General features: G+C 68.4%; 44 protein-coding genes, 1 tRNA gene and 1 pseudogene. 16 read left to right on the top strand and 30 right to left on the bottom strand.

What is annotated here, in order from left to right; genetic code table 11:
• Nucleotides 1–101 (bottom strand): WhiB family transcriptional regulator (locus tag H5411_RS49875; RefSeq protein ID WP_246369715.1); only part of this gene is annotated, 101 nt, incomplete at its 3' end.
• Nucleotides 102–438: 337 nt separating this feature from the next.
• On the opposite strand from H5411_RS49875, the gene H5411_RS36195 reads away from it, so the two are divergent.
• A complete protein-coding gene (locus tag H5411_RS36195) occupies nucleotides 439–2,589 on the top strand; it encodes a transglycosylase domain-containing protein (protein WP_183126420.1) in 2,151 nt (716 codons plus the stop codon).
• Nucleotides 2,590–2,653: 64 nt separating this feature from the next.
• On the opposite strand, the gene H5411_RS36190 is transcribed toward H5411_RS36195, so the two are convergent.
• Complete coding sequence (locus H5411_RS36190) at nucleotides 2,654–2,905, bottom strand: hypothetical protein (RefSeq protein ID WP_183126419.1); 252 nt, start codon at nucleotides 2,903–2,905, stop codon at nucleotides 2,654–2,656.
• A 155-nt stretch (nucleotides 2,906–3,060) separates the two neighbouring features.
• Here H5411_RS36190 and H5411_RS36185 point away from each other — a divergent pair, with 155 nt between their 5' ends.
• Complete coding sequence (locus H5411_RS36185) at nucleotides 3,061–4,041, top strand: metallophosphoesterase (protein ID WP_183126418.1); 981 nt, start codon at nucleotides 3,061–3,063, stop codon at nucleotides 4,039–4,041.
• Between the two features lie 29 nt (nucleotides 4,042–4,070).
• Nucleotides 4,071–4,144 (top strand) — tRNA-Pro (locus H5411_RS36180).
• A gap of 168 nt (nucleotides 4,145–4,312) precedes the next feature.
• Here H5411_RS36180 and H5411_RS36175 read toward each other — a convergent pair.
• Nucleotides 4,313–5,059, bottom strand: coding sequence for a methyltransferase domain-containing protein (locus tag H5411_RS36175; RefSeq protein WP_183126417.1), 747 nt, complete (start codon nucleotides 5,057–5,059; stop codon nucleotides 4,313–4,315).
• A gap of 39 nt (nucleotides 5,060–5,098) precedes the next feature.
• On the opposite strand from H5411_RS36175, the gene H5411_RS36170 reads away from it, so the two are divergent.
• A complete protein-coding gene (locus H5411_RS36170; RefSeq protein ID WP_183126416.1) occupies nucleotides 5,099–6,946 on the top strand; it encodes a S9 family peptidase in 1,848 nt (615 codons plus the stop codon).
• 38 nt (nucleotides 6,947–6,984) lie between these two features.
• Here H5411_RS36170 and H5411_RS36165 read toward each other — a convergent pair whose 3' ends face one another.
• The 5 genes from H5411_RS36165 to H5411_RS36145 form a co-directional block, all read right to left on the bottom strand.
• Complete coding sequence (locus H5411_RS36165; protein WP_183126415.1) at nucleotides 6,985–7,611, bottom strand: TIGR03085 family metal-binding protein; 627 nt, start codon at nucleotides 7,609–7,611, stop codon at nucleotides 6,985–6,987.
• 81 nt (nucleotides 7,612–7,692) lie between these two features.
• Entirely contained in the window at nucleotides 7,693–9,084 is a 1,392-nt protein-coding gene (locus tag H5411_RS36160; RefSeq protein ID WP_183126414.1) for a glutamate decarboxylase, read from the bottom strand.
• Between the two features lie 97 nt (nucleotides 9,085–9,181).
• Complete coding sequence (gene dps / locus H5411_RS36155) at nucleotides 9,182–9,658, bottom strand: DNA starvation/stationary phase protection protein Dps (RefSeq protein WP_183126413.1); 477 nt, start codon at nucleotides 9,656–9,658, stop codon at nucleotides 9,182–9,184.
• A gap of 26 nt (nucleotides 9,659–9,684) precedes the next feature.
• Nucleotides 9,685–10,107, bottom strand: coding sequence for an organic hydroperoxide resistance protein (locus tag H5411_RS36150; RefSeq protein WP_067577076.1), 423 nt, complete (start codon nucleotides 10,105–10,107; stop codon nucleotides 9,685–9,687).
• Between the two features lie 132 nt (nucleotides 10,108–10,239).
• Complete coding sequence (locus tag H5411_RS36145; protein ID WP_183126412.1) at nucleotides 10,240–10,812, bottom strand: NADPH-dependent FMN reductase; 573 nt, start codon at nucleotides 10,810–10,812, stop codon at nucleotides 10,240–10,242.
• A gap of 129 nt (nucleotides 10,813–10,941) precedes the next feature.
• On the opposite strand from H5411_RS36145, the gene H5411_RS36140 reads away from it, so the two are divergent.
• On the top strand, nucleotides 10,942–11,994 hold the full coding sequence (locus tag H5411_RS36140; protein ID WP_101437075.1) for an alpha/beta hydrolase: 1,053 nt from the start codon (nucleotides 10,942–10,944) through the stop codon (nucleotides 11,992–11,994).
• Between the two features lie 105 nt (nucleotides 11,995–12,099).
• Here the strand turns inward: H5411_RS36140 and H5411_RS36135 are convergent, their stop codons facing one another.
• On the bottom strand, nucleotides 12,100–12,657 hold the full coding sequence (locus tag H5411_RS36135; RefSeq protein ID WP_101437074.1) for a hypothetical protein: 558 nt from the start codon (nucleotides 12,655–12,657) through the stop codon (nucleotides 12,100–12,102).
• 663 nt (nucleotides 12,658–13,320) lie between these two features.
• Between H5411_RS36135 and H5411_RS36130 the strand changes: the two genes are divergently transcribed.
• Nucleotides 13,321–14,484 carry an MFS transporter gene (locus H5411_RS36130; RefSeq protein WP_167442202.1) on the top strand — a complete coding sequence of 388 codons (1,164 nt, stop codon included), beginning with the start codon at nucleotides 13,321–13,323 and terminating at the stop codon, nucleotides 14,482–14,484.
• A gap of 125 nt (nucleotides 14,485–14,609) precedes the next feature.
• On the opposite strand, the gene H5411_RS36125 is transcribed toward H5411_RS36130, so the two are convergent.
• Both H5411_RS36125 and H5411_RS36120 read right to left on the bottom strand, forming a co-directional pair.
• Complete coding sequence (locus H5411_RS36125; protein ID WP_101437073.1) at nucleotides 14,610–14,987, bottom strand: hypothetical protein; 378 nt, start codon at nucleotides 14,985–14,987, stop codon at nucleotides 14,610–14,612.
• Nucleotides 14,988–15,044: 57 nt separating this feature from the next.
• On the bottom strand, nucleotides 15,045–16,235 hold the full coding sequence (locus H5411_RS36120) for an RtcB family protein (protein ID WP_101437072.1): 1,191 nt from the start codon (nucleotides 16,233–16,235) through the stop codon (nucleotides 15,045–15,047).
• Nucleotides 16,236–16,403: 168 nt separating this feature from the next.
• Here H5411_RS36120 and H5411_RS36115 point away from each other — a divergent pair, with 168 nt between their 5' ends.
• Nucleotides 16,404–16,898 carry a hypothetical protein gene (locus H5411_RS36115; RefSeq protein ID WP_183126411.1) on the top strand — a complete coding sequence of 165 codons (495 nt, stop codon included), beginning with the start codon at nucleotides 16,404–16,406 and terminating at the stop codon, nucleotides 16,896–16,898.
• Between the two features lie 47 nt (nucleotides 16,899–16,945).
• On the opposite strand, the gene H5411_RS36110 is transcribed toward H5411_RS36115, so the two are convergent.
• The gene (locus tag H5411_RS36110) at nucleotides 16,946–17,986 is read right to left on the bottom strand and encodes an aspartate-semialdehyde dehydrogenase (RefSeq protein WP_183126410.1); all 1,041 of its coding nucleotides are present in this window, start codon (nucleotides 17,984–17,986) and stop codon (nucleotides 16,946–16,948) included.
• Nucleotides 17,986–19,251 carry an aspartate kinase gene (locus tag H5411_RS36105; RefSeq protein ID WP_009084527.1) on the bottom strand — a complete coding sequence of 422 codons (1,266 nt, stop codon included), beginning with the start codon at nucleotides 19,249–19,251 and terminating at the stop codon, nucleotides 17,986–17,988. Before H5411_RS36105 ends, H5411_RS36110 begins: the two co-directional genes overlap by 1 nt.
• Nucleotides 19,252–19,487: 236 nt before the next feature.
• On the opposite strand from H5411_RS36105, the gene H5411_RS36100 reads away from it, so the two are divergent.
• The 3 genes from H5411_RS36100 (at nucleotide 19,488) to H5411_RS36090 (ending at nucleotide 22,175) form a co-directional block, all read left to right on the top strand.
• Nucleotides 19,488–20,078 (top strand): nitroreductase family protein, encoded by a 591-nt coding sequence (locus H5411_RS36100; RefSeq protein WP_101437069.1) that lies wholly within the window; start codon nucleotides 19,488–19,490, stop codon nucleotides 20,076–20,078.
• Between the two features lie 107 nt (nucleotides 20,079–20,185).
• Nucleotides 20,186–20,848: a hypothetical protein gene (locus H5411_RS36095; protein ID WP_183126409.1), complete on the top strand. Its 663-nt coding sequence runs from the start codon at nucleotides 20,186–20,188 to the stop codon at nucleotides 20,846–20,848.
• 151 nt (nucleotides 20,849–20,999) lie between these two features.
• Nucleotides 21,000–22,175 (top strand): Fic family protein, encoded by a 1,176-nt coding sequence (locus tag H5411_RS36090; protein WP_183126408.1) that lies wholly within the window; start codon nucleotides 21,000–21,002, stop codon nucleotides 22,173–22,175.
• Nucleotides 22,176–22,179: 4 nt separating this feature from the next.
• Here H5411_RS36090 and H5411_RS36085 read toward each other — a convergent pair whose 3' ends face one another.
• Complete coding sequence (locus H5411_RS36085) at nucleotides 22,180–22,554, bottom strand: hypothetical protein (RefSeq protein WP_101437067.1); 375 nt, start codon at nucleotides 22,552–22,554, stop codon at nucleotides 22,180–22,182.
• Between the two features lie 244 nt (nucleotides 22,555–22,798).
• Between H5411_RS36085 and leuA the strand changes: the two genes are divergently transcribed.
• A complete protein-coding gene (leuA, locus tag H5411_RS36080) occupies nucleotides 22,799–24,583 on the top strand; it encodes a 2-isopropylmalate synthase (protein WP_167441967.1) in 1,785 nt (594 codons plus the stop codon).
• A gap of 19 nt (nucleotides 24,584–24,602) precedes the next feature.
• Nucleotides 24,603–25,571 (top strand): helix-turn-helix transcriptional regulator, encoded by a 969-nt coding sequence (locus H5411_RS36075; protein ID WP_183126407.1) that lies wholly within the window; start codon nucleotides 24,603–24,605, stop codon nucleotides 25,569–25,571.
• A 55-nt stretch (nucleotides 25,572–25,626) separates the two neighbouring features.
• On the opposite strand, the gene H5411_RS36070 is transcribed toward H5411_RS36075, so the two are convergent.
• Nucleotides 25,627–26,544 carry an SDR family oxidoreductase gene (locus H5411_RS36070; RefSeq protein WP_183126406.1) on the bottom strand — a complete coding sequence of 306 codons (918 nt, stop codon included), beginning with the start codon at nucleotides 26,542–26,544 and terminating at the stop codon, nucleotides 25,627–25,629.
• A 208-nt stretch (nucleotides 26,545–26,752) separates the two neighbouring features.
• Here H5411_RS36070 and H5411_RS36065 point away from each other — a divergent pair, with 208 nt between their 5' ends.
• Nucleotides 26,753–27,313, top strand: coding sequence for a DedA family protein (locus tag H5411_RS36065; RefSeq protein ID WP_183126405.1), 561 nt, complete (start codon nucleotides 26,753–26,755; stop codon nucleotides 27,311–27,313).
• On the opposite strand, the gene H5411_RS36060 is transcribed toward H5411_RS36065, so the two are convergent.
• On the bottom strand, nucleotides 27,267–28,397 hold the full coding sequence (locus H5411_RS36060; protein ID WP_183126404.1) for a serine hydrolase domain-containing protein: 1,131 nt from the start codon (nucleotides 28,395–28,397) through the stop codon (nucleotides 27,267–27,269). The two genes, H5411_RS36065 and H5411_RS36060, sit on opposite strands and share 47 nt — an antisense overlap.
• A gap of 54 nt (nucleotides 28,398–28,451) precedes the next feature.
• Between H5411_RS36060 and H5411_RS36055 the strand changes: the two genes are divergently transcribed.
• Nucleotides 28,452–29,006: a TetR/AcrR family transcriptional regulator gene (locus H5411_RS36055; RefSeq protein ID WP_183126403.1), complete on the top strand. Its 555-nt coding sequence runs from the start codon at nucleotides 28,452–28,454 to the stop codon at nucleotides 29,004–29,006.
• On the opposite strand, the gene H5411_RS36050 is transcribed toward H5411_RS36055, so the two are convergent.
• Complete coding sequence (locus H5411_RS36050) at nucleotides 29,003–29,908, bottom strand: LysR family transcriptional regulator (protein WP_183126402.1); 906 nt, start codon at nucleotides 29,906–29,908, stop codon at nucleotides 29,003–29,005. The two genes, H5411_RS36055 and H5411_RS36050, sit on opposite strands and share 4 nt — an antisense overlap.
• 86 nt (nucleotides 29,909–29,994) lie before the next feature.
• Between H5411_RS36050 and H5411_RS36045 the strand changes: the two genes are divergently transcribed.
• Nucleotides 29,995–30,894: an EamA family transporter gene (locus H5411_RS36045; protein ID WP_101437059.1), complete on the top strand. Its 900-nt coding sequence runs from the start codon at nucleotides 29,995–29,997 to the stop codon at nucleotides 30,892–30,894.
• A 76-nt stretch (nucleotides 30,895–30,970) separates the two neighbouring features.
• On the opposite strand, the gene H5411_RS36040 is transcribed toward H5411_RS36045, so the two are convergent.
• From H5411_RS36040 to H5411_RS36030, 3 genes are all read right to left on the bottom strand, one after another.
• Nucleotides 30,971–31,618: a DedA family protein gene (locus H5411_RS36040; protein ID WP_101437058.1), complete on the bottom strand. Its 648-nt coding sequence runs from the start codon at nucleotides 31,616–31,618 to the stop codon at nucleotides 30,971–30,973.
• Nucleotides 31,619–31,726: 108 nt separating this feature from the next.
• Nucleotides 31,727–32,923 carry an RNA polymerase sigma factor gene (locus H5411_RS36035; RefSeq protein WP_183126401.1) on the bottom strand — a complete coding sequence of 399 codons (1,197 nt, stop codon included), beginning with the start codon at nucleotides 32,921–32,923 and terminating at the stop codon, nucleotides 31,727–31,729.
• Nucleotides 32,920–33,300, bottom strand: a complete 381-nt coding sequence (locus H5411_RS36030; protein ID WP_183126400.1) for a YciI family protein — start codon at nucleotides 33,298–33,300, stop codon at nucleotides 32,920–32,922. The genes H5411_RS36035 and H5411_RS36030 overlap by 4 nt, the downstream gene beginning before the upstream one ends.
• A 103-nt stretch (nucleotides 33,301–33,403) precedes the next feature.
• On the opposite strand from H5411_RS36030, the gene H5411_RS36025 reads away from it, so the two are divergent.
• On the top strand, nucleotides 33,404–33,826 hold the full coding sequence (locus H5411_RS36025; protein ID WP_167441966.1) for a YybH family protein: 423 nt from the start codon (nucleotides 33,404–33,406) through the stop codon (nucleotides 33,824–33,826).
• A gap of 50 nt (nucleotides 33,827–33,876) precedes the next feature.
• Here the strand turns inward: H5411_RS36025 and H5411_RS36020 are convergent, their stop codons facing one another.
• The 10 genes and pseudogenes from H5411_RS36020 to H5411_RS35975 all read right to left on the bottom strand — a co-directional run.
• Nucleotides 33,877–34,989: an ABC transporter ATP-binding protein gene (locus H5411_RS36020; protein ID WP_101437054.1), complete on the bottom strand. Its 1,113-nt coding sequence runs from the start codon at nucleotides 34,987–34,989 to the stop codon at nucleotides 33,877–33,879.
• Nucleotides 34,986–35,981: an ABC transporter ATP-binding protein gene (locus H5411_RS36015; RefSeq protein WP_101437053.1), complete on the bottom strand. Its 996-nt coding sequence runs from the start codon at nucleotides 35,979–35,981 to the stop codon at nucleotides 34,986–34,988. The genes H5411_RS36020 and H5411_RS36015 overlap by 4 nt, the downstream gene beginning before the upstream one ends.
• A gap of 4 nt (nucleotides 35,982–35,985) precedes the next feature.
• Nucleotides 35,986–36,921 (bottom strand): ABC transporter permease, encoded by a 936-nt coding sequence (locus H5411_RS36010; RefSeq protein WP_101437052.1) that lies wholly within the window; start codon nucleotides 36,919–36,921, stop codon nucleotides 35,986–35,988.
• Nucleotides 36,918–37,919 carry an ABC transporter permease gene (locus tag H5411_RS36005; protein WP_101437051.1) on the bottom strand — a complete coding sequence of 334 codons (1,002 nt, stop codon included), beginning with the start codon at nucleotides 37,917–37,919 and terminating at the stop codon, nucleotides 36,918–36,920. The genes H5411_RS36010 and H5411_RS36005 overlap by 4 nt, the downstream gene beginning before the upstream one ends.
• Before the next feature lie 87 nt (nucleotides 37,920–38,006).
• Nucleotides 38,007–39,698: an ABC transporter substrate-binding protein gene (locus H5411_RS36000; protein WP_167441965.1), complete on the bottom strand. Its 1,692-nt coding sequence runs from the start codon at nucleotides 39,696–39,698 to the stop codon at nucleotides 38,007–38,009.
• A 426-nt stretch (nucleotides 39,699–40,124) separates the two neighbouring features.
• Complete coding sequence (locus tag H5411_RS35995) at nucleotides 40,125–40,601, bottom strand: uridine kinase family protein (protein ID WP_312878684.1); 477 nt, start codon at nucleotides 40,599–40,601, stop codon at nucleotides 40,125–40,127.
• A 44-nt stretch (nucleotides 40,602–40,645) separates the two neighbouring features.
• Entirely contained in the window at nucleotides 40,646–41,083 is a 438-nt protein-coding gene (locus tag H5411_RS35990; RefSeq protein WP_101437049.1) for a DUF2304 domain-containing protein, read from the bottom strand.
• Nucleotides 41,084–41,092: 9 nt separating this feature from the next.
• Entirely contained in the window at nucleotides 41,093–41,797 is a 705-nt protein-coding gene (locus tag H5411_RS35985; RefSeq protein WP_101440968.1) for a glycosyltransferase family 2 protein, read from the bottom strand.
• Nucleotides 41,798–41,857: 60 nt separating this feature from the next.
• Nucleotides 41,858–43,804 (bottom strand): DUF6541 family protein, encoded by a 1,947-nt coding sequence (locus tag H5411_RS35980; RefSeq protein ID WP_183126399.1) that lies wholly within the window; start codon nucleotides 43,802–43,804, stop codon nucleotides 41,858–41,860.
• An 83-nt stretch (nucleotides 43,805–43,887) separates the two neighbouring features.
• Nucleotides 43,888–44,563 (bottom strand): annotated as a pseudogene (locus H5411_RS35975) (hypothetical protein); the annotation flags it as partial.

Genomic DNA, 44,563 nt, shown 5'->3' with positions numbered 1-44,563 from the left:
GCTTTCGCCCTGTTCTGTTCGGCGCCTCGCACGAACAACCCGTCGGGATCAGCGTCCCGGCACGAGGCATCGACCCGCCAGCCAACCTGATTGGTTTGCATACCCCCAGCTCCCTCATCTGGTGTATGGCACCAGCGAAGGCGAAGCTCCCGCTCCCACCCCCGCGAGCGTTTCCCACTGCGTCGCACGTCGGTGACGGCACCTCCCCGGTGCCGCTGCCTCCGTCCGGACCAGCCAGGCTCCCACCCGGTCTGCTCCGTCTGTCGGCATCTACGTGAGACGTTGACGGACTGTAGGGTCCCTCGGTTCCCTCCGTCGAGACCTAGCATGCATTCCGTTACCTGAGGTCACGACACGGGGGCCCGTTAATGATCTCCGGACGGGGCGCGCGGGCGTGAGGTCACGAAGGCGACACGGGCCTTCAGTACCCTGGCTTTCGTGCGCAAAACGGATGGTCTTTTCAAGCTCCTCGGCCTGTGCCTGCTGGCAGGGGTGCTGGTCGCCGGGATCATGTTCCCGGTGGTGGGCGCCGCGGGGGTCGTGTCCAACCAGGCGAGCGAAACGGTCGACAAGACGTCGTCCGACCTCGCCGACATCCCGCCGCCGTTGGTGACGACTGTCACCGACTCCGGCGGCAAGCCGATCGCGACGCTGTACGACCAGTACCGCATCCCGGTGCGCCCGGACCAGATCAACCCGGCGCTGAAGTGGGCGCTGCTGTCGGCCGAGGACAAGGCCTTCTACGAGCACCACGGGGTGAACTGGGGCCGGACGCTGCGCGCCGCCGTCTCCAACTCCGCGGGCGGGGACACGCAGGGCGCCTCGACGATCACGCAGCAGTACGTGAAGAACTACCTGATCAACGTCGTCTACCGGAACGACAAGGTCGGGCAGGCGAAGGCGCAGGAGCAGTCGCTCTCGCGCAAGCTAAAGGAAGCCCGGATCGCGATCAACCTCGAGACCAAGCTCTCGAAGGACCAGATCCTCGCCGGGTATCTCAACATCGTCGAGTTCTCCCGGCAGATCTACGGGGTCGGAGCGGCCGCGCACGCCTACTTCAACACCACGCCGGAGAACCTGACGGTGCCGCAGGCCGCGCTGCTTGCCGGCATCGTGAACAACCCGATCGTCGACGACCCGTGGAACCACCCGGACAAGGCGACGAAGCGGCGCAACCTGGTGCTCGACCGGATGGTCAGCAACCAGAAGCTGGCGAAGGCCGACGCGGACAAGTTCAAGGCGGAACCGCTCGGCGTGGTGCCCGACACCCCCTCGAAGCCCCCGTCCAACTGCACCGGGGCCGGTCCCGAGAACGGCTTCTTCTGCCAGTACGTCGAGGACTATCTGATCAAGTCCGGGATGTCGAAGGACCAGCTGTACACCGGCGGCTACACGATCAAGACCACGCTGGACGAGAAGGCCAACCACGAGGCGAAGGTCTCGGCCGAGCAACAGGTGAGCAAAACCCAGAAGAACGTCGCGAACACGCTCTCGCTGATCCGGCCCGGCAAGGACCGGCATGAAGTGGTGGCGCTCGCGGCGAACCGGGATTACGGCATCGACGCGGACCAAGGGCAAACGACGTACGCGCTCCCGTCCGGCGTGTTCAACACCGGCGGCGCGGGGTCGAGCTACAAGATCTTCACCACCGCGGCGGTGCTGAACCAGCACATCGCCGGGATCTACAGCACCATCCCGGTCGGGAACAGCTACGTCTCGCACGTGTTCACCGGCAGCCAGCCGCATTGTCCGCCGACCGGCGCGCCGAACACTCGCTGGTATTGCGTGGGCAACGCCGGCAACGGCTACCCCGATTCGGCTTCGTTGCAGACGGCACTGGCGACCTCGCCGAACACCGCTTTCGTGGCGCTGGAAGACAAACTCGGCAGCACCGGTCCCGCCATCGACATGGCGACGAAGCTGGGCATGCGCGAAACCATGGCGAGCAACCCCGGCGGCGGAAAGGTCGACCCGAAGTCGGACGACCCGGGCCGGAACCAGACCCAGGCGCAGGCCTACGGCCCCAAGGGCAGCTACCCGGGCACGGGTGCGTTCACGCTCGGTTTCAGCCCGACGAGCGGGCTGGAACTGGCGAATGTCGCCGCGACCATCCTGAGCGGCGGCAAATGGTGCCCGCCGACCCCGCTGGCGTCGGTGACCGACCGCGACGGCAAACCCGTGCCGATCAAGGAAGCGGCTTGCGAACAGGTCGTGCCGGAAGGCCTCGCGAACACCATGGCGGTCGGCATGAGCAAGGACGACCAGGCGGGCGGCACCTCCGCAAAGGCCGCTGAAGCCGCCGGCTGGAACCGCCCGCTCGTCGGCAAGACGGGTACGACCCAGAACAACGGCTCGGCGACCTTCGTGGCCGGCACGCCGCAAATGGCCGGTGCGGCCATGGTGTTCCGTCCGGAAGGCGGCAGCGGCGGTCTCTGTTACGACAGCCCAGGCAACGTGTACACCTGCGGCGACGGCAACATGTTCGGCGGCAAGACGCCCGCGCAGACCTGGTTCGGCGCGATGACGAACATCATGAAGGACCAGCCGGTTGTGCCGCTGCCGCCGGAGGATCCGGCGTACACCAACTGAATCCGGTGAAAACGGGGCGGGGGACGCGATCTCCCGCCCCGTTTCGCTTGTCCGGACCTCAGCGTCATCCCTTGAGCGCTATCCGGAAGAGCCGCACGATCGCGATCAGAAAGCCGGGTCCCAGCACGATCAGCCACACCTGCGGCGCCCAGGTGCTAGGCATGCCGCGGTCCCAGTACTCATACGCCGGCCACCCCAGCGAAAACAGCACAACCGCGCTCAGCGCCCAGGGTTCTGCCCTCCGGCGCCACGGGAACACCGCCAACACCACCAGCAGGATGAGCACTGCCAGCAAGAAGAGAATCGCTATTCCCATAGCCAGGCTCCGCATCCCTGTCGGACTGGTCCAATCCAATACGATCCAACGACGGCCGCCGCCGGATGTCGAGAGAACACCACTGAGAGCTTCGCCCTACGCCATCCGGCACCGGCCACAGCGGGCGACCCGGTCGAACACGTATCCTCGACCATGTGAGCACGCTCGGTAACACCAGTCCGCCCGGGGGCACCGCGAAGCGGTGGGCCGCGGGGACCATCGCCCTCGGGGCCGCCACCCTCGGTTACGCCGTCGGCATCGAACGCCGCCGCTGGACACTGCGGACCGCCGAGCTGCCCGTACTCGCGCCCGGCACCGCGCCGTTCACCATCCTGCACGTCTCCGACCTGCACATGCTCCCCGGACACCACGCCAAACAGCGCTGGGTCGCCGCGCTCGACGAACTCGAACCCGACCTCGTCGTCAACACCGGCGACAACCTCTCCCACCGCACCGCGGTCCCCTCCGTGCTCCGCGCGCTCGGCCCGCTGCTGGACCGGCCGGGACTGTTCGTCTTCGGCAGCAACGACTACTACGCGCCGAAGCCCAAAAACCCCGCGCGCTACCTCATGCCCCGCGGCAAAAAGAAGCGCATCCACGGCACCCAGCTGCCCTGGCGCGACCTCCGCGCCGCCTTCGTCGAACACGGCTGGGTCGACCTCACGCACGTCCGCCGCACCATCGACGTCGGCGGCCGCGCCGTCTTCGCCGCCGGCGTCGACGACCCGCACCTCCACCGCGACCGCTACTCCGACATCGCCGGACCCGCCGACACCACCGCGGCCGTCCGCCTCGGCGTCACCCACTCCCCGGAACCGCGCGTCCTCGACACCTTCGCCACCGACGGCTACGACCTCGTCCTCGCCGGCCACACCCACGGCGGACAACTCCGCATCCCCGGCTACGGCGCCATCATCACCAACTGCGAACTCGACCGCAGCCGCGCCCGCGGAGCCTCCCGCTGGGGAGCCCGCATGTGGCTCCACGTCTCCGCCGGACTCGGCACCTCCCCCTACGCCCCCGCCCGCTTCGCCTGCCCGCCCGAAGCGAGCCTGTTGACGCTGGTCCCGCGCGGATCCGGCACCCCCGGCCCCCGCAAACCAGCCCCGCGTAAAGCCGCGAAACCCGTCCGCTAGACTTACCCTCGACCCGCTAAGCAGTACCTCGGGGTGTGGCGCAGCTTGGTAGCGTGCCTCGTTCGGGTCGAGGAGGTCGTGGGTTCAAATCCCGCCACCCCGACTGGTGAGTGAGGCCTGTCATCCGCAGAAAGCGCGGATGACAGGCCTCACTTCGTTGTGTCTTCTGGGGGTCGGACCCCCAGACCCCCGCCAGGGGGCGAGCCCCCTGGACCCCCGAAGGTGCATCGGTGGCCGTTGGCGAGTGGGCGGCCGCTCGGGGCCTTCTTAGTTAGCGGGTGGCGGTTAGTTCTTGCCAGCATTGGTGGAAGTCCCCTACGGCGGGGGACTTTGTCCAGGACCAGGCGGAGCGGGCGGCTGAGGTTAGTTGGTCGTGGTCTTTCGTGAGGGGTTTCGAGAGGGCTGCGGCTAGGCGGGACTCTACGTAGGTGGCCAGGGCTCGGTAGGGCAGGTCTTCTCGGTAGCGCGTGCGTTCGGTGATGTTGGTGAAGCCTGCGGCGGCGATTTTGGCGGCTATGGTGCGGCCGCTGAAGGGGTCGCCGCCGTTGTGGCGGCGTAAGAGGTAGTGGCCGCGCAGGGCGGCGTCTACGTTTGCGGTTCTCGGGCGGATTTTCGCGCGGCTCCAGTCTGAAGTGGAGATTGCCAGGTGGCCGCCGGGGCGAAGGACTCGGCGGATTTCCGCTAGCGCCGCGGCGGGGTTTGTCAGGTGTTCGAAGAGGGCATGGGAGAAGACCGCGTCTATTGATGCTGTCGCGAAAGGCAAGGCGTATGCGGTGGCGTTGATGTAGTCCACTGTGGACGTAGGGGCCGGGAGCAGCGGGCGGTGGACGTCTACGCCTATTACGTGACAGGCGGGAGCCAAGGTGGCGGTGATGCAGCCTTGGCCGCAGCCTAGATCCAGGACTCTCGAACCTGGCGTGAAGAGCGGTTGGGCGAACGCGGCGCGGTCACTCGCTGTGCGTGTGTTCATCATCGACAGCGCGTCTTGGGCGTAGCCCGGCGCGTAACCCTCCAGCACCCCGCACAGAGTACGGGTGAGAGGTGGCAGGATCGAGGGGTGAGCACGCAGTCAGGCAACCAAAATCCGCCCGCGGTGGTCCCGGACCGCCTGTTCGACGACCCCGAAGCCGAAAAGCGCTGGCTGGCGCGGTTCCACGCGCCGCGCATCTCGGTGCCCGAATGGGCCCGCGACGCGCCCGACGCCAACGTGTACGTCTCCAACGCCAGTGGCGTATGGGAGGTGTACGCGTGGGACCGGGCCACCGACAGTCACCGGCGCGTCACCAACCGGCCCAACGGCACCTTGCACGCGACCCCCTCGCCCGACGGAACGGCCATCTGGTGGTTCGACGACACCGACGGCGACGAGTTCGGGTCCTGGCGCAGCCAGCCATTCGACGGCGACAGCTCCGCGGCCGTCAAAGCACTGCCCGACATTCATGACGGATATCCGGCCGGACTCGAAATCGGCCGCCGAGTCATCGCCGCCGGTGTCTCGACCGACGACGGCAGCGAACTGTTCGCGAAAATCGACGGCGTCACCGAGCGGTTTTACCAGCACGCGGACGACGCGGGAATCGCGTCCATGTCCCGCGACGAAAGCCTGCTCGCTATTTCCCATTCCGAGCACGGCGATTCCCGGCACCCGGCCTTGCGAGTGCTGTCCACCGACGGGTTCACGACCGTCGCGGAGAAGTGGGACGGCGAAGGAAAAGGCTTGCAGGCGCTGGAGTTCTCGCCGCTGCCGGGGGACCAGCGCCTGCTGGTCCTGCACGAACGCCGCGGTCGCGAAGAACTGCTGATCTGGGACGTGCGGGCGGACACCGAAACCGAACTGCTGATCGACCTGCCCGGCGAGGTCGTCGCGGACTGGTATCCGGACGCGCGCGCCCTGCTCGTCGTGCATTTCCACCAGGCACGCAGTTCGTTGTACCGCTACGACCTCGACACCGGCGAACTGTCCGCTGTGGACACTCCGGCCGGACGAATCGGCGGCGCGGGCGTGCGGCCCGACGGCACTATCGAGTACTCGTGGTCCAGCGCCGCCGAGCCCGCCGCCGTCCGTGCCCGCGCGGCCGACGGCACCGACTCCGTGTTGCTGACGCCGCCGGGCGAGCGCGCCCCGGGTTCGTCGCCGGTCACCGACGCGTTCGTGGAGGGCGTCGGCGGCCGGATCCACGCGCTGGTTTCCCGGCCCGCAGACGCCCCGGAAGGCCCGCTGCCGACGGTGTTTTCGCTGCACGGCGGCCCGCACGCGGCGGACGAGGACCGGTTCTCCGCCTACCGCGCGACGTGGCTGGACGCCGGATTCGCCGTGGTCGAGGTGAACTACCGCGGCTCGACCGGCTACGGCTCGGCGTGGCGGGACGCCATCGAAGGCCGCCCGGGCCTGACCGAACTGGAAGACGTCGCGGCGGTCCATGACTGGGCGGTCGAAAGTGGACTGTCCGATAAGGACAAGTGCGTCGTGAACGGCGCTTCGTGGGGCGGATATTTGACCCTGCTGGCGCTGGGCACCCAGCCGACGCGGTGGGCCGCTGGTGTCGCGGGCGTTCCGGTGGCCGACTACGTGGCCGCGTACGAGGACGAGATGGAACAGCTGCGCTCGTTCGACCGCGCCCTGTTCGGCGGCTCCCCGGAGGACGTGCCCGCGGTGTACCGTGAATGCTCGCCGCTGACGTACGTGGACGCGGTCGCCGCCCCGGTGCTCATCCTGGCCGGCGACAACGACCCGCGGTGCCCGATCCGGCAGATCGAGAACTACCTGGACCGCCTCGCGAAACGCAACGCACCCCACGAGTTCTACCGCTACGACGCGGGACACGGCTCGCTGGTGATCGCCGAGACGATCAAGCAGACGTCCATTGAGGTGTACTTCGCCTTGCGGGCGTTGGGAATGCGCTGAGGGTGCGGGCCGTCCAGGGTTTCCTGGACGGCCCGGTCTCACAGCCCGCGCTTAGCGCCCTTCAACTGCGCCACCGCGGCCTCGTCCCCTTCGAACTCCACCCGCACCGCATCCCGGCCGAAGACGAACAACAGCAGCTCCACCGGCTCTCCCACCACGGTCACCACCGGAGCCCCCGACTTCACCGAGGCCGACTGGCCGTCCGGAGTCCGCAGCACCACCCCGACCGGCGATTTGCGCAGGTTCAGCTTCGCCATCCGCGTCGCCAGCCGCCAGGCCGCACCGTCTCGCGAAGGGTCGGCCGGGCGCGGGGTCCAATCCGGTTGCGCCCGGCGGACATCCTCGTGGTGCACCAGGAACTCGGCACTGTTCGCCACCTCGTCCACCGGCCCGATCGACGTCGGCCAGAAGCGCGACGGGCCTCGACGCACCTGGGCGACCAGGTCGTCCCACGGGCGCGCCGCGACCCCGTCCTGCACTCGCTGCGTGTGACCGGCGAGCGCGGGCACCAGGATCCCGGGCATCGCGTCCGGCCGGTGTTCGCGTACGACCAGGTGCGCGGCCAGATCCCGCGTCTGCCAGCCCTCGCACAGGGTCGGGGCGTCCGGGCCGAGCTGCTCGAAGAGGTCGCTCAGCGCTTGGCGTTCATCCTTGGCAAGGCCCATGTCTAGGAACAGTACTGCGTGGCGAAGCCACTCCGTTGAGGGCGGTGGAGGGCAGCGAGGCGGAGTACTCGCTGGTAGCGATCAGTGGTGGAATCCCGTCGACGTGGCTGGGTCGTGCTGCGGGGACGGCTGCCGGTTCAGCTCCGGAAGGATGCGCTTCAAGTCGCCTAGCAACAGGTCGGCCAGGTCGTGCGTGAAGCCGTTGCGGACGACGACCCGCAGCACCGCCAGGTCGGTGCGGTTGTCCGGGAACGTGTACGCGGGCACGAGCCAGCCCCGTTCGCGGAGCCGACGGGAAACGTCGAAGACGTCGAACGAGGTGACATCCGAACGCGTCGTGAACGCGAAAACCGGCAACTGGTCACCGCGGGTGAGGAGTTCGAACGGATCGAGCTTGGAGATCTCGTCGGCCAGATACGTCGCCACGTCGCGCGAAGCTTGTTGCACCGCACGGAAACCTTCGCGACCCAGCCGGACGAACGTGTAGTACTGCGCGGCGACTTCCGAGCCAGGACGAGAGAAGTTGAGCGCGAAGGTCGGCATGTCGCCGCCGAGGTAGTTGACGTTGAAGACCAGTTCCTCGGGCAGCGCCGCCTTGTCGCGCCACACGACCCAGCCGACGCCGGGGTAGACGAGGCCGTATTTGTGCCCGGAGGTGTTGATCGACGCGACGCGCGGCAGCCGGAAGTCCCATTCCAGGTCCTCGTCGAGGAACGGGGCGATCATCGCGCCGGACGCGCCGTCGACGTGCACCGGGATGTCCCAGCCGGTCCGCTCCTGCAGCGCGTCGAGGGCGGCCGCGACCTCCGCGACCGGCTCGTAGCTGCCGTCGAAGGTCGACCCGAGGATGGCGACGACGCCGATGGTGTTCTCGTCGCAGAGCTTGACCGCTTCTTCCGCGGACAGGTGGTACCGGTCGCCCTCCATCGGCACGAACCGCGGCTCGACTTCCCAGTATTCGCAGAACTTTTCCCAGCACACCTGGACGTTGATGCCCATCACCAGGTTCGGCTTCCCGGTGCGGCCCAGCTTCGACCAGCGCCGCTTCAGCGCCATTCCGGCGAGCATGCAGGCCTCGGACGACCCGGTGGTCGAGCAGCCCATGATGTCGGCGGGATCAGGCGCGTGCCACAGGTCGGCGAGGATGTTGACGCAGCGCCGCTCGAGTTCCGCGGTCTGCGGGTACTCGTCCTTGTCGATCATGTTCTTGTCGACGCATTCGGCCATCAGCTCGCGAGCCTGCGGCTCCATCCACGTCGTGACGAACGTGGCGAGGTTGAGCCGTGCGTTGCCGTCGAGCATCAGCTCGTCGCGCACCAGCTGCAGCGCCGTGTCCGGCGGCAGCGAATCGTCCCGCAGCCGGTCGCGCGGCATCGTGAAATCCGCGGCGAGCGCCAGATTGCTCCCGGCGTACAACGGATTCGTGCCGGTCTTCCGGTCTGCCCGATCTTGTTTCCCCTGATGCAGCACCATGTCAGCGAACCTACTGCCGGGCGTCCGCGACGACCACCGGACGAAAGAAAAGCCGCCCGCGGCGAAGGCGGACGGCTTTTCTCCAGGAGAGGTGTGGTCAGGCTTGCTGCGCCTGCCACATCCAGTGCGCCTCTTCCAGCGCGCGGGCGATCTCGATGAACAGATCCTGCGTCACGAGGTCGCTCTTGTCGGTTTCGTCGATGCGCTTGCGGAGCCGTTCGATCAGCGCCGCGAGAGTGTCGACGATCGCGGCGATGGTGGACTGGACGGACTGCCAGTTGTCCGGGTACTCCGGCGCACCGGAGCTCGCCACGACGGTCTTCGCCTTGCCGTTGGGCGAAACCCCGATCGCGGCGGCCCGCTCGGCCACCTCGTCGACGTACTGCCGCGCGGTCGACACCAGCTCGTCGAGCTGCAGGTGCGCGCTGCGGAAGTTCTGGCCCACGACGTTCCAGTGCGCTTGCTTCGCGATCAGCGACAGGTCGATCAGGTCGGTCAGCGTCGCCTGCAGCGCGTTGCCGGTGATCTCCTTGTCCGAATCGGAAAGCGGGCTCTTGATCGGGGAAGTGGTCATCTCGGGTGTCCCTCCTCTGTCTTGGTTCAGACGGTGGTGGTCAGCTCCACCTCGATGTTGCCGCGGGTCGCGTTGGAGTACGGGCAGACCTGGTGCGCCTGCTCGACCAGCTGGTCGGCGTCGGCCTTCGCCAGGCCGGGCAGCGACACGTCGAGCCGCACGCCCAGCTGGAACCCGGCGTCCTTCTTGAAGACGCTGACCGAACCGGTCACCGTCGCGGCCGGCAGCGCCACCTTCGCCTGCCGGGCCACGGCCTGCAGCGCGCTCAGGAAGCACGCGGAGTACCCCGCGGCGAACAGCTGCTCCGGGTTGGTTTTGTCGCCGCCGGGACCGCCCATCTCCTTGGGTATCGCCAGCGACTCGTCCAGCACGCCGTCCGAGGACGTCACGTCGCCGTTGCGCCCTTCTCCTCGCGCGGTCGCGACAGCGGTGTAAATCGGCTCGGCCATGCGTGTTACCTCCTCATTGGGACGCCTCCGGAGTCAGCGTCTCAGTGAGTTCAACGCCCCGCATCCGCGGAACAGTGCCCCGGCATGGCAGTCATCACCCCCGGAATAACCGGGCGGTGAGGAGGCGAAACCTCAGCGTGCGCGAAGCAGCGCGTGTTCCGCGACCTGCTCCCCGATGAGCCGCAGCGTGCGGACGCTCTTCTCGTCCGACGCGCCGCCGCCCTCGTCGAACTTCGTCTCGGCGGAGTTGATCGAACCGCCCAACGGCGTGGACCAGCCGCGCAGAGCGTGCGTGATCGTGCGGAGCTGCTCGAGCGTGGTGACCGCGGCCTGCCAGCCGTACGCGACGGCGGCGAGGCCCACCGCGCGGCCGTCAAGATAGGGACGGGTGTCCTCGCGGAGGTCCTCGATGTAGTCGAGGGCGTTCTTGACCAGCCCGGACAGCCCGCCGTGGTAGCCGGGAGAGACGACGATTAGCCCATCCGCCTGGCGCACGCCCTCGATGAGCTTCCGCGCGCGTTCGTCCCGCTCCGGGACGGCGGTGTCGTAGAACGGCAGGACCAGCTCGGGGCCCGGGATCAGCTCGGTCACGACGCCGCGTTCCTCGGCAGCGGCGAGCGCGATGCGCAACGCGCGCTCGGATTGCGAGCCCTCTCGCAGCGAGCCGCCGATACCCAGCACCTTGACGCTTTTGGCGGAAGTCACAGGTCGAGGCTAACCCCTCTACCTAAGTAGAGGACCAGGATCTGAGACGGAGGCTTGGGTCACATGCCGACTGGACCAACGTCCCTACTGGCAAGTAACCTCAGCCCATCCGGCGTTCGAGGAGGAACGATGGCCATTCCGCCGCAGATCCGCGCCCAGGCTGCCGCCGCGCAGTTCTTGTTCTGGCTGCCCCGGCCGGTGCGCAGACTGATCGCCGGTGCGCCGCTGCGACTGGACGGCCAGGAACTCGCTCTCGACGCCCAGTTGCTGCTGAAGTTGCAGAAGCTGGGCGGTGCTTCGCTGGTCAACGGGTCGGTCGAGCAGTCCCGCGCGCTGCTGGAAGCGAGCCAGCACCTGGTGAACGGCAAGCGGATCGAGCCGGTGGCGACGCGTGACGTCGCCATTCCGTCCGGCGAGGCGTCCCTCGACGCCACCCTCTACACCCCGGCCGGTCTGCCGGAACCGTCGCCGCTGCTGGTGTTCTTCCACGGCGGCGGATGGGTCATCGGCAGCCGGGCCACCCACGACAACGCCGCGCGCTACCTCGCGAAGCATGCCGGGGTCCGGGTGCTGTCAGTGGAGTACCGGCTCGCTCCGGAAAGCCCGTTCCCCGGGCCGGTGGAGGACGCGCTGGCCGCGTTCGACTACGCACACGCCAAGGCGGCCGACCTCGGCGCGGACCCGGACCGGATCGCGGTGGGCGGCGACAGCGCGGGCGGCAACCTGTCCGCCGTCGTCGCGCTGGAGGCGACGCGGCGCGGCGGCCCGGCGCCGGCGTTCCAGCTGTTGATCTACCCGGCGGTCGATTTCACCACGCGACGCCGGTCCCGCGAGATCTTCGGCGAAGACCTCTTCCTCACCGACGAGGCGATGGTGTGGTTCGAGGGGCATTACGCGCCCGAGGGTGTCGACAAGGCCGACCCGCGGATGTCGCCGTTGCTCGCGTCTGACCACAGTGGACTCCCGCCCGCCTACATCGTGACCGCGGGCTTCGACCCGCTGCGCGATGAAGGCGAGGCGTACGCGGAAAAACTGCGCTCGGCGGGCGTACCGGTGGCGCTTAGCCGGCAGGCCGACCTGATCCATGGATTCCTCAACTTCGCCGGGGTCGGGTCGCGGTTCCGGGAGGCGATCGCCGAGATGGCCGGCGCACTGCGGGTGGGACTCGCCAAGCGGTCCTGAGCGGCGTCGCCGGTCCGCACCGGCGCCCCAGCCCGGACATGGAACGGAGCCTGGCGCGGGCGAACCGCACCAGGCTCCGAGCCTTTCCCCTCTTGGTCAGGCCGCTCAGGCCCCCGGAACGGGAACCGGCGCGGGCACCGGCGGCGTCGGCAGCGGCGGCGTCGGAACCGGAAGCGGCGGCACCGGCACCCCGCCGAGCAGACCGCCGAGCAGGCTGGTGACCGTGGCGAGCAAACCCTTGATCAGGTCGCTCACCGCCTTGAGCGGTCCGGGCAGGTCCGGCAGCGGCGGGATCGGCAACGGCGGGATTTGCCGCGGCGTCGCCGTCGGGTCGCTGAGGAGCCGGTTGGACTCGTCCGCGCGGACCTTCGCCGCCGACGAGAGTTGCTGGGTTTCGGATTGGACCTGGTAGCGCTTGCCCGCCGCGATGTCCGCGAGCACCGGACTGAGCCGCGTGAGGTCCGCCCTCGTCTTCGCGACATCCCCGGCGTACGCCACCTTGGTCAGGTCGTCACGCATCTGCAGCACCTGCGCGGCGACGGCTTGCGTGGCCGAGGAGCCTTTGCCGCCCGCCGGGCTCGCGGAGGCCATCCCCGAAGTGCCGACGGCCAGCAGACTGGCCGCGGCTACTACCGCGATGATCCTCCCGATCTTGCCTTTCATTCTTTACCTCCCTGGCCTCTGGGACCTGCCGGGTAAATCGATACCCGCCGTGTCGGCCCAACACCAGCCGATCACCGGATAGGGAGGTTTTCTAACCCTTACGTGCCGAATCCAAGAACCGGGAACCGGCCCGCAATTGATTAACGTGGACAGCTTGCGCGTCCCCCGACAATCACGGACCGCGGACCTGAATCTGACTCATGGTAGTCAGATTGCCCGAATGGCGGTATCGCTCACTCACACAGGCGTAGTTCGTGATCGATTACCTTCATCACCCCGTCGGGACGCGACCTCTCGCTCGTCCGACCGTGGCGTTCCCCCACGCACGCACCGCCGCCCGCTTTCGGGTCCGCTCCCGTTTCTCCGGGGAATCGCTGCCGCTTCGACCGGAGAACTCCAAGGTCGGCGCAGAAATATGAAAAACTGTTCGCGAATGGGCGGCGAGAATGCTTTTTCGCGTTGCCGATGAAGTTAGCAGCCAGGTCGCGGGCGCATTTTCCGGGTCCGCCGAACGCTTGCGCGACACCCGGCCGGGTGTGCGGGAGGCCCCCGGCCGGTGTGACGAAAAGAAGTTGCACGCTCGTACCAACTCTTGCTCTCATGGGGTACGTGCCATTTCAGCCGTATCGCCGCGTCCTGAGCGTCCCCGGACTCCGCCCGTCGATGGCGCTGATGTTCTTCGCCCGCGTGCCCATGACGATGACTGGCGTGACGCTGACGCTGTACGTCGTCAGCGGTCTCGGCCGGGGCTACGGTGCGGCCGGCGTCGTCGGCGCGGCCGTCACGCTGGGCATGGCACTCGGCGCGCCGGCGATCGGGCGGACCATCGACCGGTACGGCCTGCGCCCGGTGGTCGCGGTGTGCGGGCTGTCGTCCACCGCGTTCTGGTTCGCGGCACCGCATCTTTCTTACGGGGCACTGGTGGCGTGCGCGCTGCCCGCCGGCGTGCTGTCGGTGCCCGCGGGCTCGCTCGCGCGCCAGATCCTGGCCGCGCTCGTGCCCGCCGAGCAGCGGCGCGCGGCGTACTCGCTGGACACGATCCTGGTCGAGGCGTCGTTCATGATCGGCCCGGCGGCCGGGATCGCGGCGATCTCGTCACTGTCGGCGACCCTGACGCTCAGCGGCATCGGCACCGTCTTCGGCGTCACCGCGCTGCTGATCTTCCTGCTCAACCCGCCGATCCGGAACGAGGACGAACTCGCCCCGACCGGCACCGTACGGCCGCCGCTGCGGTCCTGGCTGACCGGACGGCTGCTGGCGACCCTGCTGATCGCCGCCGGGACGCTGTTCTGCCTGGTCGGCACGGAGGTCGCGACGCTGGCCGCGCTGCGCTCGCACGGCGACGTCGGGTGGACCGGCCTGGTCATCGCGGTGATGTGCGCGGCGTCGATGCTCGGCGGCATCGTGCACGGCGCGGTGCGGAAGTCGCTGCCGCAGGGGTTGCTGATGCTGCTGCTGGCGCTGCTGGTGATCCCGGTCGGGCTCGCGACGCAGCCGTGGTGGCTGCTGATGCTCCTGCTGATCCCGACCAACCTGCTGTGCGCCCCGACGCTCGCCGCCACGACGGAATCGGTCAGCGAACTCGCGCCGCCCGCGGTGCGCGGCGAGGCGATGGGCCTGCAAGACGCCTCGACGCGGCTCGGGCTGGCCGCGGGGAGCCCGGTGGTCGGCTTCGCGATCGACCATTCGAGCCCGGCGTGGGGCTTCGCAGCGGCCGGATGCGGCGGGCTGGCGCTTGCGGCGCTGGGGCTGGTGTGGTCGCTGCGCCTGCGCCGGAGCTCGGTGCGGACCCCTTCGCTGGCGGCCGCGGTCCGGGCTCGCCGCTGAGCTGAGCAGCCCCAATGTGGCATTGGGCGCGTCCGTGAAGGGCTCCTTGACGGAATCCGATTCCCGCAAGGAGCCCTTCACGGACTTTTGCGGGAGCAGAGAGCTGCGCCGGAGCCGGGTAGCGGTCAGCTGCAGGCTTTGCGCAGCCCGTCGAGCTTTTCCAGGTTCCGCTTGGTCCACCGGGCGATCACGCCGGCGTCCTCGAGGTGTTCCTTCTGCACCTGGACGTACGAGTCAGCCATGCCGAGCAGAGCGTTCTTGACGTTCTCCTCCTGGACATTCGCCGCCAGCTCGCGCAGCCGCCGTTGCTTGTCCTGTGCGCGGGCCTTGAGCTTTTCGCCGTCCACCAACGGGTTCAAGTCCGCCAGTCCCAGCGCTTCGGTGCACGCGGAGACCTTGTCGACCGCGGAATTGGTCTGCTTGACCGCCGAATCGACCTGGTCGCATCCGGCCAGCAGTGTTCCGGCCGCCACCAGGACGACCGCCACCCCCCAGCTTTTCATGCACTTCAGCGTAGCGGGTCCCGCGGGCGCACCAGCGCGATTCGCCCGCGGGACTCCTCATCCCTTCACGCACACGACCTGCTTGAGGTGAGCGACCACCTCGACCAGGTCAGTCTGCGCCTGGATCACCGTCTCGATGTCCTTGTACGCGGCCGGGATCTCGTCGACGACCCCGGTGTCCTTCCGGCATTCCACGCCCGCGGTCTGCGCGGCGAGGTCGGCCGCGGTGAAGGTCTTGCGCGCCTTCGTCCGCGACATCCGCCGTCCGGCCCCATGCGACGCGGACTCGAACGACGCGGCGTTGCCGAGCCCGCGCACGATGTACGAGCCGGTGCCCATGCTGCCTGGGATGATCCCGAGATCTCCGGAGCCGGCCCGGATCGCGCCCTTGCGGGTGACGAGCAGGTCGACGCCGTCGTAGGTTTCCTCGGCGACATAGTTGTGGTGACACGATATTGCGTCGTCGAAAGTCGTCCCGGGAATGACTTCCGCGACCGCGAGCTTCACCAGCGCGATCATCGTCGCCCGGTTCCGCGCCGCGTAGTCCTGTGCCCAGAAAAGGTCACGCCGGTACGCCTGCATTTCCGGCGTGTCCGCGACGAACACCGACAGGTCGGGGTCCGGCAGATCCTGGTTGTGCGGCAGCTTCCGCGCGATCGCCATGTGGCGCTCGGCGAGTTCCTTGCCGATGTTGCGCGAACCCGAATGCAGCATCAGCCACACGCGGCCCTCGTCGGCTCCGCCCTGTTCGAGGCAGACCTCGATGAAGTGGTTGCCGCCGCCGAGGCTGCCGATCTGCCGCGCCGCCCGGTCGTGCAGGCCTTGAACACCCTCGTGCAGGTCGCCGAACGACTTCCAGAACGTGTCCCAGCCGCCGACACCGTGCACCTTCGCGGTGTTGACCGGCGTCTTGTGCAGCCCGAAGCCGACCGGTACCGCCGCCTCTATCCGCTTGCGCAGCTTGCCGAGGTCGTCCGGCAGATCGCTCGCGGTGAGCGAGGTCCGCACCGCGCTCATCCCGCAGCCGATGTCAACGCCGACCGCGGCAGGGGAGACCGCGTCGCGCATCGCGATGACGCTGCCCACCGTGGCACCCTTGCCGTAGTGGACGTCCGGCATGACCGCGACGCCGTGCACCCAAGGCAGGTTGGCGACGTTGCGCAACTGACGCATCGCTTGGTCCTCGACCGACGCGGGATCTGCCCACATCCGGATCGGAACGCGCTCGCCGTCCACCGCCGTGTACATGACTTTCCTTTCCCAGAACGAAGTTTGCCCGTTCAGCATCCGGCACTCCGGCGCTCGCGACAACGGGTTTTCGGACATCCGGCATCCGGATCGCGCTGCCGGAAGCCGCAGCGGGGACCGGTCCCGGAGAACCAGTGGTCTCCTGGCCCGGTTCCCGAAGCAGAGGTGGTGTCCGCGGTGTTCCCGTCCAGCCCTTACCAGCCGATGCCCGCGTCCGGCGAAAACGCGGAGCAGGAAGTGCGGCGAGGAATCCGGTCGATGCGCTGTGCGGTCGGCGGCCAGGCCGTGCTCTACCTGGCGCTCGCCGCGTTCGTCGGATACCTGCTCGGGCTCGGCGGCACCTCGGGCGCGGTGGCGTTGCCGGTGGCCGTCATGGCGATCAACTCGGCGCTGACCATCGCGCTGGTCGTGTGCGCTGCCCTGCTGGGCAGGCGGCAGCGCAAGGTCATGCTCACGCTCATCGGGCTGGAGTGCGGGTTCATGGCGATGCTGCTGCTCGGCGCGATCCTGACGTTCGCCACGAATTCGGGGGCCGCGGGCGCACCGGTCGGGCTGATCCTGTGGGGTTTCCTGATGCAGGCCGTGCTACGTCCGCTGCAGAAGCCGGAGATCCGGGCCGCGTTCGGGCTGAAACCGATGAAGCCGCGGCAGAAGAAGAACTGAAAACTGCCCGGCCCCTGACCAGGGACCGGGCAGTTTCTCGGACTTGCTCAGCGGTTCTGGGCCACCAGTTCGGCGATCTGCACGGTGTTCAGCGCCGCCCCCTTGCGGAGGTTGTCGGCGGAGACGAACAGCGCCAGGCCGCGCCCGTCCGGGACACCCGGGTCGGTGCGGATGCGGCCGACCAGGCTCGGATCGATGCCGGCGGCCTGCAGCGGCGTCGGCACGTCCGTCAGCCGTACGCCCGGCGCGTTCGACAGCAGTTCCGTCGCCCGCTCGACCGACAGCGGCCGTTCGAATTCGACGTTCACCGACAGCGAGTGCCCGGTGAACACCGGCACCCGGACGCACGTGCCGGATACCAGGAGGTCCGGGATGCCCAGGATCTTCCGGCTTTCGTTGCGCAGCTTCTGTTCCTCGTCCGTCTCGAACGTGCCGTCGTCCACAATGGACCCGGCCATCGGCAGGACGTTGAACGCGATCGGCGCGACGTACTTGGCCGGGGCCGGGAATTCCACCGCCGAACCGTCGTGCGTGAGCGAGGCCGCGCGCGTGGCGACGGCGTTCACCTGTGCGGCCAGTTCGTCGACGCCGGCCAGACCGCTGCCCGACACCGCCTGGTAGGTGCTCGCGATCATTCGCACCAGACCGGCTTCGTCGTGCAGCGGCTTGAGGACCGGCATCGCGGCCATCGTGGTGCAGTTGGGGTTCGCGATGATCCCCTTCCGCACGTCCTTGATCGCCTCCGGGTTGACCTCGCTGACGATCAGCGGCACGTCCGGGTCGCGCCGGAAGGCCGACGAGTTGTCGACCACGATCGCGCCCGCCTCGGCGAAGCGCGGCGCGTGCTCGCGCGAAGTCGCGCCACCGGCGGAAAACAGCGCGATGTCCAAACCGGACAGATCAGCGGTCGCCGTGTCCTCGACGGTGATTTCCTGGTCTCGCCACGGCAACGTGCGTCCCGCGGAACGGGCCGAGGCGAAGTACCGGATCTGCTCGACCGGGAAGTCCCGCTCGTCGAGCAGCTTGCGCATTACGGCGCCGACCTGGCCGGTAGCCCCGACCACTCCGACCCGAAGTCCCTGCGCCATCAGCGACCACTCCCCGCGTAGACGACGGCTTCCTCGTCGCCGCCGAGTTCGAACGCCTCGTGAATCGCGCGCACGGCCTCGTCCAGCTGTGCGTCGCGGATCAGCACCGAAATGCGGATCTCCGAGGTGTTGATGATTTCGATGTTCACGCCCGCGTTGGCCAGCGCCTCGCAGAACGTCGCGGTGACGCCCGGGTGCGAACGCATCCCGGCGCCCACGAGCGACACCTTGCCGACGTGGTCGTCGTACAGGACCGACTCGAAGCCGATCTCCGCCTTGATCTTCTCGAGTTCCTTGACCGCCTTGGCCCCGTTGGCCTTCGAGAGCGTGAAGGTGATGTCGGTGCGGCCGGAGGAGGTGCTGGACACGTTCTGCAGCACCATGTCGATGTCGATCTCGGCGTCGGCCACGACCCGGAAGATCCTGCCCGCGGCGCCGGCGTGGTCCGGCACGCCGGTCACGGTGATCTTCGCTTCCGAGCGGTCGTGTGCCACACCGGTGATCAGCGCTTGTTCCACGGGGATCTCCTCGATCGATCCGGCCACCGTGGTGCCCGGCTTGTCGCTGTACGAAGAACGGACTCGGATCGGCACGCCGTAGCGGCGCGCGTACTCGACCGAACGCAGGTGCAGGATCTTCGACCCGCTCGCCGCGAGCTCCAGCATCTCCTCATACGGGATGGTGTCGAGCTTTTTGGCGTCCGGCACGATCCGCGGGTCGGCCGAATACACACCGTCCACATCGGAATAGATCTCGCAGACGTCCGCGTTCAGCGCGGCGGCGAGCGCCACCGCGGTGGTGTCGGAACCGCCGCGGCCGAGCGTCGTGATGTCCTTGGTGTCCTGTGCCACGCCTTGGAAACCGGCCACCAGCGCGACGTAACCCTGCTCCAGCGCCTCGGTGACGCGGCTCGGAGTGACGTCGATGATGCGCGCGTTGCCGTGCACCGACGTGGTGACCACGCCCGCTTGGGAACCGGTGAACGACCAGGCTTGCGCGCCTTGCGCGGAAATGGCCATGGCGACCAGCGAGTTCGAGATGCGCTCACCGGCGGTGAGCAGCATGTCCATTTCCCTCTCCGGCGGCGCCGGGTTCACTTGCTGTGCCAGATCGAGCAGCTCATCAGTGGTGTCGCCCATCGCCGAGCACACGACGACCACGTCGTTGCCCGCCTTTTTGGTCGCGACGATCCGTTCTGCCACGCGCTTGATCCGGTCGGCACTTTCCAGCGACGATCCGCCGTACTTCTGGACCACGAGGGCCACGCCCGAACCTCCTTGACGGGCCGGGGCGCACTCCTTGGAGGGCACCGAGGAGCGCCCACGGCCCTTCATTTGGGGAAGAGCCTACCGGCGCGAACGGCGCTCGCCACCCCATCGAGTGGTCCGCCACCGCCCTTCCGGAGGGTGGGGAAGTAAATTTTCCTTAACGCCAGGGGAAAGCTCGAAGCCCTTCCTCCGGAGTGACGGAGAGCACTCCCGGTCGTACTACGGTTCGCCGCATGCGCAAACCAGCCGAGACGAGCGTTCCCGTCGCGCCGGCCATCGCCGAGCGCTGGAGCCCGCGAGCCTACGACGAGACCGCCGAGATCACCGGTGCCCAGCTGACCGCATTGCTCGAAGCCGCCAGGTGGGCGCCGTCTTTCGGCAACACCCAGCCGGCGCGCTACCTCGTCGGCCGCCGGGGCGATCCGGTGTTCCCGCGCATCCTCGCGACGCTGAACTCCGGGAACCAAGCCTGGGCGTTCCGGGCGAGCGCGCTGCTGATCGGCGTGATGGTCACCACGAACGAGAAGGGCGAGGTGCCCTACACCGACTACGGACTGGGCTTGGCGACCGAGAACCTCGTCCTTCAGGCGGTCGAACTCGGCCTGATCGCGCACCAGATGGCGGGCTTCTCGCCGGACGCGGTCCGCGCGGAGTTCGGCCTGCCGGACGAGGCGGTGGCCCGGGTCGCGATCGCGGTCGGCTCTCCCGCCGACCCGGCCGTGCTGGACGACCCGCGCCGGATCGAACGGGAACTGGCCCCTCGGCGACGGCTGCCGCTCGCGGAGTTCGCCTTCGGCGACCGATGGGGTTCTCCGGCGCTGTGACCGTTTCGTGAGCATTCGAGGGAACCGTCGCGGCACCGCCGAGGTCAGAGAGGCACCAAACCGGTCGGATCACTGAATCGGTGGGATAACTCTCAAGGAGTGACGAAATGCGTACTGCGATGCCGGTTGTACTGGTGGTTTCCGCAACGGCGATGGCGTTCGCGCTGTCCGGGTGCTCGAGCTCCTCCGAGGGGTCCACTCCAGCGATCGCCACTCCGCCCGCCTCGTCGGCCGCTGCGTCGTCGGCCGCGCCGTCCTCCTCGTCCGCCGCTGCCTCCTCCGCCGCGGAGTACACCAAGCAGGGCACGAAGCTGAAGATCGGCGAGAAGGCCGTGGTGCCGTTCAAGTCGCAGAAGAACACCGGCGCGATCGGCGTCACGGTGACCGGCATCGACAAGGGCGCCGAGGCCGACCTGGCCCCGCTGAAGCTCGGCGACCGGGCCAAGGGGATGACGCCGTACTACATCCAGGTCAAGGTGACGAACGAGACCGGCTCGGACTTCTCGTACAGCTCGCTGGGCCTGATGAACGGCCTGCTCGCGGACGGCACCAGCGGTCCGCACGTGACGGTGATCGGCAAGTTCGAGAAGTGCGACAGCGGCAACTCGGGCAAGGCGTTCACGACGAAGGGCGCTTCGTACGACAGCTGTGTGCTGGCACTTGCCCCGGCGGGCGCGGAGGTCAAGGGAGCCAGCTACAGCGCGAGCACGTACCGGGACCTGGCTCCGGAGACTGACTACGGCAAGGACGCGGTGACCTGGCAGTCCTGAGATCTCAGGCCCGGAGCTCTGGTCAGGCACCAGGGCCCCGGGACCCAGTGAATTCAAGGCATCGGCGGGTTCCTTGCATTTTCCTTGACAGAATTCAAGGAACTTGGGATGCCGCCACTAGAATTAAAGGTTTAGCTGATAACCTTTAAAAGTGGAGATAGAGACCTTCCGTCGGTCGTCGATCGGACACCTCGTACCCGTAACCGGCACTGACGGCCGCACCAAACAACCGTACAGTCACTTCGCGTTCGTACCTGACCCGCTTCCCAGCGAGGTCGCTCTCACCGCCGGAACGTACAAACTGCTCAGCGAAGCCGATCGGGCGCTCGGCGCACTGGACGCGCTGACCGATCAGCTGCCCAACCCCGGACTGTTGGTCCGCCCCTCTCTGACTCGGGAAGCGATCAGCACTTCCGCGCTGGAAGGCACCTTCGCCCCCTACGCCGACGTGCTCCAGGCACAGCAGGCCAGCGGGGAGCCAGCCACCGCGGAGATCCGGGAGATCCAGAACTACGTCAAGGCCGCGTTCGAGGGCCTGGATCTCATCAGCAAGCTGCCCATCTGCCTGAAGGTGGTCTCGAAGCTCCAGCAGATCCTCGTCGCCGGAACGCGTGGCGACACCTACGACGCGGGTCGGCTCCGCGAACGCCTGGTCTGCATCGGCGATCGCGGACGCGGGATCGAACAGTCGCGTTTCGTCCCGCCCCCGAACGGCGACACGCTCCGAGACGGAGTGAGCGCATGGGAAAAGTGGATCAACGCCGAGCAGGAACTGCCGGTACTGGTGAAACTGGCGCTCGGCCACTACCAGTTCGAAACCCTGCATCCGTTCAGCGACGGAAACGGCCGGATCGGACGGCTGATCATCACGTTGCAGTTGATCGAGGAGAAGATCCTCAAGTACCCGGTGCTGAACCTGTCGTCCTGGCTTGAACCGCGCAGGGAGGACTACATCGACCACCTGCTGAACACCAGTAAGACAGGCGACTTCGATCCCTGGGTGCGGTTTTTCGCCGAAGCTGTCAAAGCCCGTGCGCTCGCTGCGGGCAACACCATCGGCAGGCTGACCGCCTTCTCCCAGGAAGTAATCGACACGATGCGCGGCCTCGGCGCACGAGGTGCGGTCCAAGACCTCGCGGTGACCATCATCGGCTACCCGATGATGACGATTCCGGAGGTGCAGAACAATCTCGGCGTGTCCTACCCCACCGCGAGCAGCGCGATCAAGAAGCTCGAGGAAGCTGGCTTCCTGCGTGAGATCACCGGTGGGAACTACGGACGCCAGTACATCTGCGACCGGGTGTTCGACGAACTGGCCGAAAACTGATCGGTCAGCCGGCTCCCCCGACGCGGCGGATGATCTTCGCCAAGATCCCGGACACGATCAGCCAGAACACCGCCGCGATGCCGTAGTTCACCAGCACTCGCAGTTTCGCGTCGCTCGGGGTGAACAGGTCCTTGAAGCCGAGCGACAGGCCGTCGGCCCAGTTGCGGACGAACGAGACGATGCCGTTGCCCTGGTTGGCCTCGCCAATGACGAAAATCACGTGCAGCACCAGAACCGCGGCGAACAGCAGTCCGGCCCAGCGCACGAGTGACGCGAGAAAGGACACCGCGCGTTCCCGGGTGCGCCGCCAGTCCACCGGGGTGCGCTGGGGACGCGCCTTCGCCTCGGTTTCCTGTGCTTGTTCCGCGTGCTCGCCCATGCCGGGCAGTCTGGCACGTCGTCTCGCGGCCCGCTACCCGCTAGTAACAGGTATCAGCCACCAGACGTAACAGTTCGATCGCGACGGGCGGCTTCCCAAGCGGCGCGGCGGGTGGTTACAGTGACCCCGTGGCGCGTGAACTCCTGCTTCGCTGCCGCGACGGGGCCTGATCTGACCGGCTCCTCGTCGCGGGGCTTTGTGGTGCCGGTCGTCCGCACCGATCCCTTCAGGAGATTTTCCCGCGATGAGCACCGACCCCCGCACCTCTAACTCCCGTCTGCGCACGCCCTCTCGTCCCGCGCCCGCCGGACAGCCCTCGTGGAACCCGCAGCGCGGCACGTCCATGCCGGTTCACCGGTACCGTCCCTGGTACGACGTCGTCGAGAACATCGAGGTACCCGACCGCACCTGGCCGGACAAGCGCATCGAGCGCGCGCCGCTGTGGTGTGCGGTCGACCTGCGCGACGGCAACCAGGCGCTGATCGACCCGATGTCGCCCGCGCGCAAGCGCAAGTTCTTCGACCTGCTGGTCCGCATGGGCTACAAGGAGATCGAGGTCGGCTTCCCGGCCGCTTCGCAGACCGACTTCGACTTCGTCCGCGAGATCATCGAAGAGGGCGCGATCCCCGACGACGTGCACATCCAGGTGCTGACCCAGTGCCGTCCCGAGCTGATCGAGCGCACCTTCCAGGCGCTCGAGGGCGCGCCGCGGGCGATCGTCCACATTTACAACTCGACGTCGATCCTGCAGCGCCGCGTCGTGTTCCGCGAGGAGCGCGAGGGCATCAAGAAGATCGCCACCTCGGCCGCGGAAATGGTCGTCGAGCTGGCGGCGAAGCAGCCCGACACCGAGTTCCGCTTCCAGTACTCGCCCGAGTCCTACACCGGCACCGAGCTGTCGTACGCGCTCGAGGTGTGCAACGCGGTCACCGAGATCTGGCAGCCGACCCCGCAGAAGCCGGTCATCCTGAACCTGCCGGCGACCGTCGAGATGGCGACGCCGAACGTCTACGCCGACTCGATCGAGTGGATGAGCCGCAACCTGGAGCGCCGCGATTCGGTGATCCTGTCGCTGCACCCGCACAACGACCGCGGCACCGGCATCGCCGCCGCCGAACTGGGCTACCAGGCCGGCGCGGACCGGATCGAGGGCTGCCTGTTCGGCAACGGCGAGCGCACCGGCAACGTCGACCTGGTCGCGCTGGGCATGAACCTCTACAGCCAGGGCATCGACCCGCAGATCGACTTCTCGGACATGGACGAGATCAAGCGGACCGTCGAGTACTGCAACCAGCTGCCGGTCCCGGAACGCTCGCCGTGGGGCGGCGACCTGGTGTTCACCGCCTTCTCCGGCAGTCACCAGGACGCGATCAACAAGGGCCTCGACGCGATGAAGGACGCCGCGGACAAGAAGGGCGTCCCGGTCGACGAGCACCCGTGGGAGGTCCCGTACCTGCCGATCGACCCGAAGGACGTCGGCCGCACCTACGAGGCCGTGATCCGGGTGAACTCGCAGTCCGGCAAGGGCGGCGTCGCCTACATCATGAAGGCCGAGCACCAGCTGGACCTGCCGCGCCGGCTGCAGATCGAGTTCTCGAAGGTCATCCAGGCCTACACCGACACTGAGGGCGGCGAGGTCGACCCGGCCACCATGTGGCGCGCGTTCTCGGCCGAGTACCTGGAGTCGAAGACCCCGCTGGAGCTGATCAAGCAGCGGGTCACCGACAACGGCGGCGGCGAGTACGACCTCGAGGCCACGGTGAAGGTCGAGGGCGACGAGCACGAGATCACCGGCCGCGGCAACGGGCCGATCGCCGCGTTCTTCGACGCACTGTCCACTGTGGGCTATGACCTGCGGCTCCTGGACTACAGCGAGCACACGCTGAGCCCGGGCGACGACTCGCGCGCCGCGTCCTACATCGAATGCGCGATCTCCGACCGCGTGTTCTGGGGCATCGGCGTCGACCCGTCGATCGTCACCGCCTCGCTGCGTGCGGTAGTAAGCGCGGTCAACCGGGCCAACCGCTGACGTGGCCTGACCCAGCCGGATGCGAGCCGAGCGCCTGGTCGCGCTGCTCTTCACCCTGCACCGCAAACGCGCGGGCACCGTCGGGGAGCTGGCGGACGAACTGGGCGTGACCGAGCGGACGCTGCGGCGGGATCTCGCCGCGTTGCGCGAAGCCGGCGTGCCGCTCTGGAGCGAACCAGGGCGGTACGGCGGCATCCGGCTGGTCGACGGCTGGCGTTCGCGGCTCGACGGCCTCACCTCGCGTGAGGCCGTCGCGCTGCTGGCCCTCGACGTGCCGGACGCGCTAGCCGGGCTCGGCCTCGGCACCGCGGTGGCCGCGGCGCACGCGAAAGTGTCCGCGAGCATGCCCGCTGAGCTGCAGGAACAGGCCCGGACGGTCGCCGGCCGGTTCCATCTCGACGCCTCAGCCTGGTTCACCTCGCCGGATGACGCGGCCGCGCTGCCCGCGGTCGCGAAGGCGGTGTGGACCCAGCGGCGGCTGGACGTGCGCTATCGGCGGCGCGACAAGGTGACCCGGCGGACGCTCGATCCGCTGGGTCTCGTGCTGAAAGCCGGGGTTTGGTACCTGGTGGCGCGGGTCGACGCCGACCTGCGGACGTATCGCGTTTCCCGGTTGGAGGCGGTCGCCGAAACCGGTGAAACCTTCGCCCGGCCGGAAGAATTCTCGCTCGCGGATTGGTGGCGCACGTCGTCGGCGGAGTTCGAGAAGATGCCGCTGCCGTTGAAGGTGACGGCCCGTCTCGACCGGTCCGCGGCGGGTGCGTTGCGGCGGGTTTTCGGGCCGGAGCACGTGAACGAGGTGCTCGTGTCGCTCGGCCCGAAGGACGACGACGGGTGGGCCGAGGCCGAGTTCGCCATGGAGGGCAAGGAAGTCGCCGTCGGACAGCTGGTTTCCCTCGGCCCCGGCGTCGAGGTGCTGACCCCGCCGGAGATCCGCGCCGCGGTCGCGGAATTCGGCAAAACCCTCGCCGATCGCAACCGTCCGTGAAGGGCTCCTTGAAGGAGTCTGATTCCCTCAAGGAGTCCTTCACGGAACGTAGGCATCAGCGGTAGCCGGTGGCGTCGGCGGGCTTTCCGGGTTCCTGGACCTCTTCGATGTATCGCCACGCGTCCGGACGGCTGCCGTCCACGTCGTCGATCTCGTAGACCTTCGCCAGCTGTCCGCTGGAAACGGTCTGGCCGGTCCAGCGGTGCCGGTCCGGGTCGGCGGCGAGCGCGACGACCGTGCGGCCGGAGAACGTCGGGGATTCCGAGATCACGAAGTGCGGCTCGCGGACGGTCGCGTCCCGCCAGTTTTCCTCGGTGACCTCGAAGATCTCCAGCATCGCTTCCGACCGCAGCCACCCCGGCGTGAACGCGATCGCGGTGCAGTCGTGCGCTTTCAGCTCGGCTGCTTCGCCGACGGCCAGGACGTTGATCGCCGCCTTGGCCAGGTAGTACGGCAGCGACGTGCCCTCGCGGTACTTCCGGTTGTACTCGGCGGTGCCGTCGGTCAGCTCGATCACCAGCCCGCCCGGACGGCGGATCACCAGCGGAAACAGGTGGTGGCTGGTGATCAGGTGGGCGTCGAGGGACAGCCGCATCATCCGCAGGCTGGCGTCCAGCGAGTGCTCCCAGACCGGTTTGCCCCACTCCAGGTAGCGGTCGCCGCCCCAGATGCCGTCGACCAGGATGTCGAGCCCGCCGTGCTCGGTGTCGATCCGCTGGGCGAGCGCGGCGACCTCGTCGCTCACCAGGTGGTCGACCCGCAGCGCGATTCCCTTGCCTCCCGCGGCTTCGATCCGCTCCAGAGTGTCCTCAATGGTCTCCGGACGATCCACTTCGGACCGTCCGGCTCGCGTTGTGCGACCGGTGACGTACACGTACGCCCCGGCCCGGCCCAGCTCGACCGCGATCGCCCGGCTCGCCCCGCGCGTGCCGCCCGCCACGAGCGCGACCTTGCCGGCCAGTTCCCCGCTCATTCGGTTCGTCCCCTTTTCTGTCGGTGGACCACCAGCGTGCGTGCGAACCCTGACATCCTCTGTCCGGGTACCGGGAAATCTATGACCAGGCTGTGCCTTGCTGTGAAGTGCCGATGATTGGGACTCATCCGGGCTGGCGCGGCGGTTTCATATAAGTGCCGGTGGCGAAGCCACTCCGGTGCGGGCAGTGGAGGGGAGGAAGGTCGGGATGAACGCTACGACGGCTGGACTGATGGTGTTGTTCGTCGTCTCGCTGGTGCCGCTGTTGCCCACCGAGGTGACACTGCTCGGCATGGGCGTGGCCGCCGCGCAGCACGGGACGTCGCTGGCCGTCGTGATCGCGGTCGCCAGCCTCGGCTGCCTGCTGTCCGACCAGGCGTTGTACGCGCTCGGGCGGTTCGGCGGGGCCCGCGTGCTGACCCGGCTGGGCCGTCGGCGCAAGCTGGCCGCCGGGCTGACCTGGCTCGACGGACGCTTGCAGCGGCATCCCCGACCGGTCCTGGTCGTCGCGCGGTGGCTGCCTTCCGGCGGGACGGTCGGCGCGCTGCTGGCCGGCTCGTTGCGGTGGCGGTTTACCGAGTTTCTGACCGCGTCCGCGGTCGGTGTGCTGCTGTGGACGTCGTACGTCGCATTTCTCGGCTTCGCCGGCGGCCAGCTGGTGACCGAGCCCGGGCTGAGCCTCGCGCTGTCGCTGACCATCGCGGTACTGCTGGGCTCGGCGATCACCGTGGGGATTCGACGGCACGCAGCGCCGAGTACAGCGCCTTGATCAGCGGTTCGTTTTCCGGAGCCGCCGCGGCCGGGAACGGGATGCGGCGGCGGGTATAGCCGTACGCGATGCCGTTGCGAGGGTCGGCGAATGCCTGCTGACCGCCCGCGCCGCTGTGCCCGATACTGCCTTGGCCGAGCTCCGGGTAGCGCTCGCTGGCGACATGGAAGCCGACGCCGAACGCTTTGTGCTCGCGCAGCACCACGTCGTACCCGATGGACTGGATTTGCCCGAACTCGGCGGCGATTTCCGGCTTCAGCAGCGGCGGTTCGCCGTCGAGCGGGCTGATCGCCGCCGCGTACATCCGGGCCAGGCCGCGGGCGGAAGCGACGCCGCCGAACGACGCGGCGCCGAGCCGCCGGACCTCCGGAAAGTTCGGCAGTTCCCACACTTCCGGGCCCTCTGGATGATGCCGGTTGAACGCGATGCCCGGCAGGCTGTTCGCGGCGGGCAGCGGGAGCTGTCGTTCGGGAGTGACCACCATCGGTTGCGTGCTCACGAATCTCGGCTCCAGCTCGCCGGGCAGGCCGAGGTAGAAGTCCACTGTGTACGGATCGCGGATCCGGTCGGCGAAGTGTTCCTGGAGAGTGCGGCCGGTTGCGCGACGGACGACCTCGCCGCTGAGCGCGCCGACCACCAGTGCGTGGTAGCCGAACGCGCTGCCCGGCCGCCAGAACGGGCGTTGCCGGGCCAGTCGTTCGGCGACGACGCGGTCGTCGGCGAGGTCCGCGCGCGAGAAGCCCTCGTCGGAGCCGACCAGTCCGGCTCGATGCGCCAGGAGATCTCGGAGGGTGACGTCTTGTTTGCCTTCGGCGGCGAATTCCGGCCAGTAGTGGCTCACGCGCTGATCCAGGTCCAGCACGCCGTCCTGGACCAGCAGCGCGACGGTCAGGTGTGCTGCCCCCTTCGACGCGGAGTACGCACCCAGCAGGGAGTCTCCGTCGATGTCCTGGCCGGTCCAGAGGTCGACCACTTGCTCGCCGCGGTGGTACGCCGCCAGCTGGGCGGATCCGTCGGCTACCGCGGCGAACTCGTCTCGCACTCGTTCGAAACCCGGCTTCACTGTGCCGTGGACGGTCGTCATGCCACCACGCTACCGCAATTTGTAACCATTGGTCACTAACGTAGAGTCCGGGGCATGACCCGACCCCGGCCCGGCCGCCCCGCGCAGCTCGATCGCGAGCGGATCGTCGACGCCGCGTTGTCCGCCGGGAACCTCGACACGTTGACCATGCGCGAGCTGGCGGCTCGACTGGGAGTGACGCACGGCGCGCTCTATCGCTGGGTCGCCAATCGGGACGCGCTGTTCGATCTGATCAGCGAGGTAATGCTGGAACGGGTGCTTCCGGAGGACGGGCCGCCGCGACGGTCTTGGCGGCCATGGCTCGCGAAGGTCGCGTGGGCGATGCACGACCAGTTCCTCGCGGTACCCGGTTACGCGACTCGGTTGTCCCGGCCGCATCGGCACAACCCGGATTCCTTTGGGCGACTGCGCACTCAGGTGGTCACCGCGTTCACGAACGCCGGTGTGCGGCCGGAGCTGGCCGAGCAGAGCTGGTACATCTTCATCACATGCACGGTCAGCTGGCTCGCGGTGCGGGAAAATCCGCTCGACCTCGGGCCGGACGCGCCGCGCTTCGAGCTGTTTCTCGACACGTTGCTGCGCGGTCTGCCCGCTCGGGAACCCGGCTAGGTCGTGAGAGCGGCCACCTCGGCGCGCATCTCGTCGATCACGGTCGCGACGGCCGGACGGTTCGCGGCACCGGTGCGGCACACCGCTTCCACCAGCCGCGCCGCGCGGATTCCGGCCAGCGGGCGGCCGACCAAGCCGCTGCCGCGTCGAGTGTCCATTGTGTACCGAGGCATCAACGCGATCCCGTGCCCGGCCGCGACGAGCCGTTCGGTGATCCGGAAGTCGTTGATGCGCTGGACGATCTGCGGCCGCACGCCGGTGCGCACGGTCAGCGAGCGCAGGACGTCGTCCACCGGGAAGCCGTGGTCCACCGAGATCCAGCGTTCGTCGGCGAGATCGGCCAGGCCGACGCGGCGGTTGCGCGCGAGGCGGTGGCCGACGGGGAGGGCGACGTCCAGCGGTTCGCGCAGCAGCGGGACGACGTCGAGGCGTTCGGTGTCGAACTCGGGCGCGTGCTCGTCGCGGTGCGCGACGACAACGTCGTAGTCGGCCACGAGGCCGGGCACCTGCGGCGGGACCATGTCGACGTCGCGGACGTCGACCTCGAGGTTTTCGTGCTGGTCGATGCGGCGCAGCAGGCCGGGCAGGAGCATCAGGCCGGCGGATTGGAAGATCGCGATCCGCACGCGTCCGCGCGGGGCGCTGCGGTAGGTGTCCAGCTCCGCCTCGGCCCGGTCAAGCGCGGCCAGTACGTCGTCTGCGCGGGCAACGAGCGCGCGTCCCGCGTCGGTGAGCCGCAGGCCGCGGCCAGCCGGTTCGGTGAGCGCGATGCCGACCTCCGCCTGCAACGCGCGCAGCTGCTGCGAGATCGCCGACGGAGTGCAGTGCAACGCCCGAGCGGCGGCGGTGACGCTGCCCCGGTCGGCGAATTCGCGCAGCGTCCGGAGCCTGCCCAAGTCCATCCGGGCAGTGTATGTGAAGCGCCGCTACACAGTCAGTGCAGATTTTCTCGCTAGTGCTTCAAGGTTTGACTAGGCAGAGTTGAGGCATGGCCATCCGGGACCGTCTGCTCGCCGTGTTCGTCGCCGTCTTGTGGGGCCTGAATTTCATTGCGATCCACGCCACACTCGGCCAGTTCCCGCCGATGTTCGCGGGCGCGCTGCGGTTCCTGCTGATCGCCGTCCCGACGGTCTTCCTCGTGCCGCGGCCGCGCGTGAAGCTGCGTTACCTCCTGGGCTACGGACTCGGGTTCGGCACCGGGCAGTTCGCGTTCCTGTTCGTCGCGATGCATCTGGGCATGCCGACCGGGCTGGCGTCGCTGGTGCTGCAGGCGTCCGCACCGTTCACCGTGCTGCTGGGCGCGGTGCTGCTGCGGGAACGCGTCTCCGGACGGCAACTGGCCGGGATCCTGCTCGCGGTCGCGGGCATGACGGCGATCGCCTGGCAGCAGTCCGCGCACGCCGCGCTCGTACCGGTGCTGCTGACCTTGCTGGCGGCGCTGAGCTGGGCGATCGGCAACCTGAGCATGCGCCGCGCGGAGCCGGACAACCCGCTGCACCTGACGCTGTGGATGTCCGTGGTGCCGCCGCTGCCGATGCTGGCGTTGTCGAGCATCTTCGAGGGGCCCGGTGCTGCCTGGCATTCGCTGGCGACGCTCGGCACCAAAACCGGCCTGATCGGCATCGCGGGGCTGGCGTACGTGGTCATCTTCGGGACGGTCGTGGGCTCCGGCATCTGGACCACGCTGATGCGCCGCAACCCGGCGGGCGTGGTCGCGCCGTTCTCGCTGCTGGTGCCGGTGGTGGGGTTGACCGCGTCGTTCTTCATCCTCGGCGAGGTGCCGACGGTGCTCACCCTGGTCGCGGCGGCGGTCGTGATCGGCGGGGTGCTGCTGGGGTCGCTGCGGCGGAAGCCCGCGGTTACGCCGGAGGAACTGCTGCCGGTGTGAGAGTCCGCATGCCGCCCGCGTACAGAAAACCCCCGGCAAGTCCGAAGACCCGCCGGGGGAATCCCGTCAGCCGAACTCAGGCGACCGCGTCGTTCTTCTCTTCCGACTGCGAGGACGACGTCGCGTTGCGGGCCATGCGCTTCTTCAGCACCAGCGTCACCACCACGCCGATCACCAGCGCCGCTCCGAGGCCGGCCCACTGGAAGCCCTTGAGCCATTTGTCGGCGACCACGCCCAGGTAGTAGATGAGCGCCGTCGTTCCGCCCGCCCAGATGATGCCGCCCAGTGCGTTCGCGATCAGGAAGCGCGGGTAGTGCATGTTCAGCGATCCGGCGAGCGGGCCGGCCAGGATGCGCAGCACCGCGACGAACCGGCCGAAGAACACGGCCCACATGCCGCGTTTGTGGAACATCCGTTCGGCGCTCGCGACGTGGTCGGGGCCGAAATGTTTGGGGAACTTCCGGCCGGCCCAGGCGAACAGCCGTTTGCCGCCCTTCCGGCCGATCAGGTACCCGATGCTGTCGCCGACGATCGCGCCCGCCGACGCCAGCACGCCGATCCACACCGGGTTCAGCCCGCTGTGCGACGACGCCAGCAGCGCCGCGCTCACCAGCACGATCTCCCCCGGCAACGGAATGCCCAGGCTTTCGACCATCACCACCAAGCCCACCAACAGGTAGACCGACAGCGGAGGGATCGCCTCCAGCACGTGGTCGATGTTCACTGCCAACCCCCTTGTGATTCGTGCCTGGTCTCCGCAGGGTACCCAGCTGGCGAGGTCTCTCGCGTCAGCCTGGAGTCGGGGGTGGGGTCCGTCTTCCGGCCGGGTTTTTCAGGGTTTTTCCGACATAACACGCAAAGCACGCGATTCGAAGTACGCCCGTTCCGGCAGGCTCAAGGTGCGCTGGGCGGCGCGGACGTAGCTGTCGCGGGCACCTCTCGGGTCGCCGGACAGCTCGAGGAGATGGGCACGGACGACGTCGGCCCGGTAGTGGTCCAGATGCTCGATCGCGTCCAATTCGGCGAGAGCGACCGCCGGGCCCTCGACACGGGCGAGCGCGACCAGGCGGTTGAGGCTGACCATCGGGCCGGGGGCGATCTGCCGCAGGAGGTCGTACAGCATCAGGATCTGCGGCCAGTCGGTGGCGTCGGCGGTCGGGGCCTCGTCGTGCACGGCGGCGATCGCGGCCTGCAGTTGGTACGGACCCACCGGCGTGGTCGCCAGCGCGTGTTCGATGAGCGCGCTGCCTTCGGCGATCGCGGACGCGTCCCAGAGCGAGCGGTCTTGTTCGGCCAGCGGCACCGGAACACCGTCGCGGCCGGTGCGGGCCGGGCGGCGGGCGTCGGTGAGCAGCATGAGGGCGAGCAGTCCGGCGACCTCGCCGTCACCGGGCAGCAGAGCGTGCAGTTGCCGGGCGAGCCGGATGGCCTCGGCGGTCAGTTCGACGCGGTTCACCGCGTTGCCGGAGCTGGCGGTGTGGCCTTCGGTGAACACCAGATACAGGACCTGCAATACCGCGGCGACGCGTTCCGGGAGCTCTTCCCGCGGTGGGAGGGCGAATTCCGCGCCGCGCAGTTTCTGTTTCGCGCGGCTGATCCGCTGGCCGATCGTCGGCTCCGGGACCAGGTAAGCCCGCGCGATCTCCGCGGTGGTCAGGCCGCCGACGGCGCGCAAGGTGAGAGCCACTTGCGACTGACGGGTCAACGCGGGATGGCAGCAGAGCAACAGCAGCGTGAGGGTGTCGTCCTGCTGCGGCACGAGTTCGAACGACGGCGGTTCCAGCGCGGCCACCGTCTCCTCACGACGGATCCGCGCGGCTTCGTTGCGCCACATCTCGATCCGCCGGCGCGAGGCGGTCGTGATGAGCCAGGCCTTCGGATTGTCCGGGACCCCGTCCTTCGGCCACTGCACGGCGGCGGCGAGCAGGGCCTCCTGCACGGCGTCCTCGCATTTGCCGAAATCGCCGTAGCGGCGGACGAGCGCGGTCAGCACCTGCGGGATGAGGTCGCGCAGGAGGCTGTCGATCACAGCTCGAAGTCCACGTCGCCGGTCAGCCCCATCACGGGCCGCACCTCGATCGTCGCGAACGGGGCCTCCGGGATCCGCGCGGCGATCTCCAGCGCACGGGCCTCCGAATCGCATTCCAGCAGGTAGAACCCGGCGAGCTGTTCCTTGATCTCGGCGAACGGGCCGTCGGTGGTGCTCACGCCGTCCGCGGTCACGTTGACCTGCTTCGTCAGCTCCGGCGCGGCCAGCCGTTCGGACACGATCCGCTCGCCGGTACCGTCCAGCTCCTCGTGCAACCGCTGGTAGGCGCGCAGGCCCGCGGCCTTCTGCTCGTCGTTCATCCCCGCCCAGGCCGCGCGCGACGCGGGGTTGCCGTAGATCAGGACCAGATACTTCATCGGGAGCCTCCTCGAAAAGTTTCTTCCACTCCTGATGTCGAAACCGAGCGGACGGCTTCGACGTCCCGGACGAACACCGCTTCCGGAAAAAGGAGAACACAAAATGTCCGAGAACGAGATCCGCGATCTGCTGGCCGAGCGCACCGCGGCGATGCACGCGAAGGACGCCCGGCGGGTCGTCGCGAGCTACGCGGAGAAGGCGGTCAAGTTCGATCTCGCGCCGCCGCTGCGCACGACCGGCGCGTCCGAGGACTACGTCGCGCAGTGGTTCAGCACCTTCGACGGACCGATCTCCTACACGTACCACGACGAGGAGATCACCGTGTCCGGCGATCTGGCGGTGGTCGCGGCGCTGGCGAAGCTGACCGCGACGCCGCGGGGCGAAAGCGAATCGTTCGCCCTCTGGTTCCGCAGCACATTTGCCTTGCGGCGCAGCGGAAACGGCTGGCTGATCGCGCACGAGCACAACTCGACGCCGTTTCACATGGACGGTTCGTTCCGCGCCGCCGTCGACCTCCAGCCCTGAAAAACGGTGAAGGGCTCCTCGAATTCCTTCGAGGAGCCCTTCACCGGCGGTCAGAGGATCTCAGCGGCCGAACCGACGTCCGGCGGGCCGAGGTCCGGGTTCAGCGCCCCGGCGTCGACCAGTTCCACCTCGACCTGGTGCGGCTGGATCCGCCCGTCGCGGATGTCCTCCGCGTAGTGGCAGGCCACCCGGTGCCCGTCGCCGATCTCGCGCAGCTGCGGACGATCCGTGGTGCACAGGCTTTCCTGCTTCCACGGGCACCGCGTGTGGAACCGGCAGCCCGACGGCGGATTGGCCGGCGACGGAAGGTCGCCGGCGAGCAGGATCTGCTCGCGGCTGTCCTCCACGACCGGGTCCGGCACCGGGATCGCCGACAGCAGCGCCTTCGTGTACGGGTGCAGCGGGTTCTGGTACAGCTCCTCCGACGTCGTCTCCTCGACCAGCGCGCCGAGGTACATCACGCCGATCCGGTCGGAGATGTGCCGGACCACCGCGAGGTCGTGCGCGATCACCACGTAGGTGAGACCGAGCTCTTCCTGCAGATCCTCCAGCAGGTTCACGACCTGCGCCTGCACCGAAACGTCCAACGCCGACACGGGTTCGTCCGCGACGATCAGGTCCGGCTCCACCGACAGCGCCCGCGCGATGCCGATGCGCTGGCGCTGGCCGCCGGAGAACTCGTGCGGGTACTTCCGCAGCGAGGTCTCCGGAAGGCCGACCGCGCTCAGCAGCTCGCGCAGCCGGGTCGCGGTCGATTCCTTGTCCTTGTCCAGCCCGTGCGCGCGCATGCCCTCGACGAGGATCGACTCGACCGACTGGCGCGGGTCCAGGCTCGACATCGGGTCCTGGAACACCATCTGCATCCGCCGCCGCGCCTTGCGCAGCTGCTCGCCCTTGAGCTGGGCGACGTCGGTGCCGTCGAACACGACCTTGCCGTCGGTCGGCTCGTTGAGCCGCAGGATCGCGCGGCCGAGCGTCGACTTGCCGCAGCCGGATTCGCCGACCAGGCCGTAGGTTTCGCCGCGGCGGATCGACAGGTCGACCCCGTCCACCGCGTACACGTGGCCCACCGTGCGGTCCACGACGATGCCGCGTTTGATCGGGAAGTGCACCTTGAGGCCGGTGACCTCGAGCAGCACCTCGTCGGTGTTCGCCACCGTCATCGGGTTCCTCCTCCTGCCGCCACGGCGGGTTCCACCGGGTTGTGGCAGCGCAGCAAGCCGTTCCGGTCGGGAACGAGCTCCGGCGAATCCTCCAGGCAGGCCTGGATCGCGTTCGGGCAGCGCGGCGCGAACGCGCACCCGCCGGCCCACGGGATGTTGTCGGCCACCGAACCGCGGATCGGCACCAGCTTCTCGCCGCGGCCCTCGTCGAGCCGCGGGATCGAGGCCAGCAGGCCGTGCGTGTACGGATGCCGCGGCTGCGCGAACAGCGAATGCCGCTCCTGGCGCTCCACGATCCGGCCGCCGTAAAGCACGTTGACCTCGTCGCAGAGCCCGGCGACGACGCCGAGGTCGTGCGTGATCATCACCAGCGCGGTTCCGGTGTCCTGCACCAGTTCCCGCAGCAGCGCGAGGATCTGCGCCTGGATCGTCACGTCGAGCGCGGTGGTCGGCTCGTCCGCGATGAGCAGCCGGGGACGGCACGCCAGCGCGATCGCGATCAGCGCGCGCTGGCGCATCCCGCCGGAAAGCTGGTGCGGGTACTCGGAAAGCCGCCGCGCCGGGTCGGGAATGCCGACCTTGTCGAGCAGTTCCGCCGCTTCGACCCGCGCCTTCTTGCGCGGCATGTCGCGGTGGCGCTCCAGCACCTCGGTGATCTGCAGCCCGATCGGGATGACCGGGTTCAGTGAGGACAGCGGATCCTGGAACACCATGCCGAGATCGCGGCCGCGCCGGTCGCGCATTTCGCGGTCGGACAGGGTCAGCAGATCGGTGCCCTCGAACCGCACCGAACCGCTGACGGTGTTGCCGCGCTTGGCGAGCAGCCGCATGATCGCGAGCGAGGTCACCGACTTGCCGCAGCCGGATTCGCCGACCAGACCGACCGTCTGGCCGGGTTCGACGTCGAAACTCACGCCGTCGACCGCGGTGAACGGACGCTCGCCGCGGCGCTGGAACACGACCTTCAGGTCGCGGACTTCGAGAAGTGCCACGGGGTCACCGCCGGTTCTTCGGGTCGAGGGCTTCGCGGAGGGACTCGCCGAGCAGCGTGAACCCGAGCGCCACGATGATGATCGCGATCGCCGGGTAGTACGCCAGCTCGGGCCGGATGTCGAGGAAGTGCTGGGAAGCGTTGCCCAGCATCAGTCCCCACTCCGCACGGGTCGGGTCCGGGTCGCCGAGGCCGAGGAACGACAGCGCCGCGGCCTCCAGGATCGCGGTCGCGAGGGTCAGCGTCGCCTGCACGATCACCGGGCCGAGCGAGTTCGGCAGCATGTGCCGGAACACGATCGTCGTCCGCTTCACGCCGAGCGACGTCGCCGCCAGCACGTGGTCCGCCTCGCGCTGGGCGAGCATCGAACCGCGCAGCAGCCGGGCGAAAATCGGCACGCCGATGATCGACACCGCGATGATCACCGTCCACTGGCTCGGCTTCGCGAACAGCGCCGCGATCGAAATCGCCAGCAGCAGCGAGGGAAACGCCAGCAGCACGTCGACCAGTCGCATGAGGACGGTGTCGACCCAGCCGCCGAAGGCACCCGCGAGCCCGCCGATGAGCGCGCCGAGCAGCACGCCGATCACCGTGGCGAGCACGCCGACCAACAGGGTCTGCTGTGCGCCGATGAGCAGCCGGGACAGGAAGTCGCGGCCGAAATCGTCGACGCCGAGCGGGAAACCGGGCTGGGCGCCCGGGATGATGCCGCGGCCGAGGATGACCTTGTCCTGCAGATACCGGACCTGGGGGTCCTTCGGCGCGAGGAACGGCGCGAAAATCGCCAGCAGCAGGAACAGCAGGGTGATCACGCCGCCGACGATCGCCACCGGGCTGCGCACCATCCGGCGCAGCGCCTCGGCGCCGAGGCTCCGCCCGCCCGCCGACGCCGCGGCGAGCTTGTCGATCGGCTCTTTCTTCTTGTTCAGCAGAGTGTTCACCGCACACGCACCCTCGGGTCGATGAGCCCGTAGGAAATATCCACGAGCATGTTCACGAGCACGTAGACCAGTGCCCCGAGAAGCAGCAGCGCCTGCAGCCGCGGGTAGTCCCGCTTGTCGATCCCTTCGGCGAGAAGGAATCCAAGGCCGCGGAAGTTGAACACTCGCTCGGTCAGCACGGCGCCGCCGAGCAGCGCGCCGGTCTGCAGGCCGATCGTGGTGATCACCGGCAGCAGCGCGTTGCGCAGCACGTGCCGCTGGCGGACCACGGGCTGGGTGAGGCCCTTCGAGTTCGCGGTGCGGATGAAGTCCTCGTTGAACACGTCGAGCACCGACGCGCGGGTGATCCGGGTGATCACCGCGAGCGGAATGGTGGCGAGCGCGAGCGCGGGAAGAATGAGGTGCTTGATCGCGTCCCAGACCGCGTCCCATTCCCCGGTCATCATTCCGTCGAGAACGGCGAAATGCGTGACGACCGTGGCGTCGATGCCGGGGGCCTGCCTGCCTTGCGACGGCAACCCCAGCGGCGTGGACAGCAGGTCCTGCATCATGTAGCCGAGGAAGAAGATCGGCACCGCGACGCCGACCAGGGTCAGCACGATGATGACGTTGTCGACGATCTGGCCGCGGAACCGGGCGGCGAGGTAGCCGAACGAAATCCCGAACACCACGGCGACGATCATCGCCGAGACGCCCAGTTCGATCGTGGCCGGAAGGAACGTGCTGATCTCCGACATCACCGGACGGGACGAGACGAGCGAAGTACCGAAGTCACCGGTGACCGCGCGGCCGAGGAATTTGAAGTACTGCACGAAAATCGGCTGGTCGAGACCCAGCACGTGGTTCAGGTTCGCCAGTTTTTCCGGGGTCGCCTTGTCCCCGAGCAGAGCGGACGCGGGCCCGCCGGGGAGGGAACGCAACCAGGCGAACACCAGGATGGACAGGATGAGCAGCGTCGGGATCGCTTGTAGCAGCCGACGCACGAGAAAACGGAGCACGAGTAGTCCTTTGTGTACAGCCCGGGAACGAGGCCAAGGGCAGGCGCGGTAGCACCTGCCCTTGGCCTGGCTGCTCAGTGGAGCACGTCAGCCGATCGTGACGTTGTCGAAGCGTTCGTCGGTGAGCGGGCTGGCCACCACGCCCTTGATCTTCGGGCCGACCACGATCGCCGGCGTCGGGTAGGCGATCGGGATGGCGGGCAGGTAGTCCATGATCTTCTTGTTGGCTTCCTGGTACGCCTTGGTGTGGGCGTCGCCGGCCGGCGCGGCGTCCGCGTCGGCGAGCGCCTTGAAGATGCCCTGGTTGTTCTGGTCGGTGAGGCCGAACTCCGGCTTCGGGCGGCCGAAGAAGGTGCCGACGAAGTTGCCCGCGTCGTTGTAGTCACCGGTCCAGCCGAGCAGGTGGATGTCCTGCTTGCCGTTCTGCTGCACGTCGTCCTTGTACCCGCCGTTCCACGACTCGGCGACCGGCTGCACGTTGATGCCGATGGCCTTCAGGTCCTCGGAGATCGCGGTGTAGGTGTCGGCCGGGTTCGGCATGTAGGGCCGGGTGACCTCGGTCGGGTAGTAGAACTTCAGCGTCATGCCCTCGGCGCCGGCGTCCTTCAGCAACTGCTTGGCCTTGGTCGGGTCGTACGGGTACTTGGTGACGTCGTCGGTGTAGCCGGAGATCGCCTTCGGCACGAACTCGGTCGCGACCTCGGAACCCTCGGCCAGCTTCGAGCGCACGAACTGCTCGCGGTTGATGCCGTACGCCAGCGCCTGGCGGACCCTGGGGTCCTGCAGCTTCGCGCCGTTGGGGCCGGCCTGGTTGATGCCCAGGTAGAGCACGTTGAACGACGGGCGGATCAGGACCTGCTCGCCGTCGTTGCGCAGCAGCCCGTAGTCCGAGGGGGCCGGGAAGTCGTATCCGTTGATGTCACCGGCCTTGAGCGCCTGCTTGCGGGCGTTCTCGTCCGGGATCACCTTGAACACGAGCTTGTCCAGCTTCGCCGGCTGCGGCATCGTGCTGGTGTCGTTGCGCACCAAGGTGATCTGGCCGTTGCCCTGGTCCCAGCTCTCGAACTTGAACGGGCCGGTTCCGGTCGGGTGCTTGTAGCCGTACTCCGGATACGTGATCGACGTGCCGGAGCCGGTGACCTTGTCCGCGTTGTACTTCTGCAGCGCGGTCGGGCTCTGAATGGCGAACGACGGCAGCGTGAACGCGGCCGGGAAGGCGCCCTTCGCGCGGTTCAGGTTCAAGACGGCGGTGTGGTCGTCCTTCGCCTCGCAGCTCTTGTAGACCGGCTCGCCCTTGGTGGTGCCCTCGTTGTGCGCGAAGCCCTCGAAGACGTCGCCGTAGTAGATCATCTGGCTCTGGGCGGTGGCGCCCTTCATGTTGTACCAGCGATCGAAGTTGAAACAGACGGCCTTCGCGTCGAACGCGGTGCCGTCGCTGAACTTCACGCCCTGCTTGAGGTCGAAGGTCCAGGTCTTGCCGTCGTTGCTCGGCGTCCACTTCGTGGCGAGCGACGGGGCCAGCTCGGCGGTGCCCGGCTTGTTCTGGATCAGCGTGTCCAGCATCTGCCGGGTGATCCGGAACGTTTCGCCCTCGTCGTTGAAGATCGGGTCGAACATCTTCGGGTTGCCGGTGTTGCCGAAGACCATGGTGCCTCCGGATCCACCTCCTCCGGCCTCGTCGCGCTTCGATTCCGCACACGCGGACAGCGAGACCGCGAGCGCGCCCGCGAGCCCGATCAGAGCTGCCCGGCGTGTTCGGGTCAGCCGCAATTGCTGCATCTGGCACCCCTTGGGAATGTTCGGTGTATCGAAATTCACCGTCGGCGGTCAGTTCGGGAAGACCAGTGCGATCGGTGTGTTCGGTGACACTAGCGGGAACTCGGCCTCCGCTTAAGCACGTGAGGTTACGATCGCGCTACGTAAGCCCCAAATTGACCGCAACGTGTCGGCAATTGTGCGCTCTGCGTAGCGAAATCTGCCGGTTTGGTACGAAGAGTGGTGGTTTGCTCACCCGGTTGGCCTAACCGGCCGGTTGGCCGTTCCGGGTGCCGTGGATGTTCCGGAATCCCGCCGCGGGGCCGCCGGAGTTGCCCGCGAAGACTGCCTAAACGGCCCGAATGCACTCGAGTTTCCAGCGCTCGCGCATTCCGTGCAATAGCCGCTTTCGCCCGCCGCAAACCGAGGTCGAGCCAGGATTCCGGTTGTTCAGACCAGCTGGTCGGCGGCTTCGCGCGTGCCGTCGACCGCGAACCAGCCGCGCTCGAACAACTGCCAGCGGCGCAGTTCGCCGCGCGCCGCCTCGCCGTCCCGGGCGACCGCCCTGGACAACCGTTCGGCTTCGGTGCCGCCCTCGATCCAGCACAGCAGCGACAGCCGGGGCCGCAGCGCCCGGCGTCCGCTCGACACGCCTTCCAGCACCAGAACCTCGGGAACCTCGACGCGCACCAGTTCTCCGGGACGCGGTGTCCCGGAGGTCCAGTCCATCCGGCGATACTCGCCGGGCCGGCCCTGGGCCAGCGGCTTCAGCACGCCCTCCTCCAGCCGCGGCCACCACGCGACGGGATCGTCCCAGGTGGCGAAGGCGTCTGTGCTGACCAACGCGGCGCGCGAGCCGAGAGCTTCGACCGTCTCGGCGGCGAGGGTGGATTTCCCGGCCCCGGACGGACCGTCGACGGCGAGCACGCGGACGCCGCCGAGCCGGGGCGGAGCGGCGAGCAGTGCGGAGATCAGGGAACGCGTGCCGGGCTCGCTTCGGGCAGGCCGTCCACATTGTCCGGTGGGGACGTGCGCTTCTCCAGTTCGGCGATGCGCGCTTCGAGGGCGCGCTGGGTGTCTTCCAGTTCGCAGCGCAGCAACGCGGTCTCCTCGACCGAGGTCCGCACCTCTTCCTCGAGGTGCCCGACCTCGGTCGAGAGCTGCAGCGCGACCAGCGCGAGGACCACTCCGGACAGGAAGAAGACGAAGTTCGACGGGGTCGCGACCCCGGTGAGATGCGCCAGGAACTCCGCGACCGGCGGGACCACCGCGAGCACCACCACGCCGATGGCCACCAGGAGCCAGATGCCGGCGTACTTCTCGCGCAGCTTGCGCCGCCGCATCATCTCGACGACGACGAGCAGCACCAGCGCCGCGATGACGATGCTCAGTACCTGCCAGCCTGCCATGGAGCCTCCCTACGCCGCGTCGGACGAGTCAACGGACGGACGGCGGCGCACGAGCGCGAGCAGCAGCGCGAGCCCCGCCCGGCCCAGGTACACCGCGGACTTCACCGGAGAATGGCTCGGCGTGCCGCCCGCCCGTTCGCGCATGACCACGGGGGTCTCCCGAATGGACAGATTCGCCCGGATCGCCATCACCAGCGCCTCGATCGTGTCGCCGAGGTACTCGGCCGGGTAGTAGCCGGCGAACAGGCGGATCGCACGCGGGCCCATCGCCTTGAACCCGGAGGTGACGTCGGTGAGCTTGCTGCCGGACAGCCGGCTGAACACCAGTGCCAGCACGACCATCGCGTACTTGCGCGGCCCGACCGCGCGGTAGGCGCCCTTGCCGGCGAACCGGGAGCCGATCGCGATGTCGGCGCCTTCGTCGAGCAGCTGCAACAGGGCGCCGACCTCGTCCGGGTCGTGCTGGCCGTCGGCGTCGACCTGGACGACGGCGTCGTAGCCGCGCGCGGCGGCGTACCGGAAACCGGTGCGCATCGCGCCGCCCACGCCCAGGTTCACCGACAGCCGGGCCACCCGGACGCCGGCGGCGCGGGCGAGTTCGGCGGTGCGGTCGGTCGAACCGTCGTCGACCACCAGCACGTCCGCGCTCGGCAGCGACTGCTTGACCTGGGCGAGCACCGCGGAAATGCTGTCTTGCTCATTGAGCGCGGGCATCACGATGAGCACTTGGCGAGTGCTCACGGATGTGCTGGACACGGCAGTCACCTTAACCGCTCACTGACCGTTCGCTGTGGTAGGGCTGGCCACGCCGGACTGTCCGGCGATCTCGTAGATCGTCGCGCCCTCGTTGTGGAACACCACGCGGAACTCCGGTCCGGGCCGGACCCGCGCCACGCCGGCGGACTCGACCGCGTTCTCCGCGGCCTTTCCGTTGCCCTGGATGAGATAGCGCACCCGCAGGTCGGTGAGATCCGCCCGGACCTGCTGGTACTTGTCGATGTCGTCGACCCACGCGCTCAGGTAGGCGGCCTTGGTGTTCGCCCCGGCGCCGTAGAAAGTCCACTCGACCGGCTGAACCCCGGCCAGCGCGTACATCCACGCCGAACCGTCGGCCCGGTTGTTCATCACCCGCTCGCCGGGCGCGGTGTGCTGGCCGAGCCAGGCGAAGGCGGCTTCCTCGGCGGTGGACACCGTCGGCCCGTCCCGGTAGGTGACGGCCATCCGAGTCGCGTTGCGGCCGATGTAGCCGCCCTTGCTCAGACCACCGCACACCAGCCCGAGCAGGACGACCGCGACCACGCCGAGCGTGGCCGGCTTGAGCTTGACCCTCGGCTGCGCCTTCCGCACGAACCACGCGGCCGCGGTATGCGCGAACTCTCCGAACGCGACCGCGCCCGCCAGCGGCACCAGCGCCGCGATCCGCCAGTGGTCGTTGTAGAAGAGGCTGGTCAGGGTCTGCATGAGCGGCGAGTTGATGGACACCGTCAGCATGAAGAGGCCGCCGAACAGCACATACGCGGCGACCAGCCACAGCATCCGCCGGTGCCGCACCAGCAGGACGAGCCCGGCGAACGCGGGCACGCCGATCCACCACTGCGGAAAGTCCGACATCGGAGAGAACATGATCGTCTGGCCGAAGCCGCCGGCGAGCGTGGTCTCCGGCGCCCAGTACGCGCTCGTCACCCCGCCGGCGTTGTACAGCGAGGGCAGCACCAGCGGCACGCCGAGCGCGATCGCCAGTCCGCCGGTCGCGATCAGCGAGGGCAGGCTGCGCCGCCATTCGATCTTCTCGAAACGGCAGAGAACGGCGACCAGAATGAGCAGGAAATAAACAACGACCACGAACACGACGCTGGTGTGCAGACCGCACAACCCGGCCACGCCGACGCCGATCGCGACCGGGCCGGCAATGCCGTTCGGCTTCAGCAAATAACGGCTCAGCGCGAGCATCGCCGGAATCAACGCGACGCCGGCGACGTAGGGCCACAACGGTCCGCGCCACAACGAGTCGTACGGGAAGGCGCTGAACCACGTGCTGACCGCGGCCGCCGCGGCGGTGCCGAGCGCGGGCATGCCCCAAACCCGGCACAGCGCGGCGATTCCGAACGGCACGGTGAAAATCACCGCCAGCGCGGCCAGGTTCAGCGTGGGCATCATGGTCAGCCCGCCCTTGCCGAAAACCAGCGCGAGCAGGGCGTGATACGTGTCCGGGTAGAAATAGTTCGTCTGGTTGGGCAGGTTGGCGATGGTGCCCACAGTGGACGGCCGGGCGTCGCCGTGTTCGGCGATCCAGCGGACCAGATTGCCGTGGAACGGCGCGTCCCAGCCCTGGTGCACGGTGTTGATCCCGTTGGTGCCGCGCAGGAAAGTGACCGCGCCCACGCCCACTGCGGCGACGACACCCGCCGCCATCACGAGGTGGTCGCGCAGCGGCAGCTTCTCCAGGTCCTCGCCCGCCCAGTCCGGGTGCCTGCGAGCACGCAGCCGCAGCACCGCGAACGCCAGCCCGAAGCCGACGACGGCGAGCACCAGCGTCCACAGCGCGACGTTGAGCAGCGACCAGCGGATGCCGAGGCCGCCCAGCACCGGGACGCCGAGCGCGACGACCCCGAACGTCAGCAACGGCGCCGCCGCGGCGAGCGTCCACCCGCGCAACCGGATAGCTGCTCCGAAGACGAGCCCAGGCACCCAGAATGCGAGCAGCACCAGAAGAACGTTCATCGAATTCGAATCCAACCCTGATTGGCTTTCGCCATCCGACGCACGCCGGGAACCGGCGGCTCGGAACTCACACTACTGCGACGCTAAGAACACGCTTCACCCGTGTCGGAGGTTGCTTCCGCGGGAGAATTGGCGAGTACGAATCCCAGCACGACGGCGAGCCCGGCCATCGGCGCGACGGCGAGCGAAACGACGGCGCGCACCACGGTGTCGCCCGGAACGGCGAGCAGCAGCGCCGAAGCGGTGACCGCGACCACCGCCCAGGTGATCAACACCCGGTTGGCCTGGGCGCGCGCCACCAGCACGGCGGTGAGCAACTGCATCGGCACCAGCAGCACCGAGGACCACACGAGTCCGGCGACCGCCCAGCCGTCCACGTGGTACTTGGGGCCGTTGACGAACTGCACCGCCCACGGGCCGATCAGCATGCCGACCAGCGCGCCGAGCGCGGCCAGGGCGAGCGCGGCGAAGGTGCCCAGCAGCAACACCCGGCGCAACCGGAGCCTGCCGTCCGCGGTGGCGGAAAGCCGCACCACGAAGGGCACGGCAAGCGACTGCACCGGCGCGACCAGCGTCAGCGGCAGCCGTGCGATGACCAGCGCGGCGAACACCGCGCCGAGCCGGTCCCGGTCGCCGCCGGGGGCGAGCAGGCCGACCAGCGCGGGGTAACCGGTGATGACGCTCGCGGTGAGGGCGGCTCCGAGCAGCAGCATGAGCATGCGGCGGCTGGTGACCGCCCAGCCGTCGCCGGGCGCGCGG

It is taken from the genome of Amycolatopsis echigonensis, from assembly GCF_014174495.1.
Classification (GTDB): domain Bacteria; phylum Actinomycetota; class Actinomycetes; order Mycobacteriales; family Pseudonocardiaceae; genus Amycolatopsis; species Amycolatopsis echigonensis.
This window is presented reverse-complemented; position numbering and strand designations above follow the sequence as displayed.

Coding starts and splice junctions, on each gene's coding strand:
- H5411_RS36190 (WP_183126419.1), bottom strand. CDS start 2,905: ATGGGAATAGCGATTCTCTTCTTGCTGGCAGTGCTCATCCTGCTGGTG.
- H5411_RS36165 (WP_183126415.1), bottom strand. CDS start 7,611: ATGGGCCTTGCCAAGGATGAACGCCAAGCGCTGAGCGACCTCTTCGAG.
- H5411_RS36160 (WP_183126414.1), bottom strand. CDS start 9,084: ATGGTGCTGCATCAGGGGAAACAAGATCGGGCAGACCGGAAGACCGGC.
- dps (WP_183126413.1), bottom strand. CDS start 9,658: ATGACCACTTCCCCGATCAAGAGCCCGCTTTCCGATTCGGACAAGGAG.
- H5411_RS36150 (WP_067577076.1), bottom strand. CDS start 10,107: ATGGCCGAGCCGATTTACACCGCTGTCGCGACCGCGCGAGGAGAAGGG.
- H5411_RS36140 (WP_101437075.1), top strand. CDS start 10,942: ATGGCCATTCCGCCGCAGATCCGCGCCCAGGCTGCCGCCGCGCAGTTC.
- H5411_RS36135 (WP_101437074.1), bottom strand. CDS start 12,657: ATGAAAGGCAAGATCGGGAGGATCATCGCGGTAGTAGCCGCGGCCAGT.
- H5411_RS36130 (WP_167442202.1), top strand. CDS start 13,321: ATGGCGCTGATGTTCTTCGCCCGCGTGCCCATGACGATGACTGGCGTG.
- H5411_RS36125 (WP_101437073.1), bottom strand. CDS start 14,987: ATGAAAAGCTGGGGGGTGGCGGTCGTCCTGGTGGCGGCCGGAACACTG.
- H5411_RS36120 (WP_101437072.1), bottom strand. CDS start 16,235: ATGTACACGGCGGTGGACGGCGAGCGCGTTCCGATCCGGATGTGGGCA.
- H5411_RS36110 (WP_183126410.1), bottom strand. CDS start 17,986: ATGGCGCAGGGACTTCGGGTCGGAGTGGTCGGGGCTACCGGCCAGGTC.
- H5411_RS36100 (WP_101437069.1), top strand. CDS start 19,488: ATGCGCAAACCAGCCGAGACGAGCGTTCCCGTCGCGCCGGCCATCGCC.
- H5411_RS36095 (WP_183126409.1), top strand. CDS start 20,186: ATGCGTACTGCGATGCCGGTTGTACTGGTGGTTTCCGCAACGGCGATG.
- H5411_RS36085 (WP_101437067.1), bottom strand. CDS start 22,554: ATGGGCGAGCACGCGGAACAAGCACAGGAAACCGAGGCGAAGGCGCGT.
- leuA (WP_167441967.1), top strand. CDS start 22,799: ATGAGCACCGACCCCCGCACCTCTAACTCCCGTCTGCGCACGCCCTCT.
- H5411_RS36075 (WP_183126407.1), top strand. CDS start 24,603: ATGCGAGCCGAGCGCCTGGTCGCGCTGCTCTTCACCCTGCACCGCAAA.
- H5411_RS36070 (WP_183126406.1), bottom strand. CDS start 26,544: ATGAGCGGGGAACTGGCCGGCAAGGTCGCGCTCGTGGCGGGCGGCACG.
- H5411_RS36065 (WP_183126405.1), top strand. CDS start 26,753: ATGAACGCTACGACGGCTGGACTGATGGTGTTGTTCGTCGTCTCGCTG.
- H5411_RS36060 (WP_183126404.1), bottom strand. CDS start 28,397: ATGACGACCGTCCACGGCACAGTGAAGCCGGGTTTCGAACGAGTGCGA.
- H5411_RS36055 (WP_183126403.1), top strand. CDS start 28,452: ATGACCCGACCCCGGCCCGGCCGCCCCGCGCAGCTCGATCGCGAGCGG.
- H5411_RS36050 (WP_183126402.1), bottom strand. CDS start 29,908: ATGGACTTGGGCAGGCTCCGGACGCTGCGCGAATTCGCCGACCGGGGC.
- H5411_RS36045 (WP_101437059.1), top strand. CDS start 29,995: ATGGCCATCCGGGACCGTCTGCTCGCCGTGTTCGTCGCCGTCTTGTGG.
- H5411_RS36030 (WP_183126400.1), bottom strand. CDS start 33,300: ATGAAGTATCTGGTCCTGATCTACGGCAACCCCGCGTCGCGCGCGGCC.
- H5411_RS36025 (WP_167441966.1), top strand. CDS start 33,404: ATGTCCGAGAACGAGATCCGCGATCTGCTGGCCGAGCGCACCGCGGCG.
- H5411_RS36020 (WP_101437054.1), bottom strand. CDS start 34,989: ATGACGGTGGCGAACACCGACGAGGTGCTGCTCGAGGTCACCGGCCTC.
- H5411_RS36000 (WP_167441965.1), bottom strand. CDS start 39,698: ATGCAGCAATTGCGGCTGACCCGAACACGCCGGGCAGCTCTGATCGGG.
- H5411_RS35990 (WP_101437049.1), bottom strand. CDS start 41,083: ATGGCAGGCTGGCAGGTACTGAGCATCGTCATCGCGGCGCTGGTGCTG.
- H5411_RS35985 (WP_101440968.1), bottom strand. CDS start 41,797: ATGCCCGCGCTCAATGAGCAAGACAGCATTTCCGCGGTGCTCGCCCAG.
- H5411_RS35980 (WP_183126399.1), bottom strand. CDS start 43,804: ATGAACGTTCTTCTGGTGCTGCTCGCATTCTGGGTGCCTGGGCTCGTC.